The organism is Halorubrum rarum (genome assembly GCF_048380895.1).
GTDB lineage: Archaea > Halobacteriota > Halobacteria > Halobacteriales > Haloferacaceae > Halorubrum.
Window position 1 is genome coordinate 225,725 of sequence record NZ_JBLWMN010000002.1, and the last position, 56,144, is coordinate 281,868.

Here is a 56,144-nt window from a genome sequence, read left to right on the forward strand (position 1 = left end):
ACAACTGCTTACTCTTTCATGGGTTTAGACTTGCTCAGCCGAAGTCCATCTTCGCCACATTCAGGGCACACTTCAGTATCGTGTTGAAGCTCGGCATCACATTCAGGGCACGAAAACTCTATTTCATCAGTATCGGGGCCGCCTTTGCTCGATATAATCATCCCAGCGATTATCATCGGGATTCCGATAATGGCCCCAACGAGGGTGAGTGATAGCAAAATACCGAGTACCACTAACAGCATCCCGCTGTTCTGCCAGAGTTTTTGCTTCGGAGTTAGTCGATACCCGAATTATCTGACCGTCTCTCACTGAGTGCTTCTCTGAAGCTCTTTCGCTCGCTTCTATCCTCTGTCCCAGTCGTCATATTACGGGCATCTTCTCGGTGTCCACAGTTCTGACAAACCACGTCAGCATGGAGAGAAGGCCGGGATGTATGTGACATGGTACGACAAGGGTGGATGGACGCCCCGGCGAACGTGGTGCATGAAGTGCTGTCCCGAGAAGGTAGACCCTGGAACTAACGGGGCTGACGAAGCAATTCTCGTGGGAGTGTTCTTCAGCCACCGACTGGTCTCTACCACTATTAAACATAGAAGTCGCCCCACCCCATAATATCATATCAAAGAAAAATAAACCCCGATGAGCTACATCTAAGAACATACATTAATTACCCATGAATATGTTGTCCTTCATAACATGGCACAAACCCAGCAGTTACCTACACTGGACTTTTCCGAGAATTACTGGGTGGACCTTGAGGTTCCATACGGCCTAATCGAACGAGATTGGGATTCTCAGTACCGAGACGAGTTCGATAGACATGTTGAGAAATATAGAATTAGCAAAGATTTGTTAAAAACATATTGGACGCTTATCGATGGCAATAATTTCGAAGATTTACACTACAAACTTGAGGATATTGTCTCCGATATAGAGGACCATGAAGTTAATTGGTTGAAAAATGTTCTCTGTGTTTTCATGTTTTCTCAGGGTAAAAATCCTGATTTTGTAGACTCTGTTTTTGACAGTATTGAGTCCGAGATTAACACCGATGACTTTGAGGATATCTACGATGAAGTTAGCAGTTCTGGCACAAAGAACGCCAAAGTTGGAATGATTCAGGTTTTCCAGCCAAATAGACTAAAGGACATTCTCGGGTTGCAAGCCTGTTATAGACCGAAACCTCAATTAGTTACAGAATCAAAAGAAGGGCTGGACAACATTGATGAATTAGATATTGACAAGGTTGTTGATTATCTTGAGAAACAAACTGCTAATGAATATGAACACTGGTATAAATTCGAACACGAAGGACAGTTTTATTTCCTTATTAAAAGAGACCTCACGGATGCTGTGGAACGCCAAGTAGAGGAAAATCTTCAAGAAGAACCTGCTGAGTTCCTCGTTTTAGTCTTTGATGACCAAGAGCTACACATATATTCAGAACAAAGCTCTCGGGCAAGTACAGCACTAAATGGGGTTAATCAAGCAATTAGGTCCCAATATGAGAAAGAGCTTGAAGAAGATGAGGTGATAGGAGAAAATACAGATGCGAATGAGTTAGAAAATAGAAGGTTTGAATCTCCTGATGTAGGAGTAGACTATGACCAGTTTGAGGCGGCAATCGAAAATACGAGAACAACAGCTGAAAACACCGATTTGATTCTTAAAGCAATAGCTGTTGACGGGGCCGATTTACCGAACAATCCTAATATTGAACTCGAAACCGAGCAAGGGTTGGGTGAGACTCTTGACTGGTTTGAAGAAAGGGATGTAAATCTACTTGAGCAGCCAGATGACGTTAAGAGAGTCACTTTCAGGTATAGCGGTAGGGACTGGACGCTAATACCAAAAGAGACAGACAATAAATGGGTTTTCCAGTATGAAGTGAAATTACCGGAAGAAGACGACCAGATTGAATTTGAGAATAAAATTCGGGAACATATGGAAGTCGATATCCTATTCCAGAAATCATGACGATTTCTGATAGGATTCTCAGGGAGGGAAAATCTAATTTATCTGGCAGACAGCTTGAAACTGCTAAGAGATTAGAAGATGAGCACAATATTTGTACTGTATATACTAAAAAATACATTGAATGTGTGAATCCAGATGACGAAGATTACTACTCAGTGCCGGATAAGTCGTGTGAAGGTGAAATAGAAATTGAAGATGATACGGAAATATATGAATGTCCCGAGTGCCGTAGAGAAGCCTATCTATCACAGAAAAGCGTCTATGAAAGGCACGGATTAGTACTTAATCATGATAAAATCTACATTTTTGTCAGAGATAGATTTAGAAATACGCTTGGTGCCAGCGGCACAAAAAAAGATAATGGGCTCACATACTGTGGTGAAACTATAGAGACTGTAATTGAAGTAGAGAATAACGAGGGCGAAATACTTGTTCAAATAATACCCCGACAGATTAGCCGTTCAACTATCGAGTGGATTCGTATCTATGATAGGCCAACTGTAAATATACTTGTTGACGATGGATTAGCACTGACTGACGAATTTGACCGGTTCGGTTTGCCATATTTTACGCTTGGTGAATTGCTCGATGAAATGAATAATGAGATAGAGAATAGTTTGGCCGATGCATTTTCCGAGTTGGTTGAGTGGCCACGGTTCTCAGACATACAGCGAAAAGCTACACTTAGTATACAAAAGTGCCGAGACGAATCTTCTCTTTGTGAGATGGGGTGGGACGATTTTGAACACTGTGTTAATAATATTCTCACATACGTTATTGGGACATCCTACATATACGGTGGAACAGAACCAGGTACAGGGGTACCAGATGGGACTTTCACTCTGAACTGGAAAGGTAACGACGCACTCTATATGTGGGATGCCAAGTTCGTAGATTTGACAAAAAATACGGAGACTAACCTTTCCGATGAATATAGCAAAATTTTTCGTCATTTGTCTCAACTCCAAGAAAAGCAAAAGGCAGAACCGGTATACGACGAAATTTTAGGTATAACTCTATTCTCGCCAGGTATTGCTGAAACAAGTATCACAAGACTTGCTGAGTTCATCCACGAACAAAATCTCCCTACAGACTCCGATTGGAATGGTTGTATCAGTTATTTTGAGTTAGAATCCCTATTATTATTGGCTGAACTAATGCTTAAAAACGAGTCAAATGTCCATAATAAAAAATCGAAATTTGAGGAAGCATTGCATGAATATCTTACGTCGCCCGCAAAGCACGAAAACGACCCCGAAGTAATTGCTGATACTGACTGTGATGCTGTACATATGGGTGCGGGAGATATACAGAATATATTTGATTACTTAGACACACAGGGAAGAGAAACATATGAGTTTGATAAAACAGAGCACTTGGAATATTTGAAATTCCATTTTAATATTGGTTCTGGGTAGAACAAGGTACAAACAATGTCACGACAGGAAGACCTCGATATTTTATATCAACTATTCAATAAGTTAGAGGAATCAGTAGAGAGTAAGCGAAAACTCAAGAACTGTCACGGTCGAATGGACTGGCCTGACCGAGGTATCTATTTCTTTTTCCACCCAAGCGAAACCAGAGAATCCACCGGTCAATTACGGTTAACTCGTATTGGAACCCATGCCGTCTCTAAAGGAAGTAGTACCTCGCTCTGGGACAGGTTGCGAACACATCGAGGGGCGAAGCGCGGCACCTATGAGGGCGGGGGCAATCATCGGGGTTCCGTATTCAGAAAACGTGTTGGTGAAGCACTTATTGAACGGGACGAACAGAATGAAGAGTATCCAAAGTGGGGCGTCGGGTCGAGTGCCGCACGTGAATTTCGGTTAGAAGAATTAGAGATGGAACGGCGAGTCAGCGAGTATCTTCGAGACTTACCGTTCCTTTGGGTAGACGTAGACGACGAACCAAGTCCAGAGAGCGACCGTGCCTACATCGAGCGTAATACTATTGCGTTGGTCAGTAACATTGGAGGTGAATCAATCGACCCAAGAGACGAAGAATGGCTTGGGCAATACAGCCAGGTTCCCGAAATACGAGAGTCTGGACTGTGGAATATCAACCATGTCGAAGAATCATATAGACCAGAGTTCTTGGACACCCTGGCCAACTATATCGACGGTACCCCGGAACTTGATTAAAGTCGTTCGTTGTACCAAGCGAGTGTCTCACCAATCTGAAGCCCGTCAGTGGGTGTTTCGACCGTAACAGGAGAATCGTCCAGTAAAGGGAGTAACTCATCCGTGTAGGCTCTCCCAGCGTGGAAGACCAGACGATTATCTTGGGAAAGCAGACCTTCTTCCTGTAACTCACCATAGATAGTATGCGCCCAATCGCGTTTTCTCTCCACCAGTGCCCCACTCAGTGTTTCGTCGTATGGTTCGATAGGCGGCCCGTCAGGGTCGAGCAGATGGTGTTTTGCGGAGAGGATGTACCAAGCGTCGTGATTCAACTCGACGTACTCACGGGCCTTTGCGAAGAGCGAGGATTCCATGTACAGGTCAGCGGGCTTTGTTGGTTGCTCTCGTTTGCTCCTCGTGCAACTTACCAGGCCAATTTCCATGATGTAAGCAGAAATGGAGTCGCTCAGGTCAAATGCTTTTCTTGGCTGACGACACGAGCATCTGCTAACAGGGGAGAAAATACCACCTTCCAGAGTGGGTGTTTTAGCGGACAAGTACACCGTAGCTAACATTACCCATTCCGTCAATACAGTATCAAACAATAAATATCACCAATAGAAAACCGTGACTATGTTCAATAATCACAAAATAAGTGAAACTCTAATTGACCCAGTTGAAAGTGTTGAAGATACGATAACTACGCACTATTCCAGCGAGACCCCTCCCGATGAAGGCTCTCTAAACGGATATCTTGCTCTCGCTCTTGCTGATAAACTCAATGAGTCATCAAGAAATAACGACACTATTGAGATATATTCGGAGCCGTATACAAAAACTAAAGAAAAAAGACCGGTGCGGATATTGGTATTCGGTTTCAGCTTTACACACCCGACATTTTTGTCGAATCTGGTCTGATAGCCCAAGCAAAGAAAGACACAAACTATGACGGTGAATTGCCATTGCAATGCTTTAAAATGCTTTCAAGAACAGGAGAATCCTATATTTTCCATTATACGAAATCAGGTATAAACGTATATCCAGCACGTCCAGTATACTATGATGGGGGATGGGGTGGAAAATTCCAAAAGTATTATGAAATATCGTTCACAGAGTTTTTCACTCGCTTCTTTGAAGGCTTCTTTGGAGAGCCAGCTATAGCGAGGAGTATTGACAGCCCATCGGATGTGGGTCCAAGGGAGTTATATATAAACCATCTTATAGATGTCAAAATAGCCGCTGGTGATGTTAGCATTGATGATGAGATATTTGATTATATTGGTCAGAATTATATGAGACTAAATCGATCTGACTTCCCTCAATTTGATTTATGAGTTGAACCGACGCGCGAGTTGAAACAGCGGTTCGATATCTGCTTGGGTGTAGTGCCGGAGAAGACGCTCCAATTCATGGAATCGCTTTGAATCAGTACGTTTCTGTATATGATGCTCGACGTATGCCTCTCCAAGAACCTCCCCAATATGGACATTCGTGACAGAGGGCGAGTCAATTGCTGGGTCCCTGAGTAGTCGTCCGAGGTCGTAATCGTCGTAGTATGTTTCTGGGATATCGATGCCCTCCCATTCACAGACTTTTTCGAGGTTGATTCTGGTCTGCCACGAGTTGAGTCTATCTTCGTAGTGTTCGACGGCAAGCGGCATCAGGTCAATGTGGTCAGAGAACAGGCGCTCAATTCGGGGGCCTGCTTCTGGCCAGACCTTCGTTTTGGTCAGGTCTTGTCCCCACTCTATCAGATGTTGTTTGTCGAAGTATTCACCGTTGTAAGTGATGATGCCATCCGCCTTTCGTTTAGCACACCAGCTATCGACTCGTTGTAAGAGGTCACTGGTCGCCTCGGTTTCCCATCCACCTTGGCGGAAGAGCACCTCTGTTTCTATTGTCTCGTCCGGGCCAGGCTGATATCCCAGCCCCACCGCCACGAGTTCGAAGTATGATGTGTCCTGAAAATCGCCTTTGCCTGGAGATTCACGGGGGCTTGCTGTCTCGATATCGATAGCGAGGAGATGAGCATCTTCCGACACGGTTGTCATTGAGTAGATTCTTCACCCCTATCAAATTATCAGAGTTCGGTCTGTGATAGGCTCTGTATCGTCGCGCGCGCTCACTCCTAACAGGTGAGTCGGCCTACGTCGGTCGATTCTTCGTCAGAAGTGTCGAAGAATTTAACTAACTACCACGCGTCCAATCTAACGAAGCACCAGAGGGCGAAGGGTGCGATGATGAACCGGTTCAAATCTCGCGTCGAAAAAGGGCCAATATACGGGGTAATCCCCACGCTGTACGGTCAATAGGGAACGTGTGAGAATTTCATGCCGCCTCCCGGATTTGAACCGGGGACAGCTCGATCTTCAGTCGAGTGCTCTCCCAGTCTGAGCTAAGGCGGCTCGCATCTCGACCAAGGCCGAATCGAACCAAAAGGATTTCGAAAGGCGGCGGACGGATCTGTTGGTATAATTTACTCTGATAATAGAAACGCAGTACGGCTACGGAGGCCATACCTGGCTGAAACGGAACTCGTCGGCGTAGTTGATCCGCGGATCATCTTTTCCGGGTGGTTCAATTCGAAGCGAAACTGACCCACCGAACGACCCTGTTGGGACCAAATATAGCTCACCGGTCTCCGGATGAGGAGTGGCATGATAATCGACCTGCTCTCGGCTTACATTGAATCGAAGACACCCGTCGTTGATCCACGACGATTCACAGTGGATGTGAGACTCCCTTCCGCTATGAGAGACGACGACAGTTCGATCACCGTGTTCGTCTGAACTCTTGTGCGGGTCGTATCCTTCGTCTTCGAGTCGAGTGATGACTCGCGCTACTGGGTTGACTGAGCCAGGATCGATAACTGGCGGCCAGTTGTTTTCGAGGACGTATTCTGCTGCGCTGTTCGTCCGGGCCGATTTGCGTTCATTGCCCTCGATCCGAAGCGAGATCGAATCATCGAACTCGTCAGCGTGCACTGCGAACAGTTCTTCGAGTTCCGAACAGTGGATGAGATGATAGTCTGCAGGTTCCGACGCTGAAAACCGGATTCGGCCGTCAACCACCCAACCTGTTTCGATCTGGACGCGTCGCATCTCGCTGTCGGGATCGTGACTCACAGCGAGCATCGATCGGTCTCCATCCGGGTCAACGAACACCTTCGACTCGGTTCGTTCGAGTCGCTTAACGATGTGTGATTCTGGTGTCGATGTCTCTTCGTTCTTTTCGAGAGGCCACTGAGCATCGAAACGATACTCACCAGCCCAGTTCACTTGGCTCGTTTCTTGTGACGGCTCGTCAACGCGGAGGTGCATCGACGAGCCGACCTCGGATGCCTTGATGAGGTAGATCTCTTCTGTATTGTAGCAGTACACGAGGAAACAGTCGATATCGTCCCCGTATTGCTCATACACGTGCCCGGACGCGTTCGTGTGTTGACTTACTCCTTTAAATCGAACCACACCGTCACGAAGTCGACCGGTCTTGATCTGTGCGCGTAGCAGGTTTCCGGATGGCTGCTCAATGACGACATCGTAGCGTTCGTTATCGCCGATAGGCGTCGACACAGCGACACCACACCGTTTCAGTTCCGTGATCACGATCTGCTCCGTGAGATCGCCACGTCTATGAGAGTCCATGGGTTGAATGAGTCAATATTACTTTTGTTACCGTGGCATGTATATTTGTGTATTTGCAAATGTGCCGTAATGGAGCGGTAGATGGATGCCGATCACCGAGAAATGTTCTCGCATGGCTCGCACTCGCGCGCTCCTCACACAAACGGAACGGGAATACTTTCGCTCTGATGAAGGCGGGTCGAAACGGTATCAGGCGGTCTCTAGAGTCCGGAACAGGATCAACGATGAACTACGAACTGACGTGCGAATTCTTCGTCAACACCATCCGGAGCTGTACGAAGAGCTAGTCCGTGTCGTCTGTGAGTACGAAGAGTAAAACGGATGGGGCCGCTGAGAGTCGAACTCAGGTCCACTGCACCCAAGGCAGCGAGGATACCACTACCCCACGGCCCCGCACACGTACGTACCCGGATGACGGGGTAAAGCGTTTCGTTCGACCGTGACCGGCGTCGTGCGTCGGTCGACGGACTGCCGGGAGCGCGGTCGTCGACGTCGACCGGGGGGAGTACGTCTGACGTAAGAACTAATGTCCAATCCCGGCTGTACTGTGTATGGGCATCATGAGCAAGATCCTCGGCGGGGGAGCGAGCAGGTCGGTCGACGACTACGTCGAGCTCGACATCGACGACTTCGCCGAGGCCAGCGCGGAGACGGGTATGTCAGTACACATCGCGGAGATCGGCGACCAGAGCGACGTGATCCCGATCAAGGACGCGGTGTACGACGGCGACTTCGTCATCGCCGACATCACCCGCCACTCGACGTCGGATCGGACGATCGAACACATCATCGACGAACTGCGCCAGGTCGCCCAGGAGGTCGACGGCGACATCGTCCAGAAGGGCGACGACCAGCTCGTCTTGACGCCGACGGGCGTCAAGATCTCGCGACAGAAGCTCTCGTAGAGCACGCTCGACGCCGCGAACGGCGTTCGGGGGTGAACCGTGCGATATATGCCGCTTACGCCCCCACGTTCGGTTGAATGGACGAGCCGGTGCTTCTCACGGGCGCGGGCGGACGGGTGGGCCAGGCCATCCTCCGAGGGATCGGCGACGACTACGAGTGGCGACTTCTCGATCGCGAGCCGATCCCGGCCGCGAAGGTCCCCGACGGCGTCACCGACGCCGACCTGTACGTCGCGGACATCACCGACGAACGCGCCGTCGCGGCGGCGATGGCCGGCGTCGGTGCGGTGATCCATCTCGCGGGCGACCCCCGAAAGACCGCACCGTGGGACTCCGTGCTCCGGAACAACATCGACGGGACGCAGGTCGTGATGCGGGCCGCCGTCGACGCGGGCGTCGAGAAACTGGCGTTCGCCTCCTCGAACCACGCCGTCGGCGGCTACGAGACCGACGAGCGCACGCCCGGAATGTACCGGACGGACGACGACTATCGGCTCGACGGAACCGAACTCCCCCGTCCCGGAAACCTCTACGGCGTCTCGAAGGCGACCGGCGAGTTCCTCGGCCGCATGTACCACGACGAACACGGAATGAACGTCGTCTGCGTCCGGATCGGTAACCTCACCAAGGACCACCCGCCGCGCGAGTACGAACGCGGACAGGCGATGTGGCTCTCCCACCGTGACTGCGCGCACCTGTTCGACCGCTGTCTGCAGGCGGAGTACGGATTCGAGATCGTGTACGGCATCTCCGATAACGACCGCAAGTACTACTCGATCGACCGCGCTCGCGACGTGCTCGGCTACGATCCGATGGATAACTCGGCGGAGTACACCTTCGAGGGCGTCCCGAAAGCGGAGCTCGATGGCGACGAGATCGGGACCGACACCGACGACACCTCGGACGTCTCCGCGGATCCCCCCACCGACGGCGTCTGATCGATTAAAAGAGGTCGTCGACGTCCCGTCGTTTCCGCTCGGCGCGGTCGACGTGGTCACCGATCCGCGCGACGATCTGCGGCCGCGCGTCGGCGTTCCGGAGGAACGCGATCAGGAGTTCGGCGAACCGGGTTCGCCCGGTGCCGCGCTCCTCGCGAGCGAGCGCGACGGCCGATTCCAACGGCGCTTCGTCCGCGACGTCGATCGCCTCCGCGAGTGCGGGAGCGGTCGCGAGCGTCGCGTCGAGGTCCAGATCATCGAATCCGACGACGACGCCGTCGACCCGAAACGAGGGGGTGTCGGAGCGACCGACCGAGGTGGGATCAGTCGCGATCCGCCGACACCACGACCGGATCGGATCGAGCGCGAGTCCCCGGTACTCCGGTCCGAGGCCGTCGAGATAGTCGAGCGCACCCTCCGCACAGCCGATCGCACCGGATCGGTTTCCCGTGCGTGCGTGGTGGGTCGCGGCCGCGACCTGTATCAGCCCGTGGAGCAAGCGCTCGTCGCCCCCGCGGTCGAGCGGGAGCCACGCCGCCTCCCACGGTTCGTGTGCCGCGAGCGGATATCCCTCGTTGAACAGCGCGATCCCGGACCGGAGCGCGACGTCGATCGACGGGGAACCCGTGTCGTGGTCGATCGGGTCCGTGGTCGGATCGCTCATACGGGTCGTTGGCGGCGCGGCGAGAAAAGCGCGTCCGTCGGACCGACTGGAACGGCACGGAGCAAGGCGAGGAGGTCCCGAGCAGGGACGTCAGCTCTCGTATCCGGCTTTATCCATCAGATCGGCGAACTGGTCGGAGTCGAGCGCGTCCTCGTACACGATCCCCGTGAGCATTCCGCCCGGATAACTGTCGCCGTTCATCACGTGGTTCACCTTGTGGCAATGCATCGCGTAGATACCCGGATCCGCGTCCGCGGTGAACTCCAGGGTCTTGCGCTCGGCGGGTGCGAGGCTCGTGACGTCCTCCTTGTGACGGGCGTTCTCGGGGATGACGCCGCCGTCCTTCTCGACGACCTCGAATCGATGGTTGTGGGTGTGCATCGAGTGCGACTCGTACCCGTTGTTGGTGATGTGGATCCGCACGCGATCGCCCGCCTCGACGACCATCGGCGACCCCGCCTCGGGATGGAAGCTGTACGGTGCGGCTCGGCCGTTGACGGTGAACGCGTCGGGGTTTCGGTCGCGGTGACTGAACTCGACGTCGCCGCCCGCCGTCGACGCCGAGAGGCGAGTGTCCCAGTCTTTGATCGTCATGAAGAACTCCTTGTCCGGCGGCTCGTAGTCGACGGGGTCGACGCGCAAGATCCCGTACATCCCTAAATCGAGATGGTTCTGCGTCTGGAAGTGGCAGTGATACAGGTGAGTTCCCGGCACGTTCGCCGTGATCTCGTAGGTGTACTCCTCGCCGGGGGCGACCTGCTGGCCGGTCGTCGTCGGCGCACCGTCGTCCATCCAGTTCTTCTTCAACGCGTGAACGTGGAACGTGTGCGGGCGGTTGTGTTGGGTGTTGTCGTAGGTGAGCTCCAGATCCGTCCCCTCCGTCACGCGGAGGAGTGGACCGGGAACGCTCGGATCACCGTCGGCCGTTTGCCAGCCCCACACCTCCGGCAGCTCCCACGGGCCGCCGCCGGCCGCCTCGCTCAACAGCTGGTGACGACACGGCTCCGTCGAGAGCGTTACCGCACCGTCGCGCGCGTCGAGGTCGACGACCTCCGGCGGCGACGTGTACGGGTGATCGGTCTCGACCGTCGTCGAATCGCCGTCCCACGCGTCGCCGTCCGTACCCTCGGGTTCGGTTCCCCCGGTCGCGTCCGACGCGGCGGCATCCGCGCTCCCCGATCGAGGTGCGCCACATCCCGCGACCGCCGTCGCCCCGGCAACGCCGAGCGCCGAGAGCAGCCGTCGCCGAGAGACGAACCGGTCGCCGTTCGAGTGCTGTTTCGCCATGACGTGTTACGCTATCCGCTACGGACATCAAAACCGAGCGGCGAATCCGAACGATCGAGAATTCACTCGAACATGTTCGGCCCCCGTTCACTCTCGGTGAACGGTATCGGCACGGGGCACCGATCTCACGTCAGCAGCGCGAGAAGCTCGTTGACGTCGGCGACGACGGCATCGGCGTTGACCGTCTCGAACGCCCGCCGTCCGTCCGTCCCGGTCAGGCCGCCGGTCAACACGCCGACCCCGTAGTACACGCGGGTCGGATCCGCCGCGTCCGCGTGTCGGGCAGTTCGAACGTCGTCGAGCGTGTCGCCCGCGAACGCGACCCTGTCGGCGTCGAATCGCTCCGCGAGGGTCACGAGCGCTCGCGGGTGCGGTTTCCCCTCCTCCCAGTCGTCCATGGTGAACCGGTGGTCGTCCGGGACGTCGAGGCCGACCCGCTCCAAGGCGATGTCGGCTTCGGCCGCCGGCCGACCGGTCAGTACGCCGACGTCGAACCGGTCAGTCAGTGACTCGATCGTCGACGGCTCGATCAACACCGGCTCGTCGTGGATGTAGCCGTCCGCCTCGATCGGCGGGTCCCCCCCTTCGAGCTCGCGGTACAGTTCCTCGCCGAGGTACAGCGCCTGAAAGACGTCGTGGAGCCGATCGGTGTCCCACTGATCGCGGACGCGAGCCTGTGACACGCTCGGAAGGTCCGCGACCACTCGCTTGGCGGCGTCCAGCCCGCCACCGTCGGCGGCGATCCGATCGGTGAACTCGTCGACCTCCATGCGAAGTCCCTCGCGACCGGCCAACACGTACAGCGCCCCGGCGTACGTCAGCTCCCAATCGTTGTTGAACCCGCCGGCGTCCTTGAACGACTGGATCGCGTCCCGCCGTATCGTCCGACCGCACACGCGGTCGATCGACTCGATGATCGCTCGCCGATAGGAGTCCGCGACGTCGACCAACACGCCGTCGATGTCGAGAACGACTGCATCGACCTGCATATACGCGTTCGCCGACGGGGAGCGGAAAGAACGTTCCGGGTCACGGCCGGGAGCGTCTCGGGTCGTCCCCGTCTCGCTGGCGTGCGACGTACAGCGTCCCTTCGGTGAGAGATCGGCGTCGGACCGGAACGACGGGCTCCTCGAAGCCGAGCGTCGTGAACGCACACGCCGCATCGAGTCGCCGCGCGGTTTCGACGGTCGGGCGCTGCAGTTCCGCCGGAAGGTTCAGTCCGTACACCGCATCGAACCCGGCGTCGTCCGAGTCGACCGGAAGCGTCGCCAGAGGATCGACCGCCTCCGCGAGCGCGACGACGTCGCCGCGACCGGTTCGGTAGGGGCCGTCGTGTGTGGCGAGGGCCGCCTCGTCGACGTCGATCGCGATCACGTCGCACGCGCGGTCCGCCAGCGCTCGGGCGACGTCCGGTCGGCGTCCGATGCCGACCTCGAGGAGACGGTCGAACGCGGCGAGTTCGTCGACGATGGACGGAGCGTCCGATGGAGACACGGCGCGGGGTTTATGCGTTCCGGGGTCAAAAGCGGTTCTATGCTCGTGGACATCGTTCCCGTCGGGGAGGTCTCCCCGCGCGTAAAGCGGGAGGCCTCCAGCGCGCTGCGGTCGGTGTACGACTGTGACGTCACGGTCCACGACGACCAGTCCGTCCCCGAAACCGCCTACGACGAGGGGCGCGGCCAGTACCGCGCAGAGGAACTCATCGAGACGGTCAGCCGGGTCGGAAGCGGCGAGAAGAACATCGGCATCACGCCGCGTGACCTGTACTACCGCCGCCGAAACTACGTGTTCGGGCTCGCGTACCTCAACGGGAGCGGCTCGGTGATCTCCACGCACCGCCTACAGACCTCCTCCGACGGCGGGATCTCGACGAAGTCCACGGCGGACGTTTTCGCCGACCGCGTCCGCAAGGAGGTGGTTCACGAGGTCGGCCACACGATCGGGTTGGAACACTGTGACAACTCCAAATGCGTGATGTCGTTTTCCCCGACCGTCCGTGAGGTCGACGTCAAAGAGGAGAACCTCTGTGGATCCTGTTCTCGGCTCGTCCACTGACACGGCGGTGACGTCGTCCATCCCCGACCGAGTGCCCGCTCGTTCCGACCGCCGGTAGACGTAAACCCTCCCCGTTCCATACCCCGACCATGGCCGCGAAGCCGGAGTACCGCGACCGACCCGACGTTGAGGTCGCGCTGCTCGATGCACTCGTCGACCGCAGTGGCGAGGGGATGACGGTGTTGGAGCTTCGTGCAGCCGTCGACGCCGATATCGACGCGATCGAGGACGCGCTCGCCGAACTGAAAGCGGACTCGCTCATCACCGTCGAGAGCGACGACCGCGTCCGCGTGTACCCACACGATCGCGTCGTCCCGAACCCCGAAGCGGACGGCGGCCGAACCGAGCGGAGCCTGATCGACGTCATCCGCGAGCGGTTCGGACTGTGAGTTCGTGACGTTCGGACTGTGAGTTCGTGACGTTCGAACTGTGAGTTCGTGGCAACGTCAACGCGTATGGGACCGCTTCCAGCGACCTTTTAGCGCTGCCGCGACTCCTCTCGGTATGACTCTCGTTTCCGACGCACACTCGGACCACGGCGCGACCTACAGGGATCGTGGCGGCCGAGAGGTCGTCGATCACTACGGGAAACCCGAGCGCGTGGGACAGGCCGTCCGAAAGGTCGTCGGCGCGATAGAGATGGGCTACGGCATACTCGCCGTGACGGGCGACGACCGAGTCGAGTTCGTCGACAACGCCGTCTCCAACCGGGTCCCCGAAACGGACGGACAGGGCGCGTACGTGCTCCTCCTCGACCCGCAGGGCGGCATCGAGACGGACATGTACGTGTACAACGCCGGCGAGCGACTCCTCGTGTTCTGTCCCCCGGAGCGGGCCGAGGCCGTGCTCGACGACTGGTCGAGTAAGGTGTTCATCCAGGACGTCGAGATACGCGACGCCTCCGAGGAGTTCGGCGTGTTCGGCGTCCACGGTCCCAAGTCGACCGAGAAGGTCGCGTCGGTTCTCAACGGTGCCGGTGCACCCGAGAAACCGCTCTCGTTCGTCCGCGGATCGATGGTCGACGCCGGCGTCACCGTGATCGCGACCGACAACCCGCTCGGCGAGGAGGGGTACGAGATCGTCTGTGCGGCAGCCGACGCCCCCGACCTGTTCGACACGCTGCTCAACCGCGGGCTCAACGCCGCCCCGTTCGGCTACCGGACGTGGGACGCGCTGACCGCGGAGGCGGGGACGCCGCTGTTCGAGTACGAACTGGCGGGAACGGTGCCGAACGTCGCCGGGATCCGCAACGCGCTCGACTTCGAGAAGGGGTGTTACGTCGGACAGGAGGTCGTCTCCCGCGTGGAGAACCAGGGACGACCGAGTCGGCGACTCGTGGGGCTCACACTCGACGGACTCGTCGATGCGGTCGCGGACGTCGACGGGAACGCGGACCCTGCGGGGATCGACGACCGCCTCCCGTCTCCCGGTGCGGCCGTCTTCGACGGCGACGAGGCGATCGGTGAGGTGACCCGCGCCGTCGTCGGCCCGGCGACCGGCGATCCGATCGCGCTCGCGTTCGTCGCGTTCGAGGCTGACGGAGACGGGTACGCCGTCCGACTCGACGGCGAGGAGACGGTCGCGACCCGAACCGACCTACCGTTCGTCGAGGGGAGCGCCCGGTCCGCTCGGCTTCCGACGTATCCGTCGGCACGATAGCGGGGGACTACGTTTTCAGTCCGCTCCCGGTCAGCGGGACGACCACGTCGTCATCCGCGTCGAGGACCCCCCGATCGCGGTACGCACGGAGGGCGGCGGGCGCGACCGCAGACGTCGGCTCGATGTAGAACCCGGCGGCGTGAAGTCGGTCGAGCGCACGCTCGAGCGCCGCCGCCGTCACGGCGATGGCGTCGCCGTCGCTGTCGGCTATCGCCTCGCGGATCCCGTCGATCCGAACCGGGTCGGCGATCCGGATCCCGTCGGCCGCCGTGTCGGCGACGCCGGTCGGATCCGCCGCGTCGCCTCCGTGGAGCTCGCGAACGATCGGTGCGACTCCCGCGGCCTGCGCGCCGAGCAGCCGCGGTAGCTCGTCGATCCAGCCGGCTCGGTAGAGGCGGCGGAATCCCCAGTACAGCCCGAGAAACAGCGTTCCGTGGCCGAGCGGACAGACGACCGCGTCGGGAGCCGTCCAGTCGCGCTGGAGCGCGAGTTCGTACGCGATCGTCGCCGTCCCCTCGAAGAAGGCGGGGTTCCACGCGTGACTGGCGTACCACGCCGACCCGTCGGTGTCGGCTCCGCCGGCGGCTCCGTGACCGTCCTCGGTCGACGTACCGACCGCGGCGAGGCACGCCTCGGTGACGTCGGCTCGCGTTCCCTCGACCCGGACCGCCTTCGCGCCGGTGCGCTCTATCGCCCGGAGCTTCGCGTCTTTGACGTCGGCGGGAACGTAGATCTCGGCCTCGATCCCGGCGCGGGCAGCGTACGTGGCGATCGCCGCGCCCGCGTTTCCCGAGGAGTCCTCGACGACGCGCTCGACGCCCAGCTCGCTGGCCCGGGTGAGCGTCGTCGTCGCACCCCTATCCTTGAACGAGCCGGTCGGAAAGACGTACTCCAGTTTGAACGCGGCGTCCCACTCGGCGGCGTCAACGAGCGGCGTGACTCCCTCGCCGAGGCTCACTCGGTCCGCCGGATCGGTACCGACGGCGATGAACTCGTCGAACGACCACAGGCCGTCCCGCGTATCGAACGCGGCCGGGTCCGGCGGGGCGTCGTCCAGGATCGGCGTCTCGGCGAGGACGAGCGGGCGACCGCACGAGCAGCGCCACCGATCGGTGAATCGAGCGCCACAGGCGGGACAGCGGAGCGGACTCACGCCGGACCGGGACGGTTCCGTGCGCGCTCGGCGGTCGCGGTCGGCGCGCTCGTCGTTTCGCGTCATCAGTATCGGTCCACCTGGGTGCCGACCGAGCAGACGTACTCCCCGGCCGCGACCTGTGGCAGCCGCCGGGTTCGCCAGAACACCCCGTCGCTGTCGGCCGTCACGCGTCCTTTCAGCTCCCCGAACGTGTCGGTGACCTCGAAGAGGGCGTCGCCCGCGGCGACCCGCTCGCCGAGCTCGCGCTCGAATCGGACGAGTCCGCCCGCCGGCGATCCGTACTGGTCGAAGCCGCGTGCACGCGTCTGCGTGTCGACGTCGACCTCACCGTCGAGGAACCCGTAGTAACGGAGCACGTTGAACACGCCCTCGACGCCGTACCGGATCGACTCCTCGTCCCAGCCGACGCAGCCGCCGAGTTCGGGGTCGACCGTCGGGATCCCCTCGTCGGGGGCGACCCGCGCGAGCTGTCCGTCCGGCCCCTTCATATCGAGAACGTGACCACAGCCGAACACCTTCGCGAGCGTGAGACAGTCGCCGTGAAGTCGGTGGCGGGTGCCGCATCGGACTCGCGTTTCGTTTATCATCCGGCTCGTCGACCCCTGATGGAGATCGAGGACGAGGTCCGCACGCTTGGCGACCTGGAACGTCTCGTGTGCGATCCGTTCGCTCGTCGTGCCGTTCTCGTCGCCCGGATAGCCGCGATTCATCTTTCGGTCGTCGATGGGGTTCCGGTGTTCGGCGACCTGAAAGCCGAAGTAGTTCACGATCCCGACGACGAGCACCGACCCGGACAGCTCCTCGGGATCGATCCGCGGGACGACACGGTTGATCACGCCGAGCCCGTTGAGTTCGTCGCCGTCGCTGACCGCCTGAAGGTACAGCGTCTCGCCGTCTCCCGTACCGTGTATCACGGCGACCGGGAGCCGGACCGGCGTTCCGTCGCGCGTCTCGCCGACTTCGAGGCGGCCGGTGTCGGTTTCCCCCGGAGCCGCACTCGCAGTTCCCAGCGTGATCATTGTGGGACACTGGGTCGTCGACCTCTTTATCGGTTCGGTCCGTAACGCTCTCCACGCGCCGACCACCGCTCGACCGTTCGGTCCGTGGTAGCGACCCGACGCAACCTTTATCGCCGGGTTCGGTCAACTATCGACACGGTACCGTGAGGGTGGTACGCATGGGAACGAACTCGACCGATCCGCAACCAACCACTCTCCATTCTCCATGAGCATCGACATCGAACCGTTACGAGACGACGACGGGATCTCCGTCACCGACCACATCGAGAACACGCAGTTCAAACTGTACACCGACCGCCCGGTCGATCTCCGCCCCGGCGACGAGGACGACCACTACTTCCCGGTCGACACCTCGGTTCGGCTCGATGTGGAGGAGGTCGTCGTTCCACGAGTGGCGAGCGTTATCGCGCATGGTGCCGATGGCCAAGTGGTCGCGGAAGGGTCCGAGATGGAACTGGATCGGAGTACCTACCATCTCGAGGTCCCGTCAACGCCAACGAAGACGTATCTTCGCGTCGACGGTGGCGTCTCGGTCGCGACCGCTGCAGAATCGACACACATTCGAATCGCCGACCGTGTGTCCCTCGCCGTCGGGTTTCGGTCGTTTAACGAGCAACCGGCGGGAACGATAACGACACCACCGGACCCGAACTCGATGTTCGAGGCGGTGTCGTGTTTCGGGTCGGCCCTCCACACCACGAGTCCCGAGCGTTCGTTTCCGACGTTGCGCGGACATCCCCCTCTGCTTGAACTCGGGTCGGAACTTCGGATTCCGGAGCACGTCGAACCGCCGGACAGCGGTGTCCGGATCGTCGTGCCGCCGGAGTTTCGCTCCCTCTACCCCGTCGTTCCGCTCGCGTACTACCTCGCAGCGGAGATCGTCCCCGGTTCCGCGCCGCGACTGGAAGGAGACGGTTGGGAGTTCCCGCTGGAACCGGACCTCGAACGGATCGCCGGGCAGGTGCTCCGGCAGACGTTTCATCTCGACTGTATCACACGGACCGAGGGGTTCTTTCAGGTCGATCTCCACGAACGGGCAACCACCGATCTCGATCTCGACTGGGGGTGGCTGTACGAACTTCCTATCGCCGGACGGCTCGGGAAGTACCTCGACGTCCCCTTCGATCGGATCGAGCCCGAGCTCCCGCAGTGGACGCTGACGACCGACGTGAGACCGGACTCCGAGAACGTCGAGATGCTTCCGTTCGTCGCCGCGGAGCTCTCCCTGGTTCGGTCCCCCGAAACGGTGGAGCGACACGGGGACTCCGAGTCCGACGGCGTGTCGGGATTCCTTCGGTCACGCGCTCCCGACCGCGCCGGAGTTCTCCGAGGAGGAGCCGACGCTGCGAGCGTCGACGACTCGTTCCGCGGGACCGATTCGAGAGCGAGCCACGCGTTCATGCCCGACGACGTTGATCTCGTTCGACCGGAACCGGTCGACACGGTCGAACACGCGTGGATCGGCCACGGGGTCCCGATCGGTGCGAACAAAGCGACCCCGGATGCCTACCGTCGTCGATTGGATGTCGGTTCGATCGAGCAGTCACGGATCTCCGTGACGGTCGTGTGTAATGACGAGCAGATGCGTGAGGAGGGGAACGTGGCGGACCTGTACGGTCTTCGTGACATCGTCCAGTTCGATATCGAAGTTAAGTACGATCTCTCGCGTGCGGAGATGCGGGCGGTGTTGGAATCGGACGTGGACTTCCTTCACTACATCGGCCACGTGGACGAGAGAGGTATGCAGTGTGCTGATAGTTTTCTGGATCTCACGGCCGAGAGCCTCGATGTCGGGGTGAGCGCGTTCCTACTGAACGCCTGTCAGTCATACGAACAGGGGGAAGCGCTGATACACCGCGGGAGTCGCGGCGGCATCGTCACGCTGACCGACGTCGCGAACTCGCCGGCAACCCGACTCGGTCGAATCGTCGCTCGACTGATGAACGGCGGATTCAATCTGCGCACAGCGCTGTACGTCGCCAAACAGGAACTGATCACCGGACAACAGTACATCGTCATTGGGGACGGCGGTACGACCGTGTGTCAGAGCAGAAGCGGCGGAGCGCTGGTCGTCTCTCTCGATCGAGCGGGAGATGACCGATGGGACATCGCAGTAGATATGTTTCCGAACGGCCCGTACGGGAACGGATCGTTGGGCACGCTGAACACGTCTACGGTCGACGAGCACTACTACATCCCGTCGAAAATAACCGCCAGTTCGGTCTCTTCGGAGGATTTCTCTCAGTTCTGTGCACTCGAGATGCTGCCGATCTTCTTCGAGGGTGAGTTACGCTGGAGCGACGAGTTTATCGTTAATTAGGGGCCGTTCGTGATCGATGCCGCGTTCGCCGCCGCCGGGGCCGCCTGCGACAACACCAGCAGTGCGGTGAACAGGACGCCAGCCATTTTCGGGTGCTCTGCCACGTATTCTGCAACGGTTTGTTGCATATTTCCTTAGATCGGAGGGTGAAAATAAGCTGAGTCTAATGATAACTGATATATCTATCATATTCTAATTAAATTTATTACAAAAATAACCAGCAGAGGCGCGTAGGACCCGTATTCCTCCCGTTTGACGTCGGACACGGTGACACCGAGGCGTCCGATCGATCACCGACGTGTTCAAGGGCTTGTCGCGGAACGGCGAGGACATGAGCGACGAGGACGTCAGTCTCCTGGACCCGTTCCGTCAGTTCTTCTCGTTTCAACGCGACGTGTTGGTGTTGTCCGTCGCGATGTTCGCGTTCAGCCTCGGGTTCCAGATGACGAGCCGGTACGTGCCGGAGTACATGTCCGCACTCGGTGCGAGCGCGTTCGTGATCGGGATGTTCGGGACCGTCGGGAACGTCATCGGCGCGGCGTATCCGTACCCCGGCGGTCGGCTCTCCGACCGGGTCGGATCGCGGGTCGCGCTGACGCTTTTCGGCCTGCTGTCGACGCTCGGATTCGTCGTCTGGCTCGTTGCGCCCTCGCTCGGCACCGTCACCGTCGCCGGCGTCGTGCTCGAACCGTGGATCTGGATCTTCGTCGGCCTCTTTCTGGCGCAGGCGTGGAAGTCGTTCGGGCTGGGCGCGACGTTCGCGATCGTCAAACAGTCGGTCCCGCCGGAGCGTCTCGCGCGCGGGTTCGCGAGCACGGAGGTGTTCCGTCGGACCGCGTTCCTGATCGGTCCGCTGATCGCGGCCGGCGTTCTGTACGCGTTCACCGACTTCACGGTCGGGTTCCAGTACGTGCTCGCGATCGCCGTCCTGTTCGCCGTCGTCGCCACCGCCACCCAGCACGTCCTGTACGACGCGAGCGACGACACCGTCGGTAAGGAGTTCGAGGGGCTCTCCGAGGTCGTCGACGACCTCCGGAACCTCCCGCGCGAGCTCCGGCCGCTGTTGGTCGGCGACGTCCTCGTCCGGTTCGCGAACGGAATGGTGTACGTCTTCTTCGTCATCGTGATCACGCAGTTCCTCGAAGTCGGGCTCGACGTCGGCCCGGTGTCGCTGTCGCCCGCGGTCTTCTTCGGCGTCCTCCTCGCGATCGAGATGGTCATCGCGCTGGCGTCGATGCCGCTCGCGGCGCGCCTCGCCGAGGACGTCGGACTGAAGCCCGTCGTCGCGCTCGGCTTCGCCGTGTACGCGGTGTTCCCCGTGCTGCTCATCAACGCCCCCGCGGACGCGCTCGTCGTCGCGCTGCTGTTCGCGTTCTCCGGGCTCCGGTTCGCCGGGCTCCCGGCACACAAAGCGCTGATCGTCGGCCCTGCCGAGCGGGACACCGGGGGGCGCGTCTCGGGGTCCTACTATCTCGTTCGGAACGCGATCGTGATCCCGAGCGCGGCGCTCGGTGGGCTGATCTACGGCGGGTTCTCCGTGCCGGGAACCGACCTCGCGTACGCCGGCAGCCCGGTCGTCGCCTTCGGCCTCGCCAGCGCGATCGGCGTCGTCGGCGTCGGGTACTTCATCCTCCGCGGCGAGGAGTACGACGCATACGCGTGATCGGCGCTAGTTGTTGGCGTCGAGCCCGGAACGCTCGACGACGCCATCACACACGATCCAGCCGACGACGCCATCACACACGATCCAGCCGACGAGACGGGGGTTCCCCGAGGCGAATAATTATTACCCAGCCCCACCGAGGTCCGGAAGTGAGTCGTGTAACGGAACAAGGCGGACGATCCTCGGGGACCACATCGTGTCCTCCCCCCGGTGGATCGGCGAGTGGAACACCGGGTTGGGACCGGAGCGCGGGTGGTGTCGGCTGACGCGCCAGTCCTCCACGTCGGGACGCCGGCGGGAGCGTCGTGGGCGGCGCTCCCTGATCGGACGCGGACTGTCGCGTCGGTGAGTGAGGCCGACGACGCGACCGACTGGTCCGCAGTCGTCGTGGGGCTCGACCGGGAGGACACCGAGCGTCTCGTCCCGATTCGGGAACGGTTCCCGGACGTTCCGATCGTCGCGTACACCGAACGTGACAACGTGGACGCGGCGATCGACGCGAGTCGCCTCGGGGCCGAGTACGTCTCCGGACGACGTCTCGATGACGACAGCGACACGCTGGCCGAACGCATCGAGACAGTGATCGGAACGGGATCGGACTCCGAGCCGACCGGAAGCACCGACGACCGCGACGAGTTCCTCGAGTCGTTCCTCCGGATCACGACGGACCGGCGAGCCGAACTCGAAGAGAAGCTCGATGCCCTGTTCGATCTCGGTCGCGACTACCTCGATCTGCGTATCGGGTTCGCGTCACGGGTGTCGGACGACAGGTTCTCCGTGATCGGCCAGCAGGGTGCCGACGAGCTGGTGGAGGCGCTTTTTGAGAGCGATCTGATCGACGCCGACGGATCGATCCCCCTGGAGACCACGTACTGTCGACGGACCATCGAAAACGGCGGCGTCGTCACGTTCACCGACGCCACCGAAGCCGGGTGGAGTGACACCCCGGCCGACGAGCTGTTCGGGTTCGAGACGTACATCGGCGGCCGAGTCGTCGCCGGCGATGACGTGGTCGGGACGTTCTGCTTCGCCGACGAGTGCCGACGTGACGGAGAATTCTCCGACGCCGAACGGCTGTTCGTCGAACTGCTCGCGGAGTGGCTGGGCAACGAGCTCGAACGGCGGCAAGCACGCGAAAAGCGTGCGGAGACGGCACAGCGGTTGGAGAACACCCTCGAACGGATCGACGATGGCTTCTTCGCGGTCGACGACAGCTGGGAGTTGACCTACCTCAACGAGGAGGGTGCCGCGCTGCTCGACCGGGAACCCGACGAACTCGTCGGTAAGCACGTCTGGTCGGAGCTCCCCGAGGTCGTCGGTCAGCGGTACGAGCGAAACTGTCGTGAAGCGATGGCGAACCAGCGAGTCGTCTCCTTCGATCATCACTCCGAACCGCAGGATCTGTGGACCGAAGTAACCGCGTACCCGGCGGCGGAGGGGTTGTCGGTGTTCGTCCGTGACGTGACCGACCGGAAGCACCGCGAGGAGACGTTTCGAGAGCTGCTGGCGACGAGCGAACGGCTCCAGCGTGCCGACGACATCGAGCGGATCGCCGACCATCTCGTCGATGCCACGAGAGATATCCTCGACTACGACATCAACGGCGTCAGACTGTATGACCCGGACGAGGACGTGCTCGAGCTTGTCGCCATGAGCGACGGGCTCCGAGAGCTATTCGGGACTCGAACGCCGAGGAAGCCAGGGGATGGCGTCGTTGGACGGGTGTTTGAGACCGGGACACACGAGGTGTGTTCGGATCTGACCGCGATCGATGACGACCGCGAGTACCGAGGCGTACGATCCGTGATAGCCGTCCCGCTCAGCACGCACGGCGTGTTGACAGTCGCTTCGGCCGAGCCGGACGCGTTCGATGAGTCCGACGTCTCTGTCGTCCAGCTGTTGGCGACGAACGCGATCGCGGCGATGGACCGTGTGGATCGGCTCAAGCGGCTCCACACGTATGAGAGCGCGCTGGAGAACGTCGACGACATGGTCTGCGTTCTCGACGAAGCAGGACGCGTGACGTACGTGACGCGACCGCTCGCCGCGTGGCTCGACGCTGAACGGGACGCCCTGCTCGGAAGACGACTCTCCGAGGTGCTCCCCGGCTCGCACACCGGCATTGCAGCCGCTCTCGACGGGGGTAGCGACGACACGGAGACGGTTCCGTTGATGCTGCCACGCTCCGGTGGGCCGCCGCGGCGGGGCGAGCTCCGTCTCTCGACGCTCGGCGACGGGACGTCGGGGTCGGTCGGATCGGTGACCGACACGACCGAGTTGGCGCGAGCACGAACGGAGCGCGACCACGAGCGGGGTCGGTTCACGCGACTGTTCGAACAGATCCCCGACCCCGTCATAGAGACCGCACTCCGAGAGGACGAAACGGTCGTGCGGCAGATCAACGGCGCGTTCGCCGATCGGTTCGGCTACGACGTGGCGACGATCGGTGGACGACCGATAGACGAACTGGATCTCCGATACGGCCGACGGGTCGACCGCGTGGACTCCCGATCGCTCGACGAGCGGATTCGCGATGAGGGCGTCGTGACGGCCGAGATACGCCGTCGAACCGTCGACGGGCCTCGCGAGTTCCTCTTTCGAGGGTTCTCCTACGAGACGGCAGAGGGACGCCACGCGTTCGGGATCTACACGGACATCACCGAACGAAAACACCGTGAGCGGTACCTCCAGGTGGTGAATCGGATACTCCGACACAACCTCCGAAACGAGCTGAACGTCGTGTTCGGCTTCGCGAGCGAGATATCCCGGATCGCGGACGACGAGAACATCGTCGACTACGCGGACCGGATCGGAGCGAGCGGCAAGCGGCTGGCCGAACTGGGCGAGGGCGCAAGCGAGATCAAGCGGATCGTCGAGGACGGGCTCGAGTCCGAGCTCGGTGCGGTGTCGGTCCGTCCGATCGCGGACAGAATCGCCGAGCGGTACGCGAGCGGACACCCCCACGCGACGGTCGACGTCGACGTTCCCGAGTCGACGAGCGTCCGGGCCGACGGACGGCTCGCTGACGTGCTGGACCACCTCGTCGAGAACGCTATCGTTCACGCGGACGACCCGTCACCACGCGTCGAGATCGGCGTCGACCCGGATCCCGAGACCGATGTCGTCGCAGTCACCGTGGCGGACGACGGACCGGGCATCGCCGAGGACATCCGCGAGATCGTCGCCGGCGACGAGGAGATCACACAGCTTCGGCACAACTCCGGGATCGGGCTGTGGATCGTCGCCTGGGTCGTCGACTCCTACGGCGGCGACGTCGAGTTCGGTCCGGGACTCGAGCGCGATGGCGAGAGCGACGGGGCCGGAGCGCGCGGCGGGACGACCGTTCGGCTCCGCCTTCCCCGAATGGGCCCGACGGAATCGACGTAGGCTCCGCTCCGAGGCGTCGCCGACCGTTCCGACCCGTTTATAAGCCACGACGCGCCCGGTTGAACCATGACCGACGACGAGCGGACGGGGATGACCGACGACGAGCGGACGGAACTCATCGCGGCGTTGCGCGCGGCCGACGCGGTCCGATTCGGTGAGTTCGAACTCTCACACGGCGGGACGAGCGACTACTACGTGGACAAGTACCTGTTCGAGACCGACCCGAACAGTTTGCGCGCGGTCGCCGAGGCGTTCGCCGACCGACTCGCCGGGACGGACGCGAAACTGGCGGGGGTCGCCCTGGGTGCGGTCCCGCTCGTCGCCGTCACCGCCGAGAAGCTCGACCGTCCATACGTCATCGCCCGCAAGCAGACGAAAGCGTACGGCACGGGCAACCGGATCGAGGGACGTCTCGACGACGGCGAGGAGGTCATCGTGTTGGAGGACATCGCGACGACCGGGCAGTCGGCCGTGGACGCGGTTGAGGCCCTCCGTGAGGCCGGCGCGGTCGTCAACCGAGTCGTGGTCGTCGTCGACCGCGAGGAGGGCGCACGCGAACTGCTCGCGGAACACGACGTCGAACTGGAGGCGCTGCTCACCGCGTCGGAGCTGCTCGCCGAGCGCGAGGACTGAACGGCGAGGTGAGATCATCGCCGCCGTGAAACGAGACGGTGGCCGATCGGCGTCCCGTTCAGGTGATCTTTTGTATCCCGCACTCACACGTCGACGTATGGCAGACCACTCTCACGAGCCGGACCCGGACGCACGCGTGACCTCACCGATGCAGGAGTTCGGCGGCCGCGAGGTCGGTATCGGTGCCGCCGTCCTCCTCGTCGGCCTCCTCATCGCGTACGTCGTTCCGACGCTTCTCACCCTTTAAATACGCCCACACGCCCCCGGTTTAAATACGCCCACACGACTCCGAGTCGGAGGGAGCGCGGAGCGTGAAGGCGAGGTCCTCCGTATCGGCCTCGTAGTACCGCTCCAGCAGCGTCGACTCGTCCGGAAACGACGTCGTCGTCACCGTCCGTGCCGGGACACAAACGGTGACCGGTGAGTCCCGGAACGGGTACGGCGACGCTTCGTACTCACCCGGCGTGACGGGTCGTGCGGTCACCGTCACGTCCCCGGTCCCGGGTTTCGTCGGGACGTGCTCGACCGTGATCGGCTCCGTCGCTCCCGTCCCGTTCGTCGCACACAGCCGGAGCGAGAACGCGTCGAGCGCCGCGAGCAGCCGGTAGTTCCGCCACAGCCGCACGCCGTCGGCCCCGTCGGGCGCGCGACCGCCTTCGTGAAGCGTCCGCAAGAGGTCGACGTCCGCGGCCGAGACCCGATCGTCGTCCGGATCGTTGCGGAGCGCGAGCGCGAGCGAGCGCTGTCTGTCCTCCTCGCGGTCGACGAACTCGCTGAACTCGGCGGGCGTCGCCCCCCACGACGGCGAGAGTCCGTACCGCCGCCTGCGGAGTCCCGAACCGTGCATCGAGACGAGCAGCCCCGCGTAGCGGTCGGTCCGTGCGACGTCGTCGATACCGCGGCGGTACAGTCGAAGCCACGCCGACGCCGGGAGCTCGTGGAACGCCTGCGGCGACCCGTCGGGACCGAGCCGCGGTCGTCGGTCTCGAGGCCACCAGCCGTCGTCGTGAGCGTGGACGGCGAGCCGAACCGCCGCGGTCGGCGTCGGCGACGCGAACTCCTCCCCGCCCCACAGCTCCGCGAGCCGCCCCGCCAGCGCGGCGTGGTCCGGCTGGGTCACGAACCGGATCCCGTCGCTCGTCCCGGCGAGTATCATACGCTGTGTGGGGGAATGGCGACTATAAATGTGGGTGGCGAACCCGGATCGCTCCGGGCGGCGCGGAGCGGGTCAGCGCCGTTCGCACCGAACGACGCCGTCATCGGTGCCGGTTCGGCGCGGGTACCACGCCAGCGGGTGGTCGGCGACGAGGTCGACGCTCACCCACTGGTCGAGCTCGAACTCCTCGACGTGGTTGTGGAGGCAGTGGACCGCCTCGCCGGACTCCAACTCGACGCGATAGATGAACGATGGGCCGACGTACTGTCTGGAGACCACCGTCCCGTCGGCGATCGAGGGATCGGCGGGCGTCGCCCGCAGGTCGTCCGGCCGGACGAGCACGTCGACGGGCGCGCCGTCGTAGACGGTGTCGTACCCCTCCAGCGCCGCGGCGTTGAACCGGCCGACCCCCGTCTCGACTTTCCCGTCACAGAGACAGCCCTCAAGGAACGACGCTCGACCGAGGAAGGAGGCGACGAACTTCGACTCCGGCTGTTCGAAGACGCCCTCAGGGTGACCGATCTGCTCCAACTTCCCGTCGTTCATCACGGCGACGCGGTCCGAGATGGACAGCGCCTCCTCCTGGTCGTGCGTCACCGAGACCGCGGTGACGCCCGCCTCCTTGAGGATCCGACGAACCTCCTCGCGCATCTCCACCCGAAGCCTGACGTCGAGGTTCGAGAACGGCTCGTCGAGCAGCAGCACGTCCGGCTCCGGGGCGAGCGAGCGCGCGAGCGCGACACGCTGTTTCTGCCCGCCCGACAGCTGGTCCGGCGTCTTCTCGCCGTGTTCGGGCATGTCGACCAGATCGAGCAGGTCGTCGACGCGCGCCTCGGTCGCCGCCTCGTCGACGTCCGCCAGCCCGAACGCGATGTTCTCGCGAACGGTGAGATGCGGGAACAGCGCGAAGTTCTGAAAGACGATACCGACGTCGCGGCGCTCGGGCGGCACGAAGGCGTCCCCGTCGGCGACGGACTCGCCCGCGAGCGTGATCGTCCCCTCGGTGGGCTCCTCTAACCCGGCGATCATTCGGAGCATCGTCGTCTTCCCGCAGCCCGAGGGACCGAGAAACGTCAACAGCTCTCCCTGCGTGACGTCCATCGAGACGCCCTCGACGGCCGTCTCGTGACCGAAGTCCTTGCTCACACCGGCGAGCGTCAGCACCGTCTCGTCCGGCGTCTCGTCGAGCGGCCGCTGCGTCCGGTCCGCAGAACGCGCCGTTCCAACCGTGTCTGTTTGAGCCATCGATGGGAGTCGGGCGCCGGATCGCCGGCGTCCCGTGTTACCTCCAGATATTTTAGGAACGCCTAAAAGCATGTCGTTCACTGTCGTTCGACGGGAATCAACCGATAGATGGCCGGTATCGGACGTTTAGGCGAGTTCTCGCTCGATGACGCCGCGGAGCTCGCGGATCCGGTCGACGTCGACGTCGATCGACTCGCCGCCGTCGGACCCCGTGGCGACCGACAGCGAGAGCGTCCCGTCGGTCGTCACGTCGCCGAGGCGGACGACCGGGAGGTCACCGGCGAGCTCCGCGACCGCGTCGGGGTCGGTCGTCTGGACGACGACTCTCCCCGGCGTCTCCTCGAACACCGCCATGTGGTCCGGGAGTTCGACGTCCGCGCCCGCCGTTTCGGTCGTCAGCTCCGCGAGCGCGACCGCCAGCCCGCCGTCGCTCACGTCGTGGGTCGCGACCGTGGAGTCGTGGCGCGCGATCGACGCGAGCGCCGAGACGACGGCGGCGGGATCCTCGGGGAGTTCGGGGAACCGGTCCGACCCGCCCGCCGCCGCGAGGTACGCCGAGCCACCGAGCGCATCGCCCGTGCCGCCGACGAGGAGGAGTTCGGAGTCGTCGGCGACGGCGGCGTCGAGCGCGGCCGGCGGCGCGTCGTACCCCCGCTTGGTGCCGATCAGCGCGAGCGTCGGCGTCGGTGGGATCGGCCCCGCAACGCTGTCGTTGTACAGCGAGACGTTGCCGCCGACGACGGGCGTGTCCAGGTCGGCACAGGCGTCAGCGAGACCGTCGACGATTCCTTTGAATCCGCCATAGACGTCCTCCTTTTCCGGGTTTCCGCCGTTGAGGCAGTCGACGGCGGCGAGCGGCAGCGCGCCCTTCGCCGCGAGGTTCGTCGCGTTCTCGATCGCGACCGCGCGAGCGCCCTCGTAGGGCGCGACGTTCGTCCAGTTCGGGTTCGCGCCCGAGGAGAGCGCGAGGCCGACGCCGCCGTCGCCCTCGTCGATCGGTTCGGGGTCCTCGTCGGTCGCGTTCGCGGCCGTCTCCCGGAGCGCGACGATCGCGGCGTCGTCGCCGGGCTTCACCGCGGTTCGCGTCCCGACCTCGTGATCGTACTGCCGGTAGACCCACCGCTTGCTCGCGGTCGAGGGCGCGGCGACGACCGCCTCGAACGCCTCCGAGAGGTCCGGAGTCGGGAGGTCGCGGTCCGGCTGCGTCGGCTCCACGCTGTCGAGGTCGTTCATCGGCGCGCCCTCCGCGAGGAAGTCGGCGTCGACGTCGACGACCGTCTCCCCGTCGAACTCGCACACGTAGTTGCCATCGGTCACCTCGCCGATGACCGAACAGCCGAGATCGAATCGGTCGGCCAGCTCGCGAACGCGGTCGACGTCCTCGGGATCGACCTCGTAACACATCCGTTCCTGGCTCTCCGCGAGCAGGATCTCCAGGGCGTTCATCTTCGGCTCACGCTGGTGGACCCGGTTCAGATCGATGCGGGCACCGAGCGCCCCCTTCGCGACCAGTTCGGAGGAGGCTCCGCCGAGTCCCGCCGCGCCGAGGTCGCGGGCCGACTGCACCAGCCCCTCGTCGACGAGGGCCTCGTTGCACTCGATCAGCCGCTTTTCCGCGTACGGATCGCCGACCTGTACCGCGGGGCGGTCCTCCGTCTCGGCGTCCTCGGCGAGGTCCTCGGAGGCGAACGACGCGCCACCGAGCCCGTCCCGGCCGGTAGCGTTACCGACGAGAACGAGTTTGTTACCGGGTTCTTGCGCCGTCGCGGTCACCAATCGGTCCTCGTTCGTCAGGCCGACGCAGGCGACGTTGACGAGCGGGTTCCCCTCGTAGCCGTCGTGGAAGGCGACGCTGCCGCCGACGGTGGGGACGCCGATGCAGTTGCCGTAGTGGGAGATCCCCTCGACGACGCCCTCGAAGAGGTAGCGCGAGTGTTCGCGGTCGAAGCCGCCGAAGTACAGCGAGTCGAGCAACGCGATCGGGTACGCGCCCATCGACATCGTGTCGCGAACGATGCCGCCGACGCCCGTGGCCGCGCCGTCGACCGGGTCGACGTAGGAGGGGTGATTGTGACTCTCGATTCCGAACGTGACGTAGACGTCGCCGTAGTCGTCCGCGTCGCGCTCGGCCGCGGGGCGGTTCGCGGCGTCGGGGTCCGGAACTGCGAGGACGGCGGCGTCGTCGCCGGGGCCGACGACGACCGCGTCGCCCTCGCTGTCGAACGCCGATAGAAGCGGCCGCGAGGAGCGATACGCGCAGTGCTCGCTCCAGAGGTTCTCGAACAGCTCGGCCTCGGCCGGCGTCGGCTCCCGGTCGAGCTCCGCGACGACGAGCTCGTGGTCCGTCTCGGGCAGGCTCATTCACTTATGTGGTTATTTCACCGACTCTAATGCTTTTCTATGTGCACGTTCGTGGAACGTTCAGAAAGCGACCAGCACGACGGCGTAGACGGCCAACGCACCGACGCCCCCGACCGCGAGCGCCTTCGCGTTCAGTCGGACCGCGCGCTTTCGATCGGCCTCCAGCGCCTTCGGGTCCGTCACGTCGCGGGTGCCGTCGCCGACGTCGAACACCCCCATGCCGGCGAAGCCGACGCAGAACCGCTCGCGGTACTGCAGGACCCCCATCGCGGCACCGTATAGCGGAAACAGCGTGAAAAGTAGCGTCCACGATCGCCACCCGATCGCGAGTACGGCAGCGACGAGCACGACCGCGGCGAGCAGCGACGCGACGCCGAGCGCGAGCCGTTTCCGCCGCTCGCTCGGTCCGATGTTACAGACGCCGGGTTGGTACTCCATACGTCTCCGTTGTACGGTATCACTCAAAAGCGTCCCCCAGCGCGTCGTTCACGGATCGGTCCACCGGTGGCTCCGCGGTCGCCGCCGAGGTAACCGTCTCCGTAGCAACCCTCAAAAGGGCTCCCGACGAGTTCCCGTCCGTGAAACGGATCCAACTCGGGAACACCGTCTTCGAGGGCGAAAACGACGCGTACCTGCTCGACGGCGAGACGACGGCGCTCGTCGACACCGGCGTCGCGACGCCGGACGTGCGCGCGGAGTTCGAGGCCGGCCTCGCGGCGTACGGAGTCGACGTCTCGGACGTGGACGCCGTCCTGCTCACGCACTGGCACCCCGATCACGCGGGACTGGCGGGAGAGATCCAAGCAGAGAGCGGTGCGGACGTGTTCGTCCACGAGGCGGACGCCCCGCTCGTCGACGGGAGCGGCACCCAGCTCATCGACGACCCGGCGCTGCAGCGGGAGACGTTCGACCGCTGGGGGATGCCCGACGGACCGCGGGAGCGACTGGTCGACTTCTTTGCGGAGGTAAGTACCGGGCTCCGCGGCCGCGACGCCGACGTGACGACGTTCGTCGACGGCGATCGGATCGAGGTCGCCGGCGTCGAACTGGAGGCGGTCCACCTCCCCGGACACACGGCCGGGCTCACGGCGTTCGCGTTCGATCCGCGGGCGGTTCCGGGCCACGAGCCGGTCGCGGGCCCCGACGCCGTCGCTCCCGAGGAGGCGTTCACCGGCGACGCCGTCCTCCCGCGGTACACGCCCAACGTCGGCGGGGCGGACGTCCGGGTCGCGGAGCCGATCGCCGACTACGCCGCGAGCCTCGCGCGCGTCGTCGACCGCGACTTCGACGCCGCCCATCCCGGTCATCGAGAGCGGATCGACGCGCCGAGCCATCGAGCGGCGGAGATCCTCGACCACCATCGCCATCGGACGCGTCGGGTCGTCGACGTCCTCGACCGGGAGGGACCGCGTACCGCGTGGGAGACGTCCGCCGAGCTGTTCGGAGATCTGTCGGGGATCCACGTGCTCCACGGTCCCGGGGAGGCCTCAGCGCACCTCGAGCACCTCACAGCGGCGGGCGTCGTGGCGCGTGACGGGACGAGCTACCGCCTCGTCGACCCCGACGCCGATCTCGACGCGCTGTTCCCCACGACTCGGCTCGACGACGTCGTCGACGGTGCGAACGCCTAACCGTTTCCGAGAGGGCCATGTCGATCCGGGGCGGGACGACGAGATCGAACACGGGATCGGGACTCCACGGCGAGCCCGGCACCGAGCGCGGCGAGCACATGCCCGCCGACACGATTCTCGAACTCGATGAGGAACTGAAAGAGCTGCTCGCCGTGCCGGCGGACACGCCGGCGATGACGGTCGAGTCGAGGCGAGTCGTTCGAGGAGTTTGGCATTCGCCGGTCGGAGCTCCGGTTCGTCCCTACCGCTCGGGGTGAGAGGGAGCGTCGAATCCACCCCGGATCAACGGTTTCGCGACGTGGCGGCGGGCGGCCGGCGGCACCTCGTACCACGTCTCCGAGAGAGCACGTTCGACCGGTCGATCGACCCGACCGGATGCCGAGGTACCGCAGTCGCGACACCGATACCCCTGTCCGCGTCCCGCCGACGACATCGTCCGCTCGCAGTCGGGACACGTCGGCGTCACCGACTCGGTGCGGACGAGATCACGGACCGCGAGCTTCTCCAGTTTGAGCGTGGACCGACGGGGCGAGCCGGTCGGGTTCGCGCCGGTGCCCGACGCGACCGCTCGAACCTCGTGTTCGCCACAGACCGTGACTCGATCCCCCGGACGGAGCGATCGAACTCGATCGCGGAACCGGCCGGTCGGCGCGAACGCAACGCAGAGCAACGACGCGTCGTCGTTCGGGGACTCGACCTCGACGTGGACGTGTCCGCCGCGCTTCGTCTCGGGGGCGTCGGCAACGACACCGGCGAGCCGGTATCCCGCGCCGTCCCGGAGGTCACCGATCCGCCCCGGTTCGACGTGAGCGTCGGTTCCTTGGTTCGTGAGGAACGTCGCGGCACGGTCGATCGGTTCGCTGTCTATCGCGTCCGCGACGGCGCGGCACGCCACGGGATCGTCGCCCCGGATCCCGTGGAGGATCGGTCCCGGCGCGTTCGGGACGCAGACGACCTCGCCGGTACCGCGGTCGACCGTGTCCCAGACGGTCGGGTACTCTGCCTCGGCCGCGGCGAAGACGGACTCGGCGTCGACCTCGCGTGACGTCCCGCAACGGTCGAACTCGCGGTAGGAGATCCGCTCGTACGTCCAGTCGTCGAACGCGACCGGCGCGCCGACCGCCGCCAGCGCACCGATCCGCCCGCGTCCCGATACCGGATCGCCGCGGCCGGAGTCCGCGTCGGCGTCTCCACCCGTCCCGAGTCCGGCGTGTCGAAACCCGTGTTCGTCGGCGAGCGCAACCGCCTCGTCGACGGTCAGTCGCTCGCGGAGCGCGCGGGCGGCGAACTCGCCGACGTCGGTGGGGATCGGTGACGTCGACGGCGTGAACGGATCGGCGGAGACGTCGAGATCGGCGACGACGACGCCGGGAGACGTTCGGGGATCGTCGACGACGGAGCGCTCCCCGACGGTCTCGTAGGCGAGATCGAACGCATCGCCGGCGTCGATCCCGTCGACGTGGAGCGCGACCGCCGCGTTGCCGCGCGTTTTGTGTTTGACGGCCGGATTCAGGCGCACGAGCAGCCGCCGTCGGACTCGACCGCCGGCCGACGCGAACCGCTCGGCGAGCAGCGTCGCGACGTAGGTCGTACACATCCCGTCGGTCCGGGAGTCGGTGTCGTCGACGGCAACGATGGTCACACGCTACCGTTTCGGCGTCTCGAACAAGCCGCTTTCGACGGGCGATGGATGTCGTCGAGTCCGGTCGCCGAGTCCGATCGCCGAGTCCGAGCCGAATCGGTGAAACCGCACGCATGCGGGTTCGTCGGGGGACTCAGCCGACACAACGTATATATGTGCCGAGAAGTTATCCTCGACTATGTCCCGGACTGCGCTGATCGGAAACGTGACCGCGATGCTGGAGGACGCGGGATTCCTCGTCAGCGACCGGTGTGCGGTCCGGCCCAAGAGCTTCGACGTGGCTGCGCGGCGCGGTGAGGACCTCGTCCTCCTGAAGATTCTCGGCAACGTCGACGCGCTCGACGGGGCGACCGGCGAGGAGATGCGCCGTCTCGGCGAGTATCTGGAGGCGACCCCCATGGTCGTCGGACTCCGGACGCGCGACGAGGACCTGAAACCGGGCGTCGTCTACTTCAGACACGGCGTCCCCGTGATCAACCCGGACACCGCCTACGAGCTGTTCGTCGAGGGGATGCCCCCGCTCATCTACGCCGCGCCCGGCGGCCTGTACGTCAGCCTCGACGGGGACCTGCTCGCGGACGAGCGCGAGGAGCGCGGCTGGTCGCTCGGCCGTCTCGCGACCGAACTCGGCGTCTCCCGTCGGACCGTCTCGAAGTACGAGGACGGGATGAACGCCTCCATCGAGGTCGCCATCCAGCTCGAGGAGCTGTTCGACGAGCCGTTCTCCAGCCCGGTCGACGTGTTGGAGGGTGCCGACGAGGTGCGCGACGCGGAGCCGACGCCGTCCGCGCCCGACGCCGACCCCGACGACGAGCACGTCGTCCACGTGTTGACGAGCGCCGGCTTCACCGTCCATCCGACGGCTCGTGCACCGTTCAAGGCGGTGTCGGAGGACGAGGACGGGCCGGCGATGCGGATACTCACCGGCCACTCGGCGTTCACGACCGCCGCGGAGAAACGCGCGCGAATCATGTCCTCGATCGGTGAGGTCGCACACACTCGGTCGGTGTACTTCACCGAGGAAACCGAGAAGCGCGAGTCGGTCGACGGCACCGCCCTGGTCTCGTGTGCGGAGCTCGCCGAGGTGACCGACCCCGAGGAGATCCGCGAGCTGATCCGCGACCGTGCGGAAGCGCCGTCCGAGGCGTAGCGCCTCGACACCGACTCGACCCTCCTCCTCGACGCCGACGCACCTTCACGACGCGCACACGTCGAACCGGCTCACCGTCCGAGAAGGCGACTGAAGAACCCGCCACCGTCGGTGCCGTCGTCCTCGTCCGTCCCGTCGTCGACCGCGTCGTCGCCGCCCTCCGCCTCTTCCGCGAGCGCCGTCCCGACCGTGTCCGTGTCGTCGTCGCGGAACGGAACGCTCCCCGCGAGTTCGTCGGCGACGTCGTCCGCGTCGTCCGCTCGCTCCCGATCCGGCTCCGCCTCATCGACGAACGGCTCGTCGGCGTCGTCCTCCGCGAGCGGCTCGTCGGTGTCGCCCTCCGCGAGCGGCTCGTCGGCGTCGCCTTCTACAAGTGGCTCGTCGGCGTCGTCCTCCGCAAGCGGCTCGTTCTCGTCCGCGAGTGGATCGTCCTCTGCCGTCGACGAATCGGCGGGAGCTTCGTCCACACCGTCGCTATCGTCCACATCGTCGGTCTCGTCGGTCACCTCCGAGTCGGCAACGATGATCTCCTCCTCGTCGCCCGCCTCGTTCATCCCGACCGGTCCGTCGTCGGCGACGATGATGTCGTCCTCGGGTTCCGGGGCGTCCTCGGGTTCCGGGACGTCGTCCGGCTCGACGGGTGTATCGCTCGCTTGCGCCTCGACCGACGTCGGTTCCGACGCCGTCGCCTCCGCGTCCGGTTCCGTGTCGCCGTCCGGTTCCGAACCCTCGTCCGAAACGGGATCCTCGTCCGACTCCGCATCCGCCGTCGAGGCGGATCCGACGGCCGCAGTCGTCGCCTCGGCCGGCGTCCCTGCGGGTTCTGGATCCGCGATCGATTCGCCCGTCAGCGCTCGCGCGAGGTCGCGGTACGCGGCCGTCGCGGGTGCAGTCGGTGAGAAGGTTACGAGCGGCTCGTTGGCCCGGCCGGCTCGCGAGACGGAGTCGTCCTCGGGGATCTGACCGAGGACGTCGGCGTCCAGCAGGTCCGAGACGAGTTGCGGTTCCGGATCGTCGGGATCGACGCGAGTGATCGCCGCACCGGCGACGCTTCCGCCGAGTCGCTCGGTCAGCTGACGGGTCTTCTCCGTGTCGCCGAGCGCCCCGCGTTCCGGCGTGGAGACGAGCAGCGTCTCGTCCGCCAGCGCGAGCGGGAGCGAGGAGTCCTGAGAGAGCCCCGCGCCGGCGTCGACGAGGACGTAGTCGACGCCGGGAAACGCGTTCACGACCTCGCGGATCCGTGACGGGTCCGCCGCCGCGTACGCGTCGAGATCGGTCTCGCCGGGCACGACTCGCACTCCCGCGGGCCCCTCGTGGATCGCGTCGAACGGATCCGCTCGTCCGGCGAGCACGTCGTGGACGGTCGTGTCCCCGACGGTCACGCCGAGCGCGCCCGCGAGGTTCGCCATGCCGATGTCCGCGTCGACCGCCACGACGTCGGCTCCGGCCTCGGACAGGATCGTCGCCAGCGCGGCGGTCGTGGTGGTCTTCCCGACGCCACCTTTCGCCGAAGCGACCGCATACACCGTTGCCATACCGTCAGGGTCCGGCGACTGGTACTTAAATGTACGCGGGGAGCTCTCGGTCTGTTTAAAAAGGTGGCCGAGATCCGACGGTTCGACCCGTTCGGCGGCCATGCGCTTTCGCAAACACCTTATACGTCGCTCGTCCAGGTTCGGACGATTAGTGAGTATGGCGAGACCAGAGGTGCTCGACCGGATCAAGGAAGCAGAAGCCGAGGCCGAGGAGATCATCGCGACGGCGGAAGCCGACGTCGACGAGCGCCTCGCCGAAGCTCGAACGCGCGCGGAAGAGATCCGCACGGAGGCCGCCGAGGACGCGTCCGAGGAGGCCGACGATCGGCTAACGACGGCCCGTACGGAGGTCGAGGAACGCCGCAAGGAGATCCTCGAAGCCGGACGTGCCGACCGCGACGAGCTCGAACGCGAGGCTCGCGAACGCGTCGACGACGCCGTCGACTACGCCGTTGAACGGTTCGAGGAGGGCGTAAAAGAACGCATAACGGAGGCATGAATGGTTCTTAGACCAGAGCGGATGAGCAAGGTGTCGGTGACCGGATCGAAGCGGGTCATCGACGACGTCATCGAGGCCGCCTACGAGCACCACTCGCTGCACGTCACCGACTACGACGAGCGCTACGAGGGGTTCGAGCCCGGCGTGTCGCTCGACGGTGCCGAGGAGGTCAACGATCGGCTCGTCACCGTTCGCGCGCTCGAGAGCATCCTCGACGTCGAGGGCGACGAGCTGGACGCCGCGGGCGTGCTCGAAGACGAGGCGCTCAAGGCCGAACTCTCCGAGATCCGCGACCGTGTCAACGAACTCAACGACCGCCGCGACGAGCTTCGCGCGTCGATCCGCGACCGTCAAGAGGAGATCGACCGACTCGAGCCGTTCGCCGAACTCGGCATCGAACTCGATCTCCTCCGAGCGTACGACTCGCTGGAGGTCGTCGTCGGTCAGGCGAAGCCGGACGGGATCGAAGCCGCGCTCGCGGACGCCGACGGGATCGACGCGTTCGAGGTCTTCTCGAGCGGGGGCGTCGTCGCCGCCTTCGCCCGACCGGCTGCTGACGCCGAAAGCGGCGTCCTTCAGGACGCGCTCGTCGGCATCGACATCGCGATCCTGGAGGTTCCGGACGCCGGTGCAGCCCCGTCCGAGTACGTCTCCGAACTCGAGCGCGAGCAGGCGGAGCTCCGAGCGGACCTCGAGGAGGTCGAGTCCGAACTGACCTCGGTCAAGGAGGAGGCGGCCGGCTTCCTGTTGCGCGCGGAAGAACAGCTGACCATCGAGGCGCAAAAGAAGGAGGCACCGCTATCGTTCGCAACCACCGAGAACGCGTTCGTCGCCGAAGGGTGGATCCCGACGGACACGTACTCCGACTTCGAGGCGACGCTCGCCGAGGCGGTCGGCGATCACGCGGAGGTCGAGGAGCTAGAGCGCGCGTCCTTTACCCCCGACGGTAACCATCACAGCGAGTCCGTTCACGACGGGGGGTCGGGGAGCGCATCCGAGTCCGACACCGAGGCCGCCACCGACGGCGGTCACGTGACCGGCGACGAGGAGCCACCGGTCGTACAGGACAACCCGGGCATTGCGAGCCCGTTCGAGCTGCTCGTCCGAGCGGTGAATCGGCCGAAGTACTCCGAGTTCGACCCGACACTCCTGGTCTTTCTCACGTTCCCGCTCATGTTTGGGTTCATGATCGGGGACGTCGGCTACGGTGTGTTGTACGTCGCGATGGGGGCCGTGCTGTACGCGAAGTTCGACGGAGCGATGCGTGACATGGGCTCGATCGCGATGTGGGCCGGACTGTTCACGGTGCTGTTCGGCGTCGTGTTCGGCGGTGACCTGTTCGGGTACCACCTGATCAGCACCGAGTTCTCGAAGGGCGTCTCGCCCGGCGCGGAGAACTGGGCGCTGGCGTGGCTGGTGTTCAGCGCACTGTTCGGTATCGTGCACCTGAACCTCGGCTTCGCGCTCTCGTTCATCAGCAACATCCAACACCACAGCTTCAAGCACACGATGTACGAGAGCGGCTCGTGGCTCCTGTTGCTCAACGGACTGTGGGCGTGGATCTTCAGCAGACACGTCGGGCAAGCGAAACCCGACTTCCTGTTCGAGGGGATCACGACGGTGACCGGCGTCGCGTTCACGGGGCTGCCGACCGAGGTCGGGATCGCCGGCCTCGCGGCCGCGGGCGTCGGCGCGCTGCTGCTCGCCATCGGCGAACCCACCGAGCTGCCGGAAGTGCTCTCACCGATCGTCAACGTCGTCTCCTACGCCCGGATCACGGCGGTGCTGCTCGCGAAAGCCGGCATGGCCGTTGCGGTGAACCTGCTGGCGTTCGGTGCGTACATCGACGACGGGGGAGAGGGGAGCTTCCACTTCATCTTCACCCCGAGTTATCTCGCCGAGGTGCAAGAACACGCCGCCGCGGGAGAGGTCGAACTCGTGTTCGCGGGCCTCACGACCGCGTTCGAGCCCTCGACGCTGGGTGTCGCAGCGCTGGTGTTCGGCGTGTTCGTGGCCATCGTCGGTCACATCGTCGTGCTGCTGCTCGGCATCACGGCCGCCGGCATTCAGGGAGTCCGTCTCGAGTACGTGGAGTTCTTCAACAAGTTCTACGAGGGTGGCGGCAACGAGTACTCACCGTTCGGCTACGACCGGCAGTACACTGCCGAGGAGTAGCTCGAACCGCGTCCCGTTCGTTTATAAATACGGTCGTTCATTCGACGGTCCGGTGTTTGTGAGAACGACCCACAGATATCGGTTTGAGCGCCTATCTCGCCCGTTCTCGTCGTTCGTTTTGGGAAGCTTTATGTTAGCTACGGAGGGTACTACGAACTGTTCGGAGACGAGCAACCGCAACTACTACCAATGTTTGAAACCGCCCCTGAACTCGGGAACGTCGTAATGCAGACTGAGTGGACGCCGGAAGCCGCAGAACACCTCGCGAGCGCTGCGGCAGCGCTTGCGGTCGGACTCGCTGCACTCGGTGCAGGCTACGCCGAGAACGGCATCGGTGCAGCAGCCGTCGGCGCGATGGCCGAGGACGAGGACCTGTTCGTCAACGGCCTCATCCTGACGGTTCTGCCCGAAACGCTCGTTATCCTCGCGCTGGTCGTCGTTTTCCTGGTCTAACCAGCCCCCCTTTCAACAATGAGTTTGGACACCGTCGTTGAGGACATTCGAGACGAGGCCCGCGCGCGTGCAGAGGAGATCCGCGAGGCGGCCGACGCCGAGGCCGACGAGATCGTCGCCGAGGCGGAAGCCGACGCCGAGCGGATCCGCGAGGAGCGCCTCGCAGAGGTCGAACGAGAGATCGAGCAGGAGCGCGAACAGACGCTGTCGTCCGCCAAGCTCGAAGCGAAACAGGAGCGACTCGGCGCACGTCGAGACGTCCTCGAGGACGTTCGCGACGACGTCGAGGCGGCGATCGCTTCCCTCGAGGAGGACCGCCGCCGCGAGCTGACCGAGACGCTTCTGGACGCGACGCTGGCGGAGTTCGACGACGAGAGCGTCGCCGTCTACACGCGAGCCGAGGACGTCGAGCTCCTCGAGGAGCTCGTCTCGGACCGCAACGCCGAGGTCGACGGCGAGGTCGACTGTCTCGGCGGCGTCGTCGGCGAGAGCAGTACCGCCCGCGTTCGCGTGAACAACACGTTCGATTCGGTGCTCGAGGACGTCTGGGACGACGAACTGAAGAACCTCTCGGAGCGACTGTTCGACCAATGAGCACCGTCGGCCGCTCGAACCCGGAGTACGTCGTCGCGCGGGTTCGCGCCCGCCGCGGGGCCCTGTACGACGACGAGGAGTACCGAAAGCTCACCCGAATGAGCCCCTCCGAGATCGCCCGCTTCATGGAAGAGTCGACCTACGAGGCGGAGATCAACGCGCTCGGGAGTCGACACGGCGGCGTCGACCTGATCGAGTACGCGTTGAATCGGAACCTCGCGGCACAGTTCGAGGCGATCCTCGACTGGAGCGAGGGCGAACTGTACGAGCTGATCGCCCGATACCTCCGGAAGTTCGACGCATGGAACGTGAAGACGGTCATCCGTGGCGTGTACACCGGGACGACTCAGGAGGCGATCGAAGTCGACCTCATCCGCGCCGGCGAGTTCGACGACCGTCGGATCCGACGGCTGCTGGAGACCGACTCCATCGAGGCGGTCATCGAGGTGCTCGACGATACCATCTACGGAGATCCGCTGGAGGAGGCGTTCGCGGAGTACGAGGAGACCGGCGTGCTCGTCCCGCTCGAGAACGCCGTTGACCGCGCCTTCTATGACCAGCTGCTGGACGGACTGGGTCGGGACAAGCCGACACGCCAGTACGAGAAGTTTCTCAAAGCGGAGATCGATCTCCGGAACGCGCGAAACGCGCTTCGGCTCGCCCGTTCGGGTGCCGACGTCGACCCGGCCGAGTACTTCATCGACGGCGGACAGCTGTTCACGCGAGAGACGCTGTCCCGGCTTGCCCGGAGCCTGGACGAGCTCGTCGAACACATCGACGGGAGCCCGTACGCCGACGCCCTCGGCCCCGCGCTGCGCGAGCTGGAGGCGGCTGACAGTCTCATCGAGTTCGAACACGCGACCGACGCCGCGCTGTTGGCGTACGGCGATCGGCTCGGCACCATCTATCCGGTGTCGGTGACGCCCGTCATCTCGTACATCCTCGCGAAGGAGCGCGAGGTGGAGAACATCCGAGCGATCGCCCGCGGGAAGGAGGCGGGACTCTCGGCAACGGAGATCGAAGAGGAACTGGTGATAACATGAGCCAGGAGATCGCAGTCGTCGGCAGCCCGGAGTTCACGACCGGATTCCGGCTCGCCGGCGTTCGTAAGTGCGAGAACGTGCCGGACGACGAGAAGTCGGCGTCGCTCGACGACGCCGTCGAGCGGACGCTCGACGACGAGGAGACCGGCATCATCGTGATGCACGACGACGACCTCGAACACCTCTCGCGGGACACCCGCGAGCGGGTCGAGGGGAGCATCGAGCCCGTGCTCGTAACGCTCGGCGCATCGGGTGCCGGCAGCGGCGGGTTACGCGACCAGATCAAACGAGCCATCGGGATCGACCTGATGGAGGAGGAAGACTGATATGAGCAAAGCAGAATCCACGGAGAGCACCGAGATCGGTGTCATCCAGAACGTGAGCGGTCCGGTCGTGACTGCCCGTGACCTCGACGCCCGCATGAACGACGTCGTCTACGTCGGCGACGAAGGACTCATGGGGGAAGTGATCGAGATCGAGGGCAACACCACGACCGTTCAGGTGTACGAGGAAACCTCCGGCGTCGCCCCCGGCGAACCCGTCGAAACCACGGGTGAGCCGCTGTCGGTCGACTTAGGTCCGGGCGTGTTGGACGCCATCTACGACGGCGTCCAACGCCCCCTGGACGTGCTGGAGGGGAAGATGAACAGCCCGTACCTCGATCGCGGGGTCGACGCACCCGGCATCGACCTCGAGACGGAGTGGGAGTTCGAGCCCGCCGTCGAGGAGGGCGACGAGGTCGAGCCCGGCGACGTCGTCGGGATCGTCGAGGAGACGGTCACCATCGACCACAAGGTCATGGTGCCGCCGGGGTTCGAGGGCGGCGAGGTCGTCGCCATCGAACCGGGCTCCTTCGACGTGACCGAGACGGTCGCGGAGCTCGACAACGGCGAGGAGATCACGATGCATCAGGAGTGGCCGGTGCGCGAGCCGCGCCCCTCCGCAAACAAGAAGACGCCACGAACGCCGCTGGTGTCCGGCCAGCGGATTCTCGACGGCCTGTTCCCGATCGCGAAGGGCGGGACGGCCGCGATTCCGGGGCCGTTCGGTTCCGGAAAGACGGTTACCCAACACCAGCTCGCGAAGTACGCCGACGCGGACATCATCGTCTACGTCGGCTGCGGCGAGCGCGGGAACGAGATGACCGAGGTCATCGAGGACTTCCCGGAGCTCGAGGACCCGGCCAACGGCAACCCGCTGATGGCCCGCACCTCGCTCATCGCGAACACGTCGAACATGCCCGTCGCGGCGCGTGAGTCCTGTATCTACACGGGAATCACGATCGCGGAGTTCTACCGCGACATGGGCTACGACGTCGCGCTGATGGCCGACTCCACCTCGCGGTGGGCGGAGGCGATGCGCGAGATCTCCTCCCGACTGGAGGAGATGCCCGGCGAGGAGGGGTACCCCGCGTACCTCGCCGCCCGCCTGGCGCAGTTCTACGAGCGCGCCGGCTACTTCGAGAACATCAACGGGACGGAAGGCTCCGTCTCCGCGATCGGCGCGGTGTCGCCGCCGGGCGGCGACTTCTCGGAGCCGGTCACGCAGAACACGCTGCGTATCGTGAAGACGTTCTGGGCGCTCGACGCGGACTTAGCGGAGCGCCGCCACTTCCCGTCGATCAACTGGAACGAGTCGTACTCGCTGTACAAAGACCAGCTCGACCCGTGGTTCCAGGAGAACGTCGATGACGACTGGGCGGAGAAACGTCAGTGGGCGGTCGACGTCTTAGACGAGGAGACGGAGCTCCAGGAGATCGTTCAGCTCGTCGGGAAGGACGCGCTGCCGGACGACCAGCAGCTCACCCTCGAGATCGCGCGCTACCTGCGCGAGGCGTATCTCCAGCAGAACGCGTTCCACCCGGTCGACACGTACTGTCCGCCGGAGAAGACGTACATGATGTTGACGACGATCGAGACGCTCAACGACGAGGCGTTCTCCGCGCTGGAGGCCGGCGTTCCGGTCGAAGAGATCATCGCCATCGACGCCGCGCCGCGCATCAATCGGATCGGCGTCCAGGAGGAGTACGAGGAGTACACCGAGGAGCTCAAAGCGGAGATCGCAGAGCAGCTCCGGAGTCTCTACTAACATGAAAGAGTATCAAACCATCACCGAGATCAGCGGCCCGCTGGTGTTCGCCGAGGTCGACGAGGCGATCGGCTACGACGAGATCGTCGAGATCGAGACGGCACAGGGGGAGACGCTGCGCGGTCAGGTGCTCGAATCCTCGGAGGGCGTCGTCGCCATCCAGGTGTTCGAGGGCACCTCCGGTATCGACCAGAACGCGTCCGTGCGCTTCCTCGGCGAGACGATGAAGATGCCCGTCACCGAGGACCTGCTCGGACGGGTGCTCGACGGCTCCGGCCGACCGATCGACGGCGGCCCGGAGATCGTTCCGGACGAGCGACAGGACATCGTCGGCGCGGCGATCAACCCGTACTCCCGGGAGTACCCCGAGGAGTTCATCGAAACGGGAGTCTCCGCCATCGACGGCATGAACACGCTCGTTCGCGGCCAGAAGCTCCCGATCTTCTCCAGCTCCGGCCAGCCGCACAGCGATCTGGCGATGCAGATCGCCCGACAGGCGAGCGTACCTGAAGAGGAGGAGGAGGGCGACGACGACGAAGGGTCGGAGTTCGCCGTCATCTTCGGCGCGATGGGGATCACGGCGGAGGAGGCCAACGAGTTCATGGAGGACTTCGAGCGGACCGGCGCGTTAGAACGGTCCGTGGTCTTCATGAACCTCGCGGACGACCCCGCCGTCGAGCGGACGGTCACGCCGCGGATGGTCCTGACGACCGCCGAGTACCTCGCCTTCGAGAAGGACTACCACGTGCTCGTCATCCTCACGGACATGACGAACTACTGCGAGGCGCTCCGTGAGATCGGCGCGGCCCGCGAGGAGGTTCCGGGCCGACGTGGCTACCCCGGATACATGTACACCGACCTGGCGCAGCTGTACGAGCGAGCCGGGCGGATCCAGGGTCGTGAGGGGTCGGTGACGCAGATCCCGATCCTCACGATGCCGGGCGACGACGACACCCACCCGATCCCGGACCTGACCGGGTACATCACGGAGGGGCAGATCTACGTCGATCCCGAACTCAACAGTCAGGGGCTCCAGCCTCCCGTCAACGTTCTTCCCAGCCTCTCTCGGCTGATGGACGACGGCATCGGCGAGGGGCTCACCCGTGGCGACCACGGAGACGTCTCCGACCAGATGTACGCGGCGTACGCGGAAGGTGAGGACCTCCGTGACCTCGTGAACATCGTCGGACGCGAGGCGCTCTCCGAGCGCGACAACAAGTATCTCGACTTCGCGGACGCCTTCGAGACCGAGTTCATCGACCAGGGCTTCGAGCAGAACCGCGAGTTAGAGGAGACGCTGGAGATCGGTTGGGACCTCCTCTCGATGCTACCGAAAGAGGAACTCAACCGCGTCGGCGAGGAGTTCATCGAACAGCACTATCGCGAGAACGACTCCGAGCGCGAGGTCGTCGAGGCGGCCGACTGACGGCGCTTCGGTTCGGGTCTTCGTCTCTTCGTTCTCCGCTATTCCATCTCGGTTCCATCCTCCCAGCGAGAACAATCGCTGTCGATCGCCGGTCGATCACTCCTCGTCGATCAGGTCGATCACGTTCTCGCGACCGATCCGAAGTTTCTCGACCTCGCCGTCGTCGACCATCCGCGAGAGCACGCGTGATGTCTTCGATTTCGACCAGCCGAGCGCGTCGACCACGTCCGACTGCTTCATCCGTCCGCCCTCCTCGCGGAGCGCGCGCGTGACGCGGTCCTCGTCCGTGAGCAGCGCCGGATCGATTTCCCCCGGATCCGCCGATGCGTCCGATGCTGCCGCCCGTTCCTCTCGGGGAACCACCGTTCCGTCGCCGAGATCCTCCGGGGCGGCAGCCGTCGAGTCGTCCTCGCCGCCCTGTTCCGTGGCGACACCGCCGTTTACCGAGCGGTTCGCCGCGGGGGCGTCGCTGTCGGCGTCGCCGCCGAGCCCGAGACGACCGGTCCGGACGGCGACCGCGACGAGGACGAGCGCACCGACGAGTAGGAGACCCCCGAGCGCGACGAGGATCAGGACGTTGCTGGCTACGGTCCCGTCTCCGCTCCCCTCACCTCCGCCCGCGTCACCGCCCCCCTCATCGACGGCCGCCGCGGGCACGGCTCGGACGCTCGGATGGCCGTCGGCGAAGTCCTCGCGTCCCCGCCACTCGACCACGCCGTCCTCGGTCTCGTCCGGGGTCGGGGAGACGTCCGCGATCGCGTAGCCGTCGGGAGCTGCGATCGCCAGCGCGTCGTCGTCACCGATGAAGAAGCCGCCGTCGAACACGTCGCCGACGACGACTGCGTCGCCGTCGACGGCCGCGAAGCCGGTCCAGGAGAATCGAAAGTTCACGACGCCCCACCGGCGCGGTACCTCCTGTATCGACGTGTCGGCCTCGAAGTCCGTCGCACGCATCTCGCGGTTCGCCGAGTCGTTCGCAGCCGCGACGACGCCGGTCATTCGGTCGGCGAAGGGATCGAGGTAGCGGCTCGTGTTCGATCGAAACCGCTCTTGAAACCGTTCGTACTCGGCGACCTCGGTGTCGTTTTCGAGCCGCGTCCGGAGGGTTATCTCCCACGTCGCCGAGCCGTCGGCGTCCAAGCTGATCCGCGTGATCGTGTTGTCCGGCTCCGGCTGGTCGTCGATCTGCGGAAACGCGGTCGTCTGCGCGCCGGCGGGTGCGGCGAACGCGACGGCGACGACACAGCAGACGGCGACGAGGAGGGCGGCGATCGATCCGGCCGTCCGATCGCGTCGTCTCATTACAGTACGCTACTTCCGCTCGCGGGTTAAACCCACAGATCGTCGCACGACGTGTCTCGCGCGATCCGTCGAAACTCGGTGCAACGGTCCGAAATACGGTGAAACGCGGCGGAACGAAACACAACGGGCCGCCACGGTCGTCCCGGTATATGTGGCCGGACACCGTCGGCCCATCCGTCATGCAAGGCACACGACTCCTGACCGTTCTCGTGGCGCTGGGGCTCGTTCTGGGCTCCGTGCCGGGCGGGGCGCTCGCGAGCGCCGCCGGTACCGGGGACGCGACGGATATCGGCTCGGACGACGCGGTGATCGAGCGTATCGACGGATCGACCGTCACGGCACAGACGGACGACGGGAACGCCAGCGACGGCGACGACAGTAATACGTCGGACGAGGGGAACACCTCACGGGCGACCGTCGGACAGCAGCTCGCAACGGTGATAGCTGTCACCGACGACGAGGTGTCGAGCGACGTCGAGGCGTCGTCGCTCGACGCGGCGCTTGAGGACGCCAACGAATCCGAGCGCGCGGCGATCCTCGCGGACCGCACCGCTGCGCTCCGTGACCGCGCCGACGAGATCGTTGCCGACCAGCGCGAGGCGCGGGTCGCCTACGAGGACGGCGAGATAACTCGCGGCGAGTTCGCACAGCGGCTCGCGGTTCTCGCCGGACAGGCCCGCACGGTCGACCGCGGCTTCGAGCGGGCCGACGACCACGCGGACGACGTCTCCGCGCTCGAACTCCGCGCGGCGGGCTATGACGGGAACGCCAACGAGGACGCACGACAGCGACTCAACCGCGTGACGGGTACCGGTGCGAGCGCGCTGCTCGCGCAGTACACCGGCGAGCGCGCCGGCGAGTTCTCCCTCGAAGTCGACGGTGGCGTCTCCATCGAGGTCGAGAGCGACGACGGCGAGCGCTCGCGCGAGTTCGAGCGCGACCAGCCCGGTGACGGGAGCTTCGACGTGACTCAAAGCGAGGCGCTCACCGCTGCCACCACGCAGCTGTCGACGGACGACGGCGAGTGGACGCTTCGGTCCGCCGACCGCGACGAGGACGACGGCTACTACGAGTTCGAGTTCACCTTCTTCGGTCCGGAGACGACCGGCGAAGCCGAGGTGAGCGTCGACGGCCAGACCGGCGAGGTGTTCGAGTTCGAAGAAGAGCTTGAACCACGCGAGGCCGACGGCGACGAGGAGACGCCGCTGTCGATCTCGATCGTCGACGGGACGGCGGAGCCGGGCGCGACGGTGACACTCCGCGTGACCGCTGCCGGCGAGCCCGTCGAGGGCGCGACCGTCGAACTGGACGACCAGGATGTCGGAACGACCGACGCGGACGGGGATATCACGGTGACGCTGCCCGACGACGACGAGGTCGACATCGAAGTCGAGGACGACGACCGCGAGGGCGAACTGGAGATCACGCTCCGATCGGACGCTGGTGACGACCGCGAGGACGAGGTCCGCGATCGACTCTCCGTGGACGGCACCGTCGAGAACGGGACGGTCACCGTCTCGGTGACGTACGACGGCGAGGGCGTCGACGGCGTCTCCGTCTCCGTCGACGGCGACCGGGTCGGAACGACCGGCGCGGACGGGAGCCTCTCGTTCGACGCGCCCGGCGTCGATGACGAACTGGAGGTGACGCTCGTGAAGGGCGCGTTCGAGGCCGAACTCGAGTTCGAGGTCGGCGCGGACGGGACGCTCATGCTCGACGACGTCGACGTCGACGAGCGTGATGCGGACGATCGAGACGACGATGATCGCGACGACGATGATCGCGACGAGGACGACCGCGACGACGACCGAGATGCGGACGAACTCTCTGTCGCCGTCGTCTCCGGCGATCCCGCGCCCGGTGCGACCGTGACGGTCGAAGTGACCGACGTCGACGGTGTGCCCGTCGAGGGCGCGACCGTCGAGGTCGAAGACGAGTCCGTCGGAACGACCGACGCGGACGGGCGGATCACGGTGACGCTCCCGGCCGACAACGACGAGGCCGAGATCGAAGTCGAAGACGGCGATCGCGAGGGCGAACTCGAAGTTGAGTACGCCGACGCGGACGATGCGGATGACGCGGACGATGCGGACGATGCGGACGATGCGGACGATGCGGATGACGCGGACGATGCGGACGATGCGGATGACGACGACGATGCGGACGATGCGGATGACGACGACGAGGAGGCCGACGATGACGACGACGATGACGACGACGCGGAGGACGACGAGTGATGCGTTGCCGCAGCCGCGTCGTCACGGCCGTCGCGACGGTCGCGGCGGTCGCGCTGATCGGTGCGCTCCTCGCGCCGGGGGTCGCCGCGCTCGACGATCCGGGGACGGAGGCCGCGGTCGAGGAGGGATCGGCGTTCGTCGTCGCGCTCGAACCCGACGGCGACGCGACGGTCACGCTCGTGTTGACCTACGACCTCGCTGACGCCGACGACGAGGCGGCGTTCGAGGACCTGCGCGAGCGCCCGGAGAACGTCACGGCTCGGTTCGACGATCGCATCTCTCGCATCGCCGATCGGACGGCGACGCGGACCGACCGCGAGATGACGGTCTCCGACGTCCACACCGAGGTGGAGTCCGGAGACGGAACCGGCGTCGTGCGGCTCTCGGCGACGTGGACGAACCTCGCCGCGGTCGACGACGACCGGCTGGTCGTGAGCGAGCCGTTCGCCAGCGAGTTCCGGCCGGACCGTCCGTTCGTCATCGTCGCTCCCGACGGGTACGCACTCGCGGGCGCGACGGTCGACGCCGACGCGACGACCGCGCCCGACGGAGGCGACAGCGGCGACGCGGCGACCGCCGAGTGGGCCGCCGGCACGGAGCTGTCGGGCTTCTCGGTCGCGTTCGCTCCGAACGACGCCGCCGATGCCACCGACGACTCGCTTCCGACCCCGCTGGCGTCGACGCTGGCCCTCCTCGCGGCGGGACTGCTCGGATACGCCGGCTGGCGGAGAGCGTAACCGGGCCACCCCGATCGGTCTCGGTCCGGCGCAACGCTTGGGTCCCACCGGGACGGTTACCCCACCCATCCCATCGGCCCCACCGGACCCGAACGGGCGATCGCCACCCGGCTGCACCCACCGACCGCGACCGCCCGCGCCGTCAGAGGCACACGATCGGTCCCGATTTTTCCGCAGTTCCGGCCGGTGATATCCGTCCGACACCGTGCGCGTTATCGCGCGCTGGCACGTCGCGACTGAAAAGAATTAACCTCCTCGGAGCGGAACACACGCCCAATAGATGGCCAAGGACGTCAAACCGACTCGGAAGAACCTGATGGCGATCGAGGATCGCATCGAGCTCTCCGAACGCGGGCACGACACCCTCGAACAGAAGCGGGACGGCCTCATCATGGAGTTCATGGACATCCTCGATCAGGCTCAGGACGTCCGCTCTGAGGTGTCGGACGACTACGAGCGCGCCCAGCGAAAACTCGACATGGCGCGTGCGATGGAGGGCGACGTCGCCGTTCGCGGTGCCGCCGCGGCGCTGAAAGAGCACCCCGAGATCACCACCCGATCGAAGAACATCATGGGCGTCGTCGTCCCGCAGATCGAGTCCTCGAAGGTGAGAAAGAACCTCGATGAACGAGGGTACGGTCTGCTCGGCTCCTCGGCACGCATCGACGAGGCCGCCGACGCCTACGAGCAGCTGTTGGAGACGATCATCCTCGCCGCCGAAGTCGAGACGGCGATGAAGAAGATGCTAGAGGAGATCGAGACGACGAAGCGCCGCGTGAACGCCCTGGAGTTCACCCTCCTGCCCCAGCTGTACGAGAACCAAGAGTATATCGAACAGAAGCTCGAGGAGCAGGAGCGCGAGGAGATCTTCCGTCTGAAGAAGATCAAAGCGAAAAAAGAGGAGGAAGAAGCCGAAGCAGAAGCCGAAGCGGAGGCGGCCGCGGACGCGGCAGCCGCCTCGGCGGACTGATCGCCGACCGATCTTTGCAGGAACCGTTCGACAACCGACGGTTCGTCGGCCGTTGTTAAGTGATCGCACCGCCAGCCATAGGTATGGCCTGTCCACGCTGCGGGGCGTCGGTCGTCGCGTTCGCCGTCCCGGATCGCCTCATTGACCACGCACCGGCGTCCGAGGCGGCGATCTGTACGCGGTGTCTGTCGACGTTCGCGGGAAGCGAGGCGGGAGCGAGTCCGACGGCATCGCCGGACTTCTCCGCGGTCGACGACGCGTTCCCGGACGGCGATGCGGGGGTCGCTCTCGCGCTCGCGTGCGGGCTGTTGGAGTCGTTCGCGCTCAACCGGCCGTCGATCGAGGCGCTGTTGGCTCACGCGGAACGCGAGGGAGCGGACGTCTTCCTGTTCTTCGAGCGCCTCGACGCCGATGACGCCGCGTTCGATCTCGATCGCCGGCGAGCGGCGCTCGACGACGTGTTATGAGCCCGCCCAGCGGCGTCCGCGGACGGTGCGTATCGCGGGAGCGGGACCGCGTCGTCGACGATCGCCGCCCCTTTTTGTACCCGCACGTCGACGAATCGGGTATGAGCGCGACGGATCGACTGAACGTCGGGTGGGAGCGGTGACCGACCTCGTCACGTTCGGCGAGACGATGCTCCGGTTCTCGCCGCCTCGTGGCGAGCGACTGGAGCGGACGCGCGAGTTCGACGTCCAAGCGGGCGGTGCGGAGAGCAACGTGGCGGTCGGCGCGGCGCGACTCGGCGCGGACGCCGCGTGGTTCTCGAAGCTTCCGGACTCGCCGCTCGGGCGGCGGGTCGTGAGCGAGCTCCGGAGCCACGGCGTTCGGACGGGCGTGTCGTGGGCGGACCCGGAGACGAGTCGGCTCGGAACGTACTACCTCGAACACGGCGGCGACCCGCGCGGAACGAACGTGATCTACGACCGCGCCGACACGGCGATCACCACGGTCACGCCGGAGGAGCTTCCGACGGGCGTGTTCGACGCCGCGGAGCGGTTCCACACGACGGGGATCACGCCCGCGCTCTCCGAGACGGCCGCGGAGACGACGGCGGCGCTGTTGCGCGCGGCGGGCGAGGCGGACGTGACCCGATCGTTCGACCTGAACTACCGATCGAAGCTGTGGTCGCCCGCGGCGGCGAAAACGGCGTACGAGGGACTGTTCGAGCACGTCGATACCCTGTTCGTTCCGCGGCGGGACGCGCGCGAGGTGCTCGACCGGGAGGGCGACGCCATCGACATCGCACACGGGCTCAGCTCCGAGTTCGACTTCGACACCGTCGTGGTCACTCGGGAACTCGAAGGGGCGATCGCGCTTCGCGACGGGGCGGTCCACGAACAGGACGTGTTCGAGGCGGAGACGTTCGACGCGATCGGAACCGGCGACGCGTTCGTCGCCGGCTTCCTCGCGAAGCGACTGGCGGGCGGCGACGTCCGGGCGGCCTTGGAGTGGGCGGCTGCGACCGCCGCGCTGAAACGCACCATCGGTGGCGACGTCGCGGTCGTGACGCGCGAAGAGGTCGAGAGCGTCATCGACGGCGCGGACGGAATCGACCGGTGAGGACGGAGTCGACCGGTGAGGACGGAATCGACCGGTGAGGACGGGACCGATCGAGACGGATGCCGGATCGGTGCGGATCCCGGAGCGCCTGCCGGCGTAAGCAACCCTTAGTACGCCGGCGATGTCGTATTCGATATGCACGTCGTCGTCATCGGAGCGTACGGGAGTGCCGGGGCAGCCGCCGCCGAGGAACTCGCTCCGCACGTCGGAAAGCGAATCGAACGACTCACGCTGGTCGACAACGGCGACCCCGGCGGCGGGCTCTGTATTCTCGAAGGGTGTATGCCGTCGAAGGAGCTCTTGTCCGCCGCCGCCCACCGGTTCGAGGGGCGCGACGACGGTCGTCTCACCGGCGAGCCGCACGAGCTCGACTTGGAGCGGGTCGTCGGAGAGAAGAACGATCGAACCCGCGGGTGGGCACAACATCGCCGAGCGTCGATCCACGAGCTCGCCGAGACGGACGGGATCGAGTTCATCCACGAGCCCGCACGGTTCGTCGACGATCACACGGTCGAGGTCGGCGGAACGCCCGGCGGCTCCGGGGACGGCGAGGTCATCGAGGCCGACTACGTGTTGATCGCGACGGGGTCGGTTCCGAACGTCCCGACGATTCCCGGCTACGACGACCTCTCCGAAGAGCGCGTGTACACGAGTGAGGACACCCTCCACGCGACCGATCTCCCGGACACCGGCGTCGTGATGGGGTTCGGCTACGTCGGCATGGAGATGGCTCCGTACCTCGCGGAGGCCGGCGTCGACGTCACCGTGATCGAACACGACGAGCGACCGCTCGACGAAGCCGACCCCGAATTCGGCGACGCGCTGCTGGATATCTATCGCGAGGAGTTCGACATCGAGATCCGGACGGAGGTGTACGAGACGTCCATCGAGGAGACGGACGAGGGCGTCCGACTGCGGCTCGACGACGGGAGTCACGTCGACGCCGAGGCGGTGTTCCAGTTCACGGGGCGGAAACCGAACCTCGACCCCCTCGAATTGGCCACCACCTCGCTGGAGCCGGCGGCGGGATGGATCGACGCGACGCTGCGGCCGCCGAACGACGACCGAACGTTCGTGATCGGCGACGTCAACGGCCGGGAGCCGATCCTCCACGTCGCCAAGGAACAAGGGTATCAGGCGGCGGAGAACGTCCTCCGACACGACCGCGGCGAGCCGGCGAAGCCGTACACGAACGTCCACCACCACGTCGTCTTCTCCGGCGCGGGCGTGTACCCGTTCGCGCGTGTCGGCCACACGCCCCGATCCGCGACCGAAGCCGGCCACACGACGGTCGTCGCGACCCGCGAGGCGAGCGACGACGGCGTGTTCAAATCCAAGAACGTCCCGCACGGACTCGGTCGGCTCGTCGTCGACGCCGACGACGGTACCGTCCTCGGTTGGCAGGGACTTCACTACCACGCCGACACGATGGCGAAGACGTTCCAGATCGCGGTGGAGATGGGGTTAGACGTCAGGGAGATCCCGGATCGGGCGTACCACCCGACGCTGCCGGAGACCGTCGACGGGCTCGTCAGGGAGTGTGCGGCGGGCGTCGACGAAGAGTAAAACGGCACCGCAACGAGAGAAACGAGACGTCGGCTGGAAGTTAGTGCGTCGAGGAAACCGAAGTCGGGGTGCCGAGCTACTGAACGTCTCGCTCGTCGGCCGCGTCGAGCGTGATCTCCGTCACTTCGACGATCCGGTCGTCCGCGAGCAGGTTCTCGATGGCGGAGTCGGGCACGTCCTGGTCGAGGTTGTAGACGGTGATCGCTTCACCACCCTGCGTCTCGCGGGCGTTGAACATGCCCGCGATGTTGACGTCGTGGTCGCCGAGAACGCTTCCGATGAGCCCGATGACGCCCGGCTCGTCGGAGTTGCGTGCGACGAGCATGTGACCGTACGGGACGGCGTCGACGCGGAACCCGTCGATACGGACGATCCGCGGGTCCTCGCCCGCGAACAGGGTCCCCTCGACGGCGAGCTCCGTGTCACCGTTTCGGACGGTGACGCGAACGAGGCTCTGGAAGTCCTCGGTCTGGCGGGTCTTCGACTCCGTCACCTCGATGCCGCGGTCCTCCGCGAGCTGGGGGGCGTTAACGGAGTTCACCTGCCACTCGAGCGGCTCGAACACGCCTTTCAGCGCGCTCGCGGTGACGAGCTCGACGTCCTCGGCGGCGATGTCACCCTCATACGCCACTTCGATCTCGGTGACACGCCCGTCGAGCAGCTGTGCGGCGACCTTTCCGGCGGTCTCGGCGACCGCGAGGTACGGCTTGATCCGGGGGAACGCCGTCTCGTCGACGGACGGCGCGTTCAGCGCGTTCAACACGGGTTCGTCGTTGAAGGCCGAGACCACGGCCTCCGCGGTGTCGACCGCGACGTTCTCCTGGGCCGCCTCCGTCGCCGCGCCGAGGTGCGGCGTGACGACGATCTCCTCGACGTCGAGCAGCGGCGACTCGGGATCGAGCGGCTCCGTCGCGAAGGAGTCGAGTGCGGCACCCGCGAGCACGCCGTCGTCGACGGCGGCCGCGAGCGCGACCTCGTCGACGATCCCGCCGCGCGCACAGTTGATCAGATACCCCCCCTCGAGCTGGGCGAGCTCCTCCTCGCCGATCATCCCCTCCGTCTCGGGAAGCAGCGGGGTGTGAATGGTCGCGAAGTCCGCGCGAGCCAGCGTGTCGTGGAGGTCCTCGACGAGCTCCGCGCCGAGCCGTTCGGCACGCTCCTCGGAGATGTACGGATCGTACACGACCAGATCCATCCCGAGCGAGTCGAGTCGCTTCGCGACCTGCTGGCCGACGCGGCCGAGCCCGACGACGGCGAGCGTCTTGTTGTTCAGTTCGGTCCCGAGGAACTCGCCTTTCGCCCACTCACCGTTGACGAGGCGGGCGTGTGCCTGCGGGATCGAGCGGGCGGCCGCGAACGTCATCGCGACGGTGTGTTCGGCGGCGGCGCGGACGTTCCCCTCCGGCGCGTTCGCGACGACCACGCCGTGATCGGTCGCCGCATCGATGTCGATGTTGTCGACGCCGATTCCCGCACGGCCGACGATGACGAGCTCCGATGCCGCCTCGAACAGATCCCGGTTCACGTCGGTTCCCGACCGGACGATAAGCCCGTTGACGTCGGACACGGCATCGAGAAGCGCCTCGCCCTCGATGTCGTAGGCGGTTTCGACCTCGTACCCTTCTTCACGGAGTCGGTCGAGACCCGCATCAGCGATCGGGTCCGTCACGAGTACCTTCATGTCCGTACGGAGCCACGGCGCGGTGTTAACCCTTTCTCAATCGCGCCGTTTTGCCGACCGGTGCGATCCGTGTCTGTGGGTTAAAAAACGGGGTAGAGAGAAGAATATACCCACAATTGTGGATAGGAAATCGGTGTTCTCGAAGCGCCGTACGCACCGATGTTCACTCACGTTCGGGCCGGCGTTCACCGCCGTGACGGCGCTCAACGGAAACGAACGGAGTGGCGACACCGGCGTGTGCACGGACCACCGACCGAGCGTGTCGCGGAGCGAGCGTTCACAACAGGCCGTCGTCGTCGAGGATCGGCCGCCTCCCGAGCGCTCCCGGCGTCCCGCCGGACTGGATGATGTTGAACGCCGTCATCAGGTCGGACCGGGAGATGAGTCCGACGAGCTCTCCACGGTCGTCTATCACCGGCAGACGACCCACCCCGTGTTCCTGCATGGTCTGGAGGGCGGCCATCGCGTCAGCGTCGGGCGTTACCGAGGCGATATCCGTCTCCATCACGTCCTCGACCCGATAGGCGTCGCGTTCGACCTCCTTGATCGACCGGGCGTCCTCCAGCGTCACCATGCCGACGAGCTCTCCTCCGTAGAGGACGGGATATCCGGTGTGTCGCTCGCGGAACATCCGGTCTATCAGCTCCGAGACGCTCGTCTCCTCGCTGACCGTATGAAGGGCCTCGCGCCGCGTCATCACGTCGTCGACGGTGACGTTCTCGAAGGCGGCTTTCAGCGTCGTCTGCTGGGCCTCGCCGGACGCGGCGATGTAGATGAAGAACGCGAGCAGGATGAGGATCCAGTTGCCGAACAGGCCGACGATCGCCATCATGAACGCGAACACCTTCCCGATGGCCGCCGCGCGCTGGGTCGCCTGCGCGTGCGGCTGGGTGCGAGCCATGAGCGCCCGGAGGACGCGCCCGCCGTCCATCGGGAACGCGGGCAGCATGTTGAACACCGCGAGCACGACGTTCAACAGCGCGAGGTAGCCGAACACGAACAGGACCGCGTTCGCACCGGCGGGCGCAAGAACGAACACGCCGTAACAGGCGACGCCGACGGCGACGCTGACGATCGGCCCGGCGATCGCGATCCAGAACTCGTGTTTCCAGTCCTCCGGGAACTCCGTGAAGCTGGCGAGCCCGCCGAGCAGCCACAGGGTGATCGAATCGATCTCGTAGCCGTAGCGCATCGCGACCAGCGAGTGACCGAACTCGTGGAGGAGCACGCCGACGAACAGTCCGATCGCGGCCGAGAGACCGAGTATCCACGGCGTGTAGCCGGCGCTGACCGCCGCCAGATCGATGTTCGCGCCCATCGACTGGTTCATTATCTCGGCTATCGTCGCCACCTCGGAGCCGATGAGGAACGCGAAAAACGGCAATACAAGCAGAAACGTCCAGTTGAGCCTGATCGGGATGCCGAAGGCGCTCCCGACCCGAATACCACGCATACGCCCCCGTTAGGTCGGGGACCGCTTAAACGTCGGGTGCCGATCGGTTTTAATCTCGTCCCGGTCGACCGGTCACACATGAGTGACGCGACGAACGACGACGCGACGAATGACGACGACGCGACGAGCCACGAGATCGAACCGGTTCTCAGACGCGGTGACGACGTGATCGACGAGCCCGTCGACGCCGCGAAGGGACTCCGC

54 protein-coding genes and 2 tRNA genes (1 of these 56 cut by a window edge) are annotated in these 56,144 nt (G+C 64.2%); 34 read left to right on the forward strand and 22 right to left on the reverse strand.

From position 1 onward, the window contains the following. Positions 1-8 precede the first annotated feature (8 nt). On the reverse strand, positions 9-242 hold the full coding sequence (locus ACNSN7_RS02790; RefSeq protein ID WP_418280487.1) for a hypothetical protein: 234 nt from the start codon (positions 240-242) through the stop codon (positions 9-11). Positions 243-696: 454 nt separating this feature from the next. Between ACNSN7_RS02790 and ACNSN7_RS02795 the strand changes: the two genes are divergently transcribed. From ACNSN7_RS02795 to ACNSN7_RS02805, 3 genes are read left to right on the forward strand one after another with little or no spacing between them, the layout of a single operon-like run. Then, the gene (locus tag ACNSN7_RS02795; protein WP_418280489.1) at positions 697-1,977 is read left to right on the forward strand and encodes a hypothetical protein; all 1,281 of its coding nucleotides are present in this window, start codon (positions 697-699) and stop codon (positions 1,975-1,977) included. Beyond that, positions 1,974-3,395, forward strand: a complete 1,422-nt coding sequence (locus ACNSN7_RS02800) for a hypothetical protein (protein WP_418280490.1) — start codon at positions 1,974-1,976, stop codon at positions 3,393-3,395. Before ACNSN7_RS02795 ends, ACNSN7_RS02800 begins: the two co-directional genes overlap by 4 nt. Before the next feature lie 15 nt (positions 3,396-3,410). Further along, complete coding sequence (locus ACNSN7_RS02805) at positions 3,411-4,124, forward strand: GIY-YIG domain-containing protein (protein WP_418280491.1); 714 nt, start codon at positions 3,411-3,413, stop codon at positions 4,122-4,124. Here the strand turns inward: ACNSN7_RS02805 and ACNSN7_RS02810 are convergent. Then, positions 4,121-4,546 carry a DUF6884 domain-containing protein gene (locus ACNSN7_RS02810; RefSeq protein WP_418280493.1) on the reverse strand — a complete coding sequence of 142 codons (426 nt, stop codon included), beginning with the start codon at positions 4,544-4,546 and terminating at the stop codon, positions 4,121-4,123. The two genes, ACNSN7_RS02805 and ACNSN7_RS02810, sit on opposite strands and share 4 nt — an antisense overlap. A 190-nt stretch (positions 4,547-4,736) precedes the next feature. Between ACNSN7_RS02810 and ACNSN7_RS02815 the strand changes: the two genes are divergently transcribed. Beyond that, entirely contained in the window at positions 4,737-5,021 is a 285-nt protein-coding gene (locus ACNSN7_RS02815) for a hypothetical protein (RefSeq protein WP_418280495.1), read from the forward strand. 59 nt (positions 5,022-5,080) lie between these two features. Continuing rightward, positions 5,081-5,437: a hypothetical protein gene (locus ACNSN7_RS02820; RefSeq protein WP_418280496.1), complete on the forward strand. Its 357-nt coding sequence runs from the start codon at positions 5,081-5,083 to the stop codon at positions 5,435-5,437. Here the strand turns inward: ACNSN7_RS02820 and ACNSN7_RS02825 are convergent. From ACNSN7_RS02825 to ACNSN7_RS02840, 4 genes are all read right to left on the reverse strand, one after another. Next, positions 5,432-6,154 carry a 3'-5' exonuclease family protein gene (locus ACNSN7_RS02825; RefSeq protein WP_418280498.1) on the reverse strand — a complete coding sequence of 241 codons (723 nt, stop codon included), beginning with the start codon at positions 6,152-6,154 and terminating at the stop codon, positions 5,432-5,434. The genes ACNSN7_RS02820 and ACNSN7_RS02825 overlap by 6 nt on opposite strands. Positions 6,155-6,434: 280 nt before the next feature. Beyond that, positions 6,435-6,508: transfer RNA gene (locus ACNSN7_RS02830), tRNA-Phe, on the reverse strand. Positions 6,509-6,607: 99 nt separating this feature from the next. Further along, positions 6,608-7,747: a group I intron-associated PD-(D/E)XK endonuclease gene (locus ACNSN7_RS02835; protein WP_418280499.1), complete on the reverse strand. Its 1,140-nt coding sequence runs from the start codon at positions 7,745-7,747 to the stop codon at positions 6,608-6,610. A gap of 322 nt (positions 7,748-8,069) precedes the next feature. After that, positions 8,070-8,140, reverse strand: a tRNA-Pro gene (locus ACNSN7_RS02840). A gap of 158 nt (positions 8,141-8,298) precedes the next feature. Between ACNSN7_RS02840 and ACNSN7_RS02845 the strand changes: the two genes are divergently transcribed. Together ACNSN7_RS02845 and azf are read left to right on the forward strand one after the other, a co-directional pair. Then, a complete protein-coding gene (locus ACNSN7_RS02845; protein WP_418280501.1) occupies positions 8,299-8,652 on the forward strand; it encodes a cell division protein SepF in 354 nt (117 codons plus the stop codon). A gap of 77 nt (positions 8,653-8,729) precedes the next feature. Beyond that, the gene (gene azf / locus ACNSN7_RS02850) at positions 8,730-9,590 is read left to right on the forward strand and encodes an NAD-dependent glucose-6-phosphate dehydrogenase Azf (protein ID WP_418280502.1); all 861 of its coding nucleotides are present in this window, start codon (positions 8,730-8,732) and stop codon (positions 9,588-9,590) included. 4 nt (positions 9,591-9,594) lie between these two features. Here azf and ACNSN7_RS02855 read toward each other — a convergent pair whose 3' ends face one another. From ACNSN7_RS02855 to ACNSN7_RS02870, 4 genes are all read right to left on the reverse strand, one after another. Further along, on the reverse strand, positions 9,595-10,254 hold the full coding sequence (locus ACNSN7_RS02855; RefSeq protein WP_418280504.1) for a DUF309 domain-containing protein: 660 nt from the start codon (positions 10,252-10,254) through the stop codon (positions 9,595-9,597). Between the two features lie 90 nt (positions 10,255-10,344). Next, positions 10,345-11,541, reverse strand: coding sequence for a multicopper oxidase domain-containing protein (locus ACNSN7_RS02860; protein ID WP_418280505.1), 1,197 nt, complete (start codon positions 11,539-11,541; stop codon positions 10,345-10,347). Between the two features lie 125 nt (positions 11,542-11,666). Next, positions 11,667-12,530, reverse strand: a complete 864-nt coding sequence (locus ACNSN7_RS02865; protein WP_418280507.1) for a TIGR01548 family HAD-type hydrolase — start codon at positions 12,528-12,530, stop codon at positions 11,667-11,669. A 40-nt stretch (positions 12,531-12,570) separates the two neighbouring features. Then, positions 12,571-13,035, reverse strand: coding sequence for a UPF0146 family protein (locus tag ACNSN7_RS02870; protein ID WP_418280509.1), 465 nt, complete (start codon positions 13,033-13,035; stop codon positions 12,571-12,573). Between the two features lie 39 nt (positions 13,036-13,074). On the opposite strand from ACNSN7_RS02870, the gene ACNSN7_RS02875 reads away from it, so the two are divergent. From ACNSN7_RS02875 to ygfZ, 3 genes are all read left to right on the forward strand, one after another. Then, the gene (locus ACNSN7_RS02875) at positions 13,075-13,596 is read left to right on the forward strand and encodes an archaemetzincin family Zn-dependent metalloprotease (RefSeq protein ID WP_418280510.1); all 522 of its coding nucleotides are present in this window, start codon (positions 13,075-13,077) and stop codon (positions 13,594-13,596) included. Between the two features lie 89 nt (positions 13,597-13,685). Then, complete coding sequence (locus ACNSN7_RS02880; RefSeq protein WP_418280511.1) at positions 13,686-13,985, forward strand: DUF6432 family protein; 300 nt, start codon at positions 13,686-13,688, stop codon at positions 13,983-13,985. Between the two features lie 115 nt (positions 13,986-14,100). Next, on the forward strand, positions 14,101-15,255 hold the full coding sequence (ygfZ, locus tag ACNSN7_RS02885) for a CAF17-like 4Fe-4S cluster assembly/insertion protein YgfZ (protein ID WP_418280512.1): 1,155 nt from the start codon (positions 14,101-14,103) through the stop codon (positions 15,253-15,255). Positions 15,256-15,262: 7 nt separating this feature from the next. Here the strand turns inward: ygfZ and ACNSN7_RS02890 are convergent, their stop codons facing one another. Together ACNSN7_RS02890 and ACNSN7_RS02895 are read right to left on the reverse strand one after the other, a co-directional pair. Further along, positions 15,263-16,474, reverse strand: a complete 1,212-nt coding sequence (locus ACNSN7_RS02890) for a pyridoxal-phosphate dependent enzyme (RefSeq protein WP_418280513.1) — start codon at positions 16,472-16,474, stop codon at positions 15,263-15,265. Continuing rightward, positions 16,474-17,430, reverse strand: a complete 957-nt coding sequence (locus tag ACNSN7_RS02895) for a succinylglutamate desuccinylase/aspartoacylase family protein (protein WP_418280515.1) — start codon at positions 17,428-17,430, stop codon at positions 16,474-16,476. The genes ACNSN7_RS02890 and ACNSN7_RS02895 overlap by 1 nt, the downstream gene beginning before the upstream one ends. A gap of 205 nt (positions 17,431-17,635) precedes the next feature. Between ACNSN7_RS02895 and ACNSN7_RS02900 the strand changes: the two genes are divergently transcribed. Further along, complete coding sequence (locus tag ACNSN7_RS02900) at positions 17,636-19,750, forward strand: caspase family protein (RefSeq protein WP_418280516.1); 2,115 nt, start codon at positions 17,636-17,638, stop codon at positions 19,748-19,750. On the opposite strand, the gene ACNSN7_RS02905 is transcribed toward ACNSN7_RS02900, so the two are convergent. After that, on the reverse strand, positions 19,747-19,878 hold the full coding sequence (locus tag ACNSN7_RS02905; RefSeq protein WP_418280517.1) for a DUF7503 family protein: 132 nt from the start codon (positions 19,876-19,878) through the stop codon (positions 19,747-19,749). The two genes, ACNSN7_RS02900 and ACNSN7_RS02905, sit on opposite strands and share 4 nt — an antisense overlap. A gap of 203 nt (positions 19,879-20,081) precedes the next feature. On the opposite strand from ACNSN7_RS02905, the gene ACNSN7_RS02910 reads away from it, so the two are divergent. The 4 genes from ACNSN7_RS02910 (at position 20,082) to ACNSN7_RS02925 (ending at position 25,680) form a co-directional block, all read left to right on the forward strand. After that, entirely contained in the window at positions 20,082-21,413 is a 1,332-nt protein-coding gene (locus tag ACNSN7_RS02910; RefSeq protein ID WP_418280519.1) for an MFS transporter, read from the forward strand. 345 nt (positions 21,414-21,758) lie between these two features. Beyond that, the gene (locus ACNSN7_RS02915) at positions 21,759-24,800 is read left to right on the forward strand and encodes a PAS domain-containing protein (protein ID WP_418280520.1); all 3,042 of its coding nucleotides are present in this window, start codon (positions 21,759-21,761) and stop codon (positions 24,798-24,800) included. Between the two features lie 90 nt (positions 24,801-24,890). Then, positions 24,891-25,433 (forward strand): orotate phosphoribosyltransferase, encoded by a 543-nt coding sequence (gene pyrE, locus ACNSN7_RS02920; protein WP_418280590.1) that lies wholly within the window; start codon positions 24,891-24,893, stop codon positions 25,431-25,433. Between the two features lie 97 nt (positions 25,434-25,530). Further along, positions 25,531-25,680, forward strand: a complete 150-nt coding sequence (locus tag ACNSN7_RS02925; RefSeq protein ID WP_418280521.1) for a DUF7550 family protein — start codon at positions 25,531-25,533, stop codon at positions 25,678-25,680. A 21-nt stretch (positions 25,681-25,701) separates the two neighbouring features. On the opposite strand, the gene ACNSN7_RS02930 is transcribed toward ACNSN7_RS02925, so the two are convergent. The 4 genes from ACNSN7_RS02930 to ACNSN7_RS02945 all read right to left on the reverse strand — a co-directional run bounded on the left by ACNSN7_RS02930 (position 25,702) and on the right by ACNSN7_RS02945 (position 30,633). After that, positions 25,702-26,589 carry a DUF3891 family protein gene (locus ACNSN7_RS02930; RefSeq protein WP_418280523.1) on the reverse strand — a complete coding sequence of 296 codons (888 nt, stop codon included), beginning with the start codon at positions 26,587-26,589 and terminating at the stop codon, positions 25,702-25,704. Between the two features lie 72 nt (positions 26,590-26,661). Continuing rightward, positions 26,662-27,834 carry an ABC transporter ATP-binding protein gene (locus ACNSN7_RS02935; protein WP_418280524.1) on the reverse strand — a complete coding sequence of 391 codons (1,173 nt, stop codon included), beginning with the start codon at positions 27,832-27,834 and terminating at the stop codon, positions 26,662-26,664. Between the two features lie 126 nt (positions 27,835-27,960). Continuing rightward, on the reverse strand, positions 27,961-30,195 hold the full coding sequence (purL, locus tag ACNSN7_RS02940) for a phosphoribosylformylglycinamidine synthase subunit PurL (protein WP_418280525.1): 2,235 nt from the start codon (positions 30,193-30,195) through the stop codon (positions 27,961-27,963). Positions 30,196-30,255: 60 nt separating this feature from the next. Next, complete coding sequence (locus ACNSN7_RS02945) at positions 30,256-30,633, reverse strand: hypothetical protein (RefSeq protein WP_418280526.1); 378 nt, start codon at positions 30,631-30,633, stop codon at positions 30,256-30,258. A 140-nt stretch (positions 30,634-30,773) separates the two neighbouring features. Here ACNSN7_RS02945 and ACNSN7_RS02950 point away from each other — a divergent pair, with 140 nt between their 5' ends. Together ACNSN7_RS02950 and ACNSN7_RS02955 are read left to right on the forward strand one after the other, a co-directional pair. Next, complete coding sequence (locus ACNSN7_RS02950; RefSeq protein ID WP_418280528.1) at positions 30,774-31,826, forward strand: MBL fold metallo-hydrolase; 1,053 nt, start codon at positions 30,774-30,776, stop codon at positions 31,824-31,826. Positions 31,827-31,843: 17 nt separating this feature from the next. Next, entirely contained in the window at positions 31,844-32,083 is a 240-nt protein-coding gene (locus tag ACNSN7_RS02955) for a hypothetical protein (RefSeq protein WP_418280530.1), read from the forward strand. On the opposite strand, the gene ACNSN7_RS02960 is transcribed toward ACNSN7_RS02955, so the two are convergent. Continuing rightward, positions 32,068-33,468 (reverse strand): TiaS agmantine-binding domain-containing protein, encoded by a 1,401-nt coding sequence (locus tag ACNSN7_RS02960; protein ID WP_418280532.1) that lies wholly within the window; start codon positions 33,466-33,468, stop codon positions 32,068-32,070. The two genes, ACNSN7_RS02955 and ACNSN7_RS02960, sit on opposite strands and share 16 nt — an antisense overlap. A gap of 178 nt (positions 33,469-33,646) precedes the next feature. Here ACNSN7_RS02960 and ACNSN7_RS02965 point away from each other — a divergent pair, with 178 nt between their 5' ends. Then, entirely contained in the window at positions 33,647-34,618 is a 972-nt protein-coding gene (locus tag ACNSN7_RS02965) for a transcriptional regulator (RefSeq protein ID WP_418280534.1), read from the forward strand. Between the two features lie 71 nt (positions 34,619-34,689). On the opposite strand, the gene minD is transcribed toward ACNSN7_RS02965, so the two are convergent. Next, positions 34,690-36,153 carry a cell division ATPase MinD gene (minD, locus tag ACNSN7_RS02970; RefSeq protein ID WP_418280535.1) on the reverse strand — a complete coding sequence of 488 codons (1,464 nt, stop codon included), beginning with the start codon at positions 36,151-36,153 and terminating at the stop codon, positions 34,690-34,692. A 157-nt stretch (positions 36,154-36,310) separates the two neighbouring features. Here minD and ACNSN7_RS02975 point away from each other — a divergent pair, with 157 nt between their 5' ends. The 8 genes from ACNSN7_RS02975 (at position 36,311) to ACNSN7_RS03010 (ending at position 44,431) form a co-directional block, all read left to right on the forward strand. Further along, positions 36,311-36,652, forward strand: a complete 342-nt coding sequence (locus ACNSN7_RS02975) for a V-type ATP synthase subunit H (protein ID WP_418280536.1) — start codon at positions 36,311-36,313, stop codon at positions 36,650-36,652. A gap of 21 nt (positions 36,653-36,673) precedes the next feature. Further along, the gene (locus ACNSN7_RS02980; RefSeq protein WP_418280591.1) at positions 36,674-38,827 is read left to right on the forward strand and encodes a V-type ATP synthase subunit I; all 2,154 of its coding nucleotides are present in this window, start codon (positions 36,674-36,676) and stop codon (positions 38,825-38,827) included. A 189-nt stretch (positions 38,828-39,016) separates the two neighbouring features. Next, positions 39,017-39,280, forward strand: a complete 264-nt coding sequence (locus tag ACNSN7_RS02985) for an ATP synthase subunit C-like protein (protein WP_418280538.1) — start codon at positions 39,017-39,019, stop codon at positions 39,278-39,280. Positions 39,281-39,298: 18 nt separating this feature from the next. Continuing rightward, on the forward strand, positions 39,299-39,874 hold the full coding sequence (locus ACNSN7_RS02990; RefSeq protein ID WP_418280540.1) for a V-type ATP synthase subunit E: 576 nt from the start codon (positions 39,299-39,301) through the stop codon (positions 39,872-39,874). Further along, the gene (locus tag ACNSN7_RS02995; RefSeq protein ID WP_418280541.1) at positions 39,871-40,917 is read left to right on the forward strand and encodes a V-type ATP synthase subunit C; all 1,047 of its coding nucleotides are present in this window, start codon (positions 39,871-39,873) and stop codon (positions 40,915-40,917) included. The genes ACNSN7_RS02990 and ACNSN7_RS02995 overlap by 4 nt, the downstream gene beginning before the upstream one ends. Continuing rightward, a complete protein-coding gene (locus tag ACNSN7_RS03000; RefSeq protein WP_418280542.1) occupies positions 40,914-41,243 on the forward strand; it encodes a V-type ATP synthase subunit F in 330 nt (109 codons plus the stop codon). The genes ACNSN7_RS02995 and ACNSN7_RS03000 overlap by 4 nt, the downstream gene beginning before the upstream one ends. 1 nt (position 41,244) lies before the next feature. Beyond that, complete coding sequence (locus ACNSN7_RS03005) at positions 41,245-43,005, forward strand: ATP synthase subunit A (protein WP_418280543.1); 1,761 nt, start codon at positions 41,245-41,247, stop codon at positions 43,003-43,005. Position 43,006: 1 nt separating this feature from the next. Then, positions 43,007-44,431 (forward strand): V-type ATP synthase subunit B, encoded by a 1,425-nt coding sequence (locus ACNSN7_RS03010; RefSeq protein WP_418280544.1) that lies wholly within the window; start codon positions 43,007-43,009, stop codon positions 44,429-44,431. A gap of 96 nt (positions 44,432-44,527) precedes the next feature. On the opposite strand, the gene ACNSN7_RS03015 is transcribed toward ACNSN7_RS03010, so the two are convergent. Continuing rightward, on the reverse strand, positions 44,528-45,733 hold the full coding sequence (locus ACNSN7_RS03015; protein WP_418280545.1) for a DUF7345 domain-containing protein: 1,206 nt from the start codon (positions 45,731-45,733) through the stop codon (positions 44,528-44,530). A gap of 179 nt (positions 45,734-45,912) precedes the next feature. On the opposite strand from ACNSN7_RS03015, the gene ACNSN7_RS03020 reads away from it, so the two are divergent. From ACNSN7_RS03020 to ACNSN7_RS03050, 7 genes are all read left to right on the forward strand, one after another. Next, on the forward strand, positions 45,913-47,970 hold the full coding sequence (locus tag ACNSN7_RS03020) for a DUF7096 domain-containing protein (RefSeq protein WP_418280547.1): 2,058 nt from the start codon (positions 45,913-45,915) through the stop codon (positions 47,968-47,970). Beyond that, complete coding sequence (locus tag ACNSN7_RS03025) at positions 47,970-48,707, forward strand: DUF7345 domain-containing protein (RefSeq protein ID WP_418280548.1); 738 nt, start codon at positions 47,970-47,972, stop codon at positions 48,705-48,707. The genes ACNSN7_RS03020 and ACNSN7_RS03025 overlap by 1 nt, the downstream gene beginning before the upstream one ends. 280 nt (positions 48,708-48,987) lie before the next feature. Continuing rightward, positions 48,988-49,677, forward strand: a complete 690-nt coding sequence (locus ACNSN7_RS03030) for a V-type ATP synthase subunit D (protein WP_418280549.1) — start codon at positions 48,988-48,990, stop codon at positions 49,675-49,677. A gap of 83 nt (positions 49,678-49,760) precedes the next feature. After that, on the forward strand, positions 49,761-50,144 hold the full coding sequence (locus ACNSN7_RS03035; protein WP_418280550.1) for a DUF6276 family protein: 384 nt from the start codon (positions 49,761-49,763) through the stop codon (positions 50,142-50,144). Further along, on the forward strand, positions 50,141-50,287 hold the full coding sequence (locus ACNSN7_RS03040) for a hypothetical protein (RefSeq protein WP_418280551.1): 147 nt from the start codon (positions 50,141-50,143) through the stop codon (positions 50,285-50,287). The genes ACNSN7_RS03035 and ACNSN7_RS03040 overlap by 4 nt, the downstream gene beginning before the upstream one ends. Then, a complete protein-coding gene (kdgK1, locus tag ACNSN7_RS03045) occupies positions 50,275-51,240 on the forward strand; it encodes a bifunctional 2-dehydro-3-deoxygluconokinase/2-dehydro-3-deoxygalactonokinase (protein ID WP_418280553.1) in 966 nt (321 codons plus the stop codon). The genes ACNSN7_RS03040 and kdgK1 overlap by 13 nt, the downstream gene beginning before the upstream one ends. Positions 51,241-51,375: 135 nt before the next feature. After that, positions 51,376-52,806, forward strand: coding sequence for a dihydrolipoyl dehydrogenase family protein (locus ACNSN7_RS03050; protein WP_418280554.1), 1,431 nt, complete (start codon positions 51,376-51,378; stop codon positions 52,804-52,806). 76 nt (positions 52,807-52,882) lie between these two features. On the opposite strand, the gene serA is transcribed toward ACNSN7_RS03050, so the two are convergent. Next, positions 52,883-54,487: a phosphoglycerate dehydrogenase gene (serA, locus tag ACNSN7_RS03055; RefSeq protein ID WP_418280556.1), complete on the reverse strand. Its 1,605-nt coding sequence runs from the start codon at positions 54,485-54,487 to the stop codon at positions 52,883-52,885. Positions 54,488-54,764: 277 nt separating this feature from the next. Further along, positions 54,765-55,940: a CBS domain-containing protein gene (locus ACNSN7_RS03060; protein WP_418280557.1), complete on the reverse strand. Its 1,176-nt coding sequence runs from the start codon at positions 55,938-55,940 to the stop codon at positions 54,765-54,767. 78 nt (positions 55,941-56,018) lie between these two features. Between ACNSN7_RS03060 and ACNSN7_RS03065 the strand changes: the two genes are divergently transcribed. Continuing rightward, positions 56,019-56,144: the beginning of a cupin domain-containing protein gene (locus tag ACNSN7_RS03065; RefSeq protein WP_418280558.1), read on the forward strand. Its footprint extends 294 nt past the window's final position; only the first 126 of its 420 coding nucleotides appear in the window; its start codon is at positions 56,019-56,021; its stop codon lies off the right edge, out of view.

Excerpts from the sequence above, each read along its gene's own strand:
- ACNSN7_RS02790 (WP_418280487.1), bottom strand. The coding sequence starts at position 242 with ATGCTGTTAGTGGTACTCGGTATTTTGCTATCACTCACCCTCGTTGGG.
- ACNSN7_RS02795 (WP_418280489.1), top strand. The coding sequence starts at position 697 with ATGGCACAAACCCAGCAGTTACCTACACTGGACTTTTCCGAGAATTAC.
- ACNSN7_RS02800 (WP_418280490.1), top strand. The coding sequence starts at position 1,974 with ATGACGATTTCTGATAGGATTCTCAGGGAGGGAAAATCTAATTTATCT.
- ACNSN7_RS02805 (WP_418280491.1), top strand. The coding sequence starts at position 3,411 with ATGTCACGACAGGAAGACCTCGATATTTTATATCAACTATTCAATAAG.
- ACNSN7_RS02810 (WP_418280493.1), bottom strand. The coding sequence starts at position 4,546 with ATGGAAATTGGCCTGGTAAGTTGCACGAGGAGCAAACGAGAGCAACCA.
- ACNSN7_RS02815 (WP_418280495.1), top strand. The coding sequence starts at position 4,737 with ATGTTCAATAATCACAAAATAAGTGAAACTCTAATTGACCCAGTTGAA.
- ACNSN7_RS02820 (WP_418280496.1), top strand. The coding sequence starts at position 5,081 with ATGCTTTCAAGAACAGGAGAATCCTATATTTTCCATTATACGAAATCA.
- ACNSN7_RS02825 (WP_418280498.1), bottom strand. The coding sequence starts at position 6,154 with ATGACAACCGTGTCGGAAGATGCTCATCTCCTCGCTATCGATATCGAG.
- ACNSN7_RS02835 (WP_418280499.1), bottom strand. The coding sequence starts at position 7,747 with ATGGACTCTCATAGACGTGGCGATCTCACGGAGCAGATCGTGATCACG.
- ACNSN7_RS02845 (WP_418280501.1), top strand. The coding sequence starts at position 8,299 with ATGGGCATCATGAGCAAGATCCTCGGCGGGGGAGCGAGCAGGTCGGTC.
- azf (WP_418280502.1), top strand. The coding sequence starts at position 8,730 with ATGGACGAGCCGGTGCTTCTCACGGGCGCGGGCGGACGGGTGGGCCAG.
- ACNSN7_RS02855 (WP_418280504.1), bottom strand. The coding sequence starts at position 10,254 with ATGAGCGATCCGACCACGGACCCGATCGACCACGACACGGGTTCCCCG.
- ACNSN7_RS02860 (WP_418280505.1), bottom strand. The coding sequence starts at position 11,541 with ATGGCGAAACAGCACTCGAACGGCGACCGGTTCGTCTCTCGGCGACGG.
- ACNSN7_RS02865 (WP_418280507.1), bottom strand. The coding sequence starts at position 12,530 with ATGCAGGTCGATGCAGTCGTTCTCGACATCGACGGCGTGTTGGTCGAC.
- ACNSN7_RS02875 (WP_418280510.1), top strand. The coding sequence starts at position 13,075 with ATGCTCGTGGACATCGTTCCCGTCGGGGAGGTCTCCCCGCGCGTAAAG.
- ACNSN7_RS02880 (WP_418280511.1), top strand. The coding sequence starts at position 13,686 with ATGGCCGCGAAGCCGGAGTACCGCGACCGACCCGACGTTGAGGTCGCG.
- ygfZ (WP_418280512.1), top strand. The coding sequence starts at position 14,101 with ATGACTCTCGTTTCCGACGCACACTCGGACCACGGCGCGACCTACAGG.
- ACNSN7_RS02890 (WP_418280513.1), bottom strand. The coding sequence starts at position 16,474 with ATGACGCGAAACGACGAGCGCGCCGACCGCGACCGCCGAGCGCGCACG.
- ACNSN7_RS02895 (WP_418280515.1), bottom strand. The coding sequence starts at position 17,430 with ATGATCACGCTGGGAACTGCGAGTGCGGCTCCGGGGGAAACCGACACC.
- ACNSN7_RS02900 (WP_418280516.1), top strand. The coding sequence starts at position 17,636 with ATGAGCATCGACATCGAACCGTTACGAGACGACGACGGGATCTCCGTC.
- ACNSN7_RS02905 (WP_418280517.1), bottom strand. The coding sequence starts at position 19,878 with ATGCAACAAACCGTTGCAGAATACGTGGCAGAGCACCCGAAAATGGCT.
- ACNSN7_RS02910 (WP_418280519.1), top strand. The coding sequence starts at position 20,082 with ATGAGCGACGAGGACGTCAGTCTCCTGGACCCGTTCCGTCAGTTCTTC.
- pyrE (WP_418280590.1), top strand. The coding sequence starts at position 24,891 with ATGACCGACGACGAGCGGACGGAACTCATCGCGGCGTTGCGCGCGGCC.
- ACNSN7_RS02925 (WP_418280521.1), top strand. The coding sequence starts at position 25,531 with ATGGCAGACCACTCTCACGAGCCGGACCCGGACGCACGCGTGACCTCA.
- ACNSN7_RS02930 (WP_418280523.1), bottom strand. The coding sequence starts at position 26,589 with ATGATACTCGCCGGGACGAGCGACGGGATCCGGTTCGTGACCCAGCCG.
- ACNSN7_RS02935 (WP_418280524.1), bottom strand. The coding sequence starts at position 27,834 with ATGGCTCAAACAGACACGGTTGGAACGGCGCGTTCTGCGGACCGGACG.
- purL (WP_418280525.1), bottom strand. The coding sequence starts at position 30,195 with ATGAGCCTGCCCGAGACGGACCACGAGCTCGTCGTCGCGGAGCTCGAC.
- ACNSN7_RS02945 (WP_418280526.1), bottom strand. The coding sequence starts at position 30,633 with ATGGAGTACCAACCCGGCGTCTGTAACATCGGACCGAGCGAGCGGCGG.
- ACNSN7_RS02955 (WP_418280530.1), top strand. The coding sequence starts at position 31,844 with ATGTCGATCCGGGGCGGGACGACGAGATCGAACACGGGATCGGGACTC.
- ACNSN7_RS02965 (WP_418280534.1), top strand. The coding sequence starts at position 33,647 with ATGTCCCGGACTGCGCTGATCGGAAACGTGACCGCGATGCTGGAGGAC.
- minD (WP_418280535.1), bottom strand. The coding sequence starts at position 36,153 with ATGGCAACGGTGTATGCGGTCGCTTCGGCGAAAGGTGGCGTCGGGAAG.
- ACNSN7_RS02975 (WP_418280536.1), top strand. The coding sequence starts at position 36,311 with ATGGCGAGACCAGAGGTGCTCGACCGGATCAAGGAAGCAGAAGCCGAG.
- ACNSN7_RS02980 (WP_418280591.1), top strand. The coding sequence starts at position 36,674 with ATGAGCAAGGTGTCGGTGACCGGATCGAAGCGGGTCATCGACGACGTC.
- ACNSN7_RS02985 (WP_418280538.1), top strand. The coding sequence starts at position 39,017 with ATGTTTGAAACCGCCCCTGAACTCGGGAACGTCGTAATGCAGACTGAG.
- ACNSN7_RS02990 (WP_418280540.1), top strand. The coding sequence starts at position 39,299 with ATGAGTTTGGACACCGTCGTTGAGGACATTCGAGACGAGGCCCGCGCG.
- ACNSN7_RS02995 (WP_418280541.1), top strand. The coding sequence starts at position 39,871 with ATGAGCACCGTCGGCCGCTCGAACCCGGAGTACGTCGTCGCGCGGGTT.
- ACNSN7_RS03000 (WP_418280542.1), top strand. The coding sequence starts at position 40,914 with ATGAGCCAGGAGATCGCAGTCGTCGGCAGCCCGGAGTTCACGACCGGA.
- ACNSN7_RS03005 (WP_418280543.1), top strand. The coding sequence starts at position 41,245 with ATGAGCAAAGCAGAATCCACGGAGAGCACCGAGATCGGTGTCATCCAG.
- ACNSN7_RS03010 (WP_418280544.1), top strand. The coding sequence starts at position 43,007 with ATGAAAGAGTATCAAACCATCACCGAGATCAGCGGCCCGCTGGTGTTC.
- ACNSN7_RS03015 (WP_418280545.1), bottom strand. The coding sequence starts at position 45,733 with ATGAGACGACGCGATCGGACGGCCGGATCGATCGCCGCCCTCCTCGTC.
- ACNSN7_RS03020 (WP_418280547.1), top strand. The coding sequence starts at position 45,913 with ATGCAAGGCACACGACTCCTGACCGTTCTCGTGGCGCTGGGGCTCGTT.
- ACNSN7_RS03025 (WP_418280548.1), top strand. The coding sequence starts at position 47,970 with ATGCGTTGCCGCAGCCGCGTCGTCACGGCCGTCGCGACGGTCGCGGCG.
- ACNSN7_RS03030 (WP_418280549.1), top strand. The coding sequence starts at position 48,988 with ATGGCCAAGGACGTCAAACCGACTCGGAAGAACCTGATGGCGATCGAG.
- ACNSN7_RS03035 (WP_418280550.1), top strand. The coding sequence starts at position 49,761 with ATGGCCTGTCCACGCTGCGGGGCGTCGGTCGTCGCGTTCGCCGTCCCG.
- ACNSN7_RS03040 (WP_418280551.1), top strand. The coding sequence starts at position 50,141 with ATGAGCCCGCCCAGCGGCGTCCGCGGACGGTGCGTATCGCGGGAGCGG.
- ACNSN7_RS03050 (WP_418280554.1), top strand. The coding sequence starts at position 51,376 with ATGCACGTCGTCGTCATCGGAGCGTACGGGAGTGCCGGGGCAGCCGCC.
- serA (WP_418280556.1), bottom strand. The coding sequence starts at position 54,487 with ATGAAGGTACTCGTGACGGACCCGATCGCTGATGCGGGTCTCGACCGA.
- ACNSN7_RS03060 (WP_418280557.1), bottom strand. The coding sequence starts at position 55,940 with ATGCGTGGTATTCGGGTCGGGAGCGCCTTCGGCATCCCGATCAGGCTC.